General features: G+C 58.5%; 52 protein-coding genes (2 of these 52 running past the window's edge). 31 read left to right on the forward strand and 21 right to left on the reverse strand.

Annotated elements, in window-relative coordinates; all coding sequences use genetic code 11:
- Positions 1-727 carry the 5' portion of a class I SAM-dependent methyltransferase gene (locus ACM6IN_RS00445; RefSeq protein WP_414915160.1) on the reverse strand. The gene continues 47 nt to the left of window position 1, outside the view, so only the first 727 of its 774 coding nucleotides appear in the window; it begins with the start codon at positions 725-727; its stop codon lies beyond the left edge, outside the window.
- A 159-nt stretch (positions 728-886) separates the two neighbouring features.
- On the opposite strand from ACM6IN_RS00445, the gene ACM6IN_RS00450 reads away from it, so the two are divergent.
- The 3 genes from ACM6IN_RS00450 to ACM6IN_RS00460 all read left to right on the forward strand — a co-directional run bounded on the left by ACM6IN_RS00450 (position 887) and on the right by ACM6IN_RS00460 (position 2,724).
- Positions 887-1,420 (forward strand): tetratricopeptide repeat protein, encoded by a 534-nt coding sequence (locus ACM6IN_RS00450; RefSeq protein ID WP_414915161.1) that lies wholly within the window; start codon positions 887-889, stop codon positions 1,418-1,420.
- A gap of 63 nt (positions 1,421-1,483) precedes the next feature.
- The gene (locus tag ACM6IN_RS00455; protein ID WP_414915229.1) at positions 1,484-1,969 is read left to right on the forward strand and encodes a sigma-70 family RNA polymerase sigma factor; all 486 of its coding nucleotides are present in this window, start codon (positions 1,484-1,486) and stop codon (positions 1,967-1,969) included.
- Positions 1,966-2,724, forward strand: coding sequence for an anti-sigma factor family protein (locus tag ACM6IN_RS00460; RefSeq protein ID WP_414915162.1), 759 nt, complete (start codon positions 1,966-1,968; stop codon positions 2,722-2,724). Before ACM6IN_RS00455 ends, ACM6IN_RS00460 begins: the two co-directional genes overlap by 4 nt.
- 44 nt (positions 2,725-2,768) lie before the next feature.
- Here ACM6IN_RS00460 and ACM6IN_RS00465 read toward each other — a convergent pair whose 3' ends face one another.
- Positions 2,769-5,036: a hypothetical protein gene (locus ACM6IN_RS00465; RefSeq protein WP_414915163.1), complete on the reverse strand. Its 2,268-nt coding sequence runs from the start codon at positions 5,034-5,036 to the stop codon at positions 2,769-2,771.
- Positions 5,037-5,334: 298 nt separating this feature from the next.
- On the opposite strand from ACM6IN_RS00465, the gene pncA reads away from it, so the two are divergent.
- Entirely contained in the window at positions 5,335-5,961 is a 627-nt protein-coding gene (gene pncA / locus ACM6IN_RS00470; protein ID WP_414915164.1) for a bifunctional nicotinamidase/pyrazinamidase, read from the forward strand.
- A gap of 127 nt (positions 5,962-6,088) precedes the next feature.
- Here pncA and ACM6IN_RS00475 read toward each other — a convergent pair whose 3' ends face one another.
- Both ACM6IN_RS00475 and ACM6IN_RS00480 read right to left on the reverse strand, forming a co-directional pair.
- Positions 6,089-7,390 carry an ATP-binding protein gene (locus tag ACM6IN_RS00475; protein ID WP_414915165.1) on the reverse strand — a complete coding sequence of 434 codons (1,302 nt, stop codon included), beginning with the start codon at positions 7,388-7,390 and terminating at the stop codon, positions 6,089-6,091.
- 4 nt (positions 7,391-7,394) lie between these two features.
- Positions 7,395-8,096 carry a response regulator transcription factor gene (locus tag ACM6IN_RS00480; protein ID WP_007912171.1) on the reverse strand — a complete coding sequence of 234 codons (702 nt, stop codon included), beginning with the start codon at positions 8,094-8,096 and terminating at the stop codon, positions 7,395-7,397.
- Between the two features lie 265 nt (positions 8,097-8,361).
- Between ACM6IN_RS00480 and ACM6IN_RS00485 the strand changes: the two genes are divergently transcribed.
- From ACM6IN_RS00485 to ACM6IN_RS00520, 8 genes are all read left to right on the forward strand, one after another.
- Positions 8,362-9,519, forward strand: a complete 1,158-nt coding sequence (locus ACM6IN_RS00485) for an efflux RND transporter periplasmic adaptor subunit (protein ID WP_007912173.1) — start codon at positions 8,362-8,364, stop codon at positions 9,517-9,519.
- A 15-nt stretch (positions 9,520-9,534) separates the two neighbouring features.
- On the forward strand, positions 9,535-12,633 hold the full coding sequence (locus tag ACM6IN_RS00490) for a multidrug efflux RND transporter permease subunit (protein WP_414915166.1): 3,099 nt from the start codon (positions 9,535-9,537) through the stop codon (positions 12,631-12,633).
- Between the two features lie 141 nt (positions 12,634-12,774).
- Positions 12,775-13,416: a DUF1345 domain-containing protein gene (locus ACM6IN_RS00495; protein ID WP_414915167.1), complete on the forward strand. Its 642-nt coding sequence runs from the start codon at positions 12,775-12,777 to the stop codon at positions 13,414-13,416.
- Positions 13,417-13,557: 141 nt separating this feature from the next.
- On the forward strand, positions 13,558-14,586 hold the full coding sequence (locus ACM6IN_RS00500; RefSeq protein ID WP_414915168.1) for a LacI family DNA-binding transcriptional regulator: 1,029 nt from the start codon (positions 13,558-13,560) through the stop codon (positions 14,584-14,586).
- Positions 14,587-14,760: 174 nt separating this feature from the next.
- A complete protein-coding gene (locus tag ACM6IN_RS00505; RefSeq protein WP_007912182.1) occupies positions 14,761-15,543 on the forward strand; it encodes a sugar phosphate isomerase/epimerase family protein in 783 nt (260 codons plus the stop codon).
- On the forward strand, positions 15,536-16,579 hold the full coding sequence (locus ACM6IN_RS00510) for a sugar kinase (RefSeq protein WP_007912184.1): 1,044 nt from the start codon (positions 15,536-15,538) through the stop codon (positions 16,577-16,579). The genes ACM6IN_RS00505 and ACM6IN_RS00510 overlap by 8 nt, the downstream gene beginning before the upstream one ends.
- Positions 16,580-16,638: 59 nt before the next feature.
- Positions 16,639-17,937 (forward strand): MFS transporter, encoded by a 1,299-nt coding sequence (locus ACM6IN_RS00515; protein ID WP_007912186.1) that lies wholly within the window; start codon positions 16,639-16,641, stop codon positions 17,935-17,937.
- 13 nt (positions 17,938-17,950) lie between these two features.
- Positions 17,951-18,928 carry a 2-hydroxyacid dehydrogenase gene (locus tag ACM6IN_RS00520; protein WP_414915169.1) on the forward strand — a complete coding sequence of 326 codons (978 nt, stop codon included), beginning with the start codon at positions 17,951-17,953 and terminating at the stop codon, positions 18,926-18,928.
- Between the two features lie 143 nt (positions 18,929-19,071).
- Here the strand turns inward: ACM6IN_RS00520 and ACM6IN_RS00525 are convergent, their stop codons facing one another.
- Entirely contained in the window at positions 19,072-20,259 is a 1,188-nt protein-coding gene (locus ACM6IN_RS00525; protein ID WP_414915170.1) for a pyridoxal phosphate-dependent aminotransferase, read from the reverse strand.
- Positions 20,260-20,491: 232 nt separating this feature from the next.
- Here ACM6IN_RS00525 and ACM6IN_RS00530 point away from each other — a divergent pair, with 232 nt between their 5' ends.
- Positions 20,492-21,223, forward strand: a complete 732-nt coding sequence (locus ACM6IN_RS00530) for a hypothetical protein (RefSeq protein WP_414915171.1) — start codon at positions 20,492-20,494, stop codon at positions 21,221-21,223.
- 69 nt (positions 21,224-21,292) lie between these two features.
- Here the strand turns inward: ACM6IN_RS00530 and ACM6IN_RS00535 are convergent, their stop codons facing one another.
- The 3 genes from ACM6IN_RS00535 to ACM6IN_RS00545 form a co-directional block, all read right to left on the reverse strand.
- Entirely contained in the window at positions 21,293-22,918 is a 1,626-nt protein-coding gene (locus tag ACM6IN_RS00535; RefSeq protein WP_414915172.1) for a methyl-accepting chemotaxis protein, read from the reverse strand.
- Between the two features lie 290 nt (positions 22,919-23,208).
- Positions 23,209-24,348, reverse strand: coding sequence for a glycerate kinase (locus ACM6IN_RS00540; protein ID WP_414915173.1), 1,140 nt, complete (start codon positions 24,346-24,348; stop codon positions 23,209-23,211).
- A 246-nt stretch (positions 24,349-24,594) separates the two neighbouring features.
- The gene (locus ACM6IN_RS00545; RefSeq protein WP_007912197.1) at positions 24,595-25,716 is read right to left on the reverse strand and encodes a sugar diacid recognition domain-containing protein; all 1,122 of its coding nucleotides are present in this window, start codon (positions 25,714-25,716) and stop codon (positions 24,595-24,597) included.
- Between the two features lie 171 nt (positions 25,717-25,887).
- On the opposite strand from ACM6IN_RS00545, the gene ACM6IN_RS00550 reads away from it, so the two are divergent.
- Positions 25,888-27,198, forward strand: a complete 1,311-nt coding sequence (locus tag ACM6IN_RS00550) for an MFS transporter (protein WP_007912199.1) — start codon at positions 25,888-25,890, stop codon at positions 27,196-27,198.
- Positions 27,199-27,459: 261 nt separating this feature from the next.
- On the opposite strand, the gene ACM6IN_RS00555 is transcribed toward ACM6IN_RS00550, so the two are convergent.
- Positions 27,460-27,882, reverse strand: a complete 423-nt coding sequence (locus ACM6IN_RS00555) for a hypothetical protein (protein ID WP_414915174.1) — start codon at positions 27,880-27,882, stop codon at positions 27,460-27,462.
- 98 nt (positions 27,883-27,980) lie between these two features.
- On the opposite strand from ACM6IN_RS00555, the gene ACM6IN_RS00560 reads away from it, so the two are divergent.
- Complete coding sequence (locus tag ACM6IN_RS00560) at positions 27,981-28,880, forward strand: LysR family transcriptional regulator (RefSeq protein ID WP_414915175.1); 900 nt, start codon at positions 27,981-27,983, stop codon at positions 28,878-28,880.
- Between the two features lie 182 nt (positions 28,881-29,062).
- Here ACM6IN_RS00560 and ACM6IN_RS00565 read toward each other — a convergent pair whose 3' ends face one another.
- On the reverse strand, positions 29,063-30,997 hold the full coding sequence (locus tag ACM6IN_RS00565; protein WP_414915176.1) for a hypothetical protein: 1,935 nt from the start codon (positions 30,995-30,997) through the stop codon (positions 29,063-29,065).
- 224 nt (positions 30,998-31,221) lie between these two features.
- On the opposite strand from ACM6IN_RS00565, the gene ACM6IN_RS00570 reads away from it, so the two are divergent.
- The 3 genes from ACM6IN_RS00570 to rarD all read left to right on the forward strand — a co-directional run bounded on the left by ACM6IN_RS00570 (position 31,222) and on the right by rarD (position 35,540).
- On the forward strand, positions 31,222-32,235 hold the full coding sequence (locus tag ACM6IN_RS00570; protein WP_007912205.1) for an aldo/keto reductase: 1,014 nt from the start codon (positions 31,222-31,224) through the stop codon (positions 32,233-32,235).
- A 112-nt stretch (positions 32,236-32,347) separates the two neighbouring features.
- On the forward strand, positions 32,348-34,453 hold the full coding sequence (locus tag ACM6IN_RS00575) for an acyltransferase family protein (RefSeq protein WP_414915177.1): 2,106 nt from the start codon (positions 32,348-32,350) through the stop codon (positions 34,451-34,453).
- A gap of 205 nt (positions 34,454-34,658) precedes the next feature.
- Positions 34,659-35,540: an EamA family transporter RarD gene (rarD, locus tag ACM6IN_RS00580; protein ID WP_414915178.1), complete on the forward strand. Its 882-nt coding sequence runs from the start codon at positions 34,659-34,661 to the stop codon at positions 35,538-35,540.
- Positions 35,541-35,691: 151 nt separating this feature from the next.
- On the opposite strand, the gene hppD is transcribed toward rarD, so the two are convergent.
- Together hppD and ACM6IN_RS00590 are read right to left on the reverse strand one after the other, a co-directional pair.
- The gene (gene hppD, locus ACM6IN_RS00585) at positions 35,692-36,768 is read right to left on the reverse strand and encodes a 4-hydroxyphenylpyruvate dioxygenase (protein WP_007912211.1); all 1,077 of its coding nucleotides are present in this window, start codon (positions 36,766-36,768) and stop codon (positions 35,692-35,694) included.
- A 245-nt stretch (positions 36,769-37,013) separates the two neighbouring features.
- Entirely contained in the window at positions 37,014-37,961 is a 948-nt protein-coding gene (locus ACM6IN_RS00590; protein ID WP_414915179.1) for a DMT family transporter, read from the reverse strand.
- Between the two features lie 78 nt (positions 37,962-38,039).
- On the opposite strand from ACM6IN_RS00590, the gene ACM6IN_RS00595 reads away from it, so the two are divergent.
- The 3 genes from ACM6IN_RS00595 to ACM6IN_RS00605 all read left to right on the forward strand — a co-directional run bounded on the left by ACM6IN_RS00595 (position 38,040) and on the right by ACM6IN_RS00605 (position 41,164).
- Entirely contained in the window at positions 38,040-38,909 is an 870-nt protein-coding gene (locus tag ACM6IN_RS00595) for a LysR family transcriptional regulator (protein ID WP_414915180.1), read from the forward strand.
- A 118-nt stretch (positions 38,910-39,027) separates the two neighbouring features.
- Positions 39,028-40,563, forward strand: coding sequence for an EAL domain-containing protein (locus tag ACM6IN_RS00600; RefSeq protein ID WP_414915181.1), 1,536 nt, complete (start codon positions 39,028-39,030; stop codon positions 40,561-40,563).
- Between the two features lie 235 nt (positions 40,564-40,798).
- Positions 40,799-41,164, forward strand: a complete 366-nt coding sequence (locus ACM6IN_RS00605; protein WP_007912217.1) for a histone-like nucleoid-structuring protein, MvaT/MvaU family — start codon at positions 40,799-40,801, stop codon at positions 41,162-41,164.
- 218 nt (positions 41,165-41,382) lie between these two features.
- Here ACM6IN_RS00605 and ACM6IN_RS00610 read toward each other — a convergent pair whose 3' ends face one another.
- Positions 41,383-41,901 carry a DUF4946 domain-containing protein gene (locus ACM6IN_RS00610; protein WP_007912218.1) on the reverse strand — a complete coding sequence of 173 codons (519 nt, stop codon included), beginning with the start codon at positions 41,899-41,901 and terminating at the stop codon, positions 41,383-41,385.
- A gap of 139 nt (positions 41,902-42,040) precedes the next feature.
- Here ACM6IN_RS00610 and gloA point away from each other — a divergent pair, with 139 nt between their 5' ends.
- Positions 42,041-42,562 carry a lactoylglutathione lyase gene (gene gloA / locus ACM6IN_RS00615; protein ID WP_007912219.1) on the forward strand — a complete coding sequence of 174 codons (522 nt, stop codon included), beginning with the start codon at positions 42,041-42,043 and terminating at the stop codon, positions 42,560-42,562.
- A gap of 374 nt (positions 42,563-42,936) precedes the next feature.
- Here the strand turns inward: gloA and ahpF are convergent, their stop codons facing one another.
- From ahpF to ACM6IN_RS00630, 3 genes are all read right to left on the reverse strand, one after another.
- A complete protein-coding gene (gene ahpF, locus ACM6IN_RS00620) occupies positions 42,937-44,499 on the reverse strand; it encodes an alkyl hydroperoxide reductase subunit F (protein WP_150776283.1) in 1,563 nt (520 codons plus the stop codon).
- A 124-nt stretch (positions 44,500-44,623) separates the two neighbouring features.
- On the reverse strand, positions 44,624-45,187 hold the full coding sequence (gene ahpC / locus ACM6IN_RS00625; RefSeq protein ID WP_007912224.1) for an alkyl hydroperoxide reductase subunit C: 564 nt from the start codon (positions 45,185-45,187) through the stop codon (positions 44,624-44,626).
- 137 nt (positions 45,188-45,324) lie between these two features.
- Entirely contained in the window at positions 45,325-46,263 is a 939-nt protein-coding gene (locus ACM6IN_RS00630; protein ID WP_414915182.1) for a site-specific integrase, read from the reverse strand.
- Positions 46,264-46,440: 177 nt separating this feature from the next.
- Here ACM6IN_RS00630 and ACM6IN_RS00635 point away from each other — a divergent pair, with 177 nt between their 5' ends.
- Positions 46,441-47,457, forward strand: coding sequence for a DNA-binding protein (locus ACM6IN_RS00635; RefSeq protein ID WP_414915183.1), 1,017 nt, complete (start codon positions 46,441-46,443; stop codon positions 47,455-47,457).
- Here the strand turns inward: ACM6IN_RS00635 and gorA are convergent.
- Together gorA and galU are read right to left on the reverse strand one after the other, a co-directional pair.
- Positions 47,454-48,812 carry a glutathione-disulfide reductase gene (gorA, locus tag ACM6IN_RS00640; RefSeq protein WP_414915184.1) on the reverse strand — a complete coding sequence of 453 codons (1,359 nt, stop codon included), beginning with the start codon at positions 48,810-48,812 and terminating at the stop codon, positions 47,454-47,456. The genes ACM6IN_RS00635 and gorA overlap by 4 nt on opposite strands.
- Positions 48,813-48,940: 128 nt before the next feature.
- Positions 48,941-49,780 (reverse strand): UTP--glucose-1-phosphate uridylyltransferase GalU, encoded by an 840-nt coding sequence (galU, locus tag ACM6IN_RS00645; RefSeq protein ID WP_007912230.1) that lies wholly within the window; start codon positions 49,778-49,780, stop codon positions 48,941-48,943.
- Between the two features lie 258 nt (positions 49,781-50,038).
- Between galU and ACM6IN_RS00650 the strand changes: the two genes are divergently transcribed.
- Positions 50,039-50,224 carry a hypothetical protein gene (locus ACM6IN_RS00650; RefSeq protein ID WP_007912238.1) on the forward strand — a complete coding sequence of 62 codons (186 nt, stop codon included), beginning with the start codon at positions 50,039-50,041 and terminating at the stop codon, positions 50,222-50,224.
- Positions 50,225-50,360: 136 nt separating this feature from the next.
- Entirely contained in the window at positions 50,361-50,648 is a 288-nt protein-coding gene (locus ACM6IN_RS00655) for a hypothetical protein (protein WP_123375111.1), read from the forward strand.
- 3 nt (positions 50,649-50,651) lie between these two features.
- Here the strand turns inward: ACM6IN_RS00655 and ACM6IN_RS00660 are convergent, their stop codons facing one another.
- On the reverse strand, positions 50,652-50,882 hold the full coding sequence (locus tag ACM6IN_RS00660; RefSeq protein WP_007912247.1) for a hypothetical protein: 231 nt from the start codon (positions 50,880-50,882) through the stop codon (positions 50,652-50,654).
- A 71-nt stretch (positions 50,883-50,953) separates the two neighbouring features.
- Positions 50,954-51,310: a hypothetical protein gene (locus ACM6IN_RS00665; RefSeq protein ID WP_007912249.1), complete on the reverse strand. Its 357-nt coding sequence runs from the start codon at positions 51,308-51,310 to the stop codon at positions 50,954-50,956.
- Between the two features lie 210 nt (positions 51,311-51,520).
- On the opposite strand from ACM6IN_RS00665, the gene ACM6IN_RS00670 reads away from it, so the two are divergent.
- The 5 genes from ACM6IN_RS00670 (at position 51,521) to ada (ending at position 54,659) form a co-directional block, all read left to right on the forward strand.
- Positions 51,521-51,823, forward strand: coding sequence for a DUF1883 domain-containing protein (locus ACM6IN_RS00670; RefSeq protein ID WP_007912251.1), 303 nt, complete (start codon positions 51,521-51,523; stop codon positions 51,821-51,823).
- 28 nt (positions 51,824-51,851) lie between these two features.
- Positions 51,852-52,028 (forward strand): hypothetical protein, encoded by a 177-nt coding sequence (locus ACM6IN_RS00675; protein WP_007912252.1) that lies wholly within the window; start codon positions 51,852-51,854, stop codon positions 52,026-52,028.
- 93 nt (positions 52,029-52,121) lie between these two features.
- Positions 52,122-52,832, forward strand: a complete 711-nt coding sequence (locus tag ACM6IN_RS00680) for a 2OG-Fe(II) oxygenase (RefSeq protein ID WP_414915185.1) — start codon at positions 52,122-52,124, stop codon at positions 52,830-52,832.
- A gap of 5 nt (positions 52,833-52,837) precedes the next feature.
- Entirely contained in the window at positions 52,838-53,503 is a 666-nt protein-coding gene (alkB, locus tag ACM6IN_RS00685) for a DNA oxidative demethylase AlkB (protein ID WP_414915186.1), read from the forward strand.
- 88 nt (positions 53,504-53,591) lie between these two features.
- On the forward strand, positions 53,592-54,659 hold the full coding sequence (ada, locus tag ACM6IN_RS00690) for a bifunctional DNA-binding transcriptional regulator/O6-methylguanine-DNA methyltransferase Ada (RefSeq protein ID WP_414915187.1): 1,068 nt from the start codon (positions 53,592-53,594) through the stop codon (positions 54,657-54,659).
- A gap of 31 nt (positions 54,660-54,690) precedes the next feature.
- Here the strand turns inward: ada and ACM6IN_RS00695 are convergent, their stop codons facing one another.
- The gene (locus ACM6IN_RS00695; RefSeq protein ID WP_414915188.1) at positions 54,691-55,674 is read right to left on the reverse strand and encodes an MDR family oxidoreductase; all 984 of its coding nucleotides are present in this window, start codon (positions 55,672-55,674) and stop codon (positions 54,691-54,693) included.
- A gap of 187 nt (positions 55,675-55,861) precedes the next feature.
- On the opposite strand from ACM6IN_RS00695, the gene ACM6IN_RS00700 reads away from it, so the two are divergent.
- Positions 55,862-57,228: the 5' portion of an autotransporter gene (locus ACM6IN_RS00700; RefSeq protein ID WP_414915189.1), read on the forward strand. 1,069 nt of this gene lie beyond the right edge of the window; the window shows 1,367 of its 2,436 coding nt (coding positions 1-1,367); its start codon is at positions 55,862-55,864; its stop codon lies off the right edge, out of view.

Here is a 57,228-nt window from a genome sequence, read left to right on the forward strand (position 1 = left end):
TCAGCACATCTCTGCCACGCAGTTCCGGCTCGGCGGCAATCAACGCGCGAATCTGCTCATCAATCTGCGCCCGCTGCGCCTCCGGCAGCGCGGCGATGAAACTGGTCGAGCGCACTCGATTGAAGATCACGTCTTCCGGCGAGCCGGTATGGCCATGGTGAAACCGTTCGACCTGCAGAGGCTCGAACGCCGGGTGCGGAAAGGCCTCGCGCCAGGCGCCGGTGTAGTAACGCGGCGTGTCGCCCTCCAGCGCGTTGACGATGGCATCCAGTTTCGGCACCCAACTGATCTGGGTGTCGCGCAGGTTCCAGATCAGCCCCAACTTGCCACCGGGCTTGAGCACCCGGGCGATTTCCGTCAGTGCTTCGGTGCTGGCGAACCAGTGAAACGCTTGCGCGCAAATCACCACATCCACGGAAGCGTCGGGCAACGGCAAGTCAGTCGCCGTGCCGCTCACGGCTAGCACTTCAGGCCAGGCGTCCGAGAGCTTTTCCAGCATTTGCGCCACTGGCTCAACCGCGATCACTTGCGCGCCAGTCGCTACCAGACGCCCGGTGAATTTTCCGGTGCCGGCACCCAGATCGATCACGGTTTTATGTCCATCCAGGCCCAGCGTCGCGGTCAACCACTCACTGACCTGCGGCGGATAGTCCGGCCGCCCTTTGACGTAGGTGTCGGCGGCGGTTTTGTAGCCGGCAGCGGCTGAGTGATGGATTTGGTCGGTCATGGCAACGCTCCTTACGGCAAAACATCGGATCGACGGCAGACGCTCCCGAGCATAGCGCTTGAATTTACGCTGAACTTGAACAGTCACTGATAAAGCAATGAATAAAAATTCACGCTGTGGTGTTCAAAGTGAAACATAACCCCCTGTGGAGCCTTGCCCATGACTATCCGTTCCGTTATGTTCGCCGCCCCGTTGCTGCTGGTCGCCGCGATGTCCAGCCAACTGGCCTTGGCCAATGGTGATGAAGAAGCGCCGGTGCAGAAACCCGAATGCCCGAAAGGCCAGGTCTGGGACAGCAAAACGCAGAAGTGCGTGCTGCAAACCAGCAGCCTGTTACCGGACGCTGACCGTACCGATTACGCCTATCGCCTAGCCAAGGCCGGACGCTACGAAGAAGCCCTGGCACTGCTCGATACACTGAAACAACCGAACACTGCCAAGGCCCTCAACTATCGCGGTTATGCCACACGCAAACTGGGGCGCACTGACGAAGGCATCAGTTATTACCTGCAATCGGTGAAGCTCGATCCGCAGTACGCGCAAGTGCGCGAATACCTCGGCGAGGCCTATGTGATCAAAGGTCGCGTCGATCTGGCGCAGGAACAGTTGCAGCAGATCAAATCGATTTGCGGTATGTCCTGCGAGGAATACCAGGACCTGGCCGAAGCCATCAACGATTCATCGAAAACCTGAGCACATATAAGGGCCGCCATCATCGTCAACGATCAGGCATTCAGAGCAGAACTCGGACAGCATCTGGCGCGACTGTGGCGCTACGGTTTGTTGCTGTCGCGCAATCGGCATTTGGCCGAGGATCTGGTGCAGGCCACGTGTGTGCGGGCGCTGGAGCGCGCTAGTCAATACAACGCCGGCACGCGCATGGATCGCTGGTTATTGAGCATTCTGCATTCGATCTGGCTCAACGAAGTGCGCGCCAGGCGCGTGCGTCAGGGGACAGGACAGGTCGATGCCGATGGCCAACTGGCGTTCGATGGTGAGTACGCCGCGCAGACTCACGTGATGGCCGCGCAAGTGATCCGCCGCGTCGATGCGCTGCCCGAAACCCAGCGCGAAACCGTGTATCTGGCCTATGTCGAGGGTTTGTCCTACCGCGAAGTCGCTGAAATCCTGCAAGTGCCGATCGGCACTGTGATGAGCCGTCTGGCCACCGCCCGCCTCAAACTCGCCGAATACCCGCCGTTGCAGGCAGTGCCGAAATCCACCGAAGGAGACCGTTCATGAACACACCTTCGGATGAGCAACTGGTCGCCTACCTCGATGGCGAACTCGACCGTGAGTACCGCGATCAGCTCGACAATGCCATTGCCGAAGACTCGCTGCTGAGTCTGCGCGTGCAATGGCTGAGCCGCAGTAATCTGCCGTACAAGAACGCCTATGACGAGCTGGCGCAACAGGCGCCGCTGGATCGACTGCAAGCGCGGCTGGATGCCATTCCTTCGCCAGAAAAGCCTGGGCTGAGTCGCCGCTGGTTTATCGGTGGCGCGGCCGCAGCGCTGTTGGCCGGAGGCGGGTTGGCCGACCGGTTATTCCTCGGCTGGCACGCCGCGCAATCGAACAACTGGCGCGCATTGGTGGCCGATTACATGGCGCTGTATGTGCCGCAAACGCTTGATCACCTGCCCACCGACGAAGCCTCCCAACGCGCGCAACTGCGCACGGTTGATGCGCGTCTGGGCCTGAATCTCTCACCCGCCACGTTGAAACTGCCGGGTGCCGAATTCAAACGCGCACAAGTGCTCGAATACGACGGTGTGCCGATCGCACAGATCATGTACCTCGATGCCAGGCATGGGCCTCTGGCGTTATGCGTCACGCGCTCGAACCAGGGTAGCCGAGCGCTTGAGCATGAACGTCGACACGAGATGAACGTAGTGTTCTGGACAGAGCATGAACATGCCTGGATGTTGATCGGACACGTTCCGGCGGCTGCACTTGAGCAGAGCGCAACGCTGTTGAAATCGCGATCCATCGGCTAGTGCCTTGACCGCAAGTTCAAGTTGGCGGAACTGGTCTGACGGCACTAGGCATCCACTTTAAAGGAGTCAAGGGAAAACCAGTCAGGTTTCGGACTATGGAACTCAAGTCGTGCGATCCCCGGTGCATCAAAGGCAACATTGACCGGTGTGCCGTAGGACGAACCTAACGCCTGACGCCCCAAGAGCTCCCCGTTGCTGGTGTAGTAAGCCACGGTGCTGTCCTCATAGTTAACGCTTAAATGAAAAAAACTGATTCGCGAGCAGGCATTCTTCAGTTTTATTTCCACTACCTGCGCGGCCTCGCCAAAGGCGTCGCGGCCGATGCTCAGTACCTGACCATCGATTCGACCGGGAAAGGATTGACCGATGTCGGAACGAGGCATGATCGCGCATTCGCCGTCACCGGATTTGAACGTGATCTGCATAGTGGGCGTTTCCATGATTGCGCCTTGTCGTGCCGTCTGATTCGGCACGCCGGTGAAATCTTCCATTAACGTCGCGGGAGAATTCAGCACGGTGAATGTCGGCGAATTGAACACCACTGCAGTGGTTTCGTCATTGAGCCCGTCATAGGCAACTTTCAACTCCATGCGCACGGACGTACCCGGTTTGAGTTTCCGGAGTTCGCTGCGAGGCAACGCATTATCCAGCCCGCTGTGTTTTTCCGGCGCTGTCACTGGAGCAGCCTCGGCGAGGACAATCGTGTAACTGTCACCGTTGATATCTGTGCCGTGCAAACGAAACCAACGCAATTGCCCCTCCGCCATCAATGGCCACACCGCACATTGCGCCTGCGCACCACCGGTAAAATCACCCAGATCAAGTATCCCGTTGCTCGCCTGAGGGATATCGGGTGTGGGCAGCCGTCGATCCCGATCCTCGATCCGCTTGATCACCACGTCACGGTGCGCGGAGGGTTGAGGGGCCGCACCTCGCAGCAACTCCCATGACAGCTGGATTGTCTTGCCATGACTGGCCGCCAGCACTGAAGACTCGATCAGAAAGTTGGCCCGGTGGTTCTTGTTGAAGGCGCTTGGAACAAAGACTGGCGAGCCCGGCCCGGTTATGCCTTGGACCAACAGCCGCGCTTTGTCACCGGGTTGATCCTCCAGGTATTCGACTCGGGCTGTCACACCGTTGGGCAAATCCAGAGGATCGATCAGGTAACCGGAGCCCACCAGTGCAGGTGGTAAAAGGGTCGCAGCGGGCTCGCCGGTGATACTGGTTTTCAGGACATAGGAGCGGTCGAGTTCGACCCCCTGGCTGACGCGCTGATACGAAAACACTGCATGTCCCTTCGCGGCGGCAGCAAACGCAGCGTAAGGCACAGGGATCGAGTAGGAAAACGGTGCATTCTTCACTTTTTCGGTCAGCGTCAAATGTTCCAGTAACGCTCCGTCCTTAGCATAGAAGCGCCCCGTCAAACGGATTTCATCGTCTCTGAGCCAACTGCGCGATACATAGATTTGTGCAATTGCCGGTTCGCCAGCCAGTTTTTCCAGTTCGACGCTGCTGGCGTCATCGTCAGGATCATCGGGGTCCTCGCTGAGGATCGGCGGGTCATACCAGGTGCCATTCAGGTTGACGTACAGATACTGGCTGGCCGAGTTCGGACTGTTGACATCCGGACTGTTACCCACACGATCAAATACCGTGTAACGCACTTCAAAGTGCGCACTGTCACCGGCCGTGCGAAAGGTCGCCTCATCGATGGTCATCTGGATGGGCCGCTGCTGATCCGCCGCTTCCTCACTGACCACATGACTGAAGGTTTTACCATTGCAATACAATACGATGGTGTCGAACGCTCTCATTATCGGGTAGGTAACGCTGATGCTTACGCCTGTACGCGCACGCTCGGCGTCTACACCTTCATCCAGCGCATCCGGAGCCACATCAAACACCAGTTCGGAATGGCCTTCCTCCTCAGGAAAACGGTCCACGTTACCCGGACGCTTGTCGTGATAAATAACCGTCAACGGCGCCGAAGCTTCGAGCTCCACGCCATCTCGCTCTATCCCGTAATCAAGAACATTCAGCGGACTCTTCCATTTGTCCGCAGCCACATAGACGATTACCCGTTGAGAGGCCTCGCCGGTGGCGATGGGTTTCTCCGCAACCCGTTCTCCGTTCAAACGCACGGCATAGACGTCATTGTCCTGCGCGGTAGTGGCGGGTTCGATGAACACCTTCACCCCTTCCGGGTACAGATAAGTCAGTGCCAGAGGCAGCCCTGCATCTGCATTTTCTGGCCCCGGGACCGGCTGACTCATGCCGGCAATTCGCGGTTTTTCAAGGGTCTTGACGTCCATAGTGATCATCCTTCGGGAACAGGGTCCGATACGATCGGAAGCAGGGGTTCTTGTCCTGCGCATGAAACACCCATCGCCCGCGGTTGCCTACTGTCAGATCTGACAGGTGAACCCTGTAAAACCGGTAAAAACGCTACCATTGGTCGGAGTGATCGCAAAAGGCGAACGAAAGCCGGCGCCATTCGCAGCAATCGTAGAGCGGCTTATCCCACGCCTGAATTCGTTGAGCAGTCGTTTTGTGCCAAGAGAAACGTTACTTCCACGCCGAAGAAAGTCATATTCCAGGAGTACTCCCCCGATGGCGATTTCGTCTCGCACTGCCTTACTGGTGATCGACGTTCAAAACGACTTCACACCCGGCGGCCAATTAGCGGTACCGGAAGGTGATCTGATCGTGCCGTTGATCAACCGGCTCGCCCGTCAGTTCACCCAGGTCGTCGTTGCACAGGATTGGCACCCCACCGGCCATGCCTCATTCGCCTCCAGTCATCCCGGTCACCAGCCCTACGATGTCATCCAGTTGCCTTATGGCGAGCAGACACTCTGGCCCGACCACTGTGTGCAATCGACAGCAGGGGCCGAGTTTCACCGGGGACTCGACTTGCCTCATGCCCAGTTGATCATTCGCAAGGGCTGCAATCCTGATATCGACAGCTATTCGGCCTTTCTGGAAGCCGATCGTCGAACCACCACAGGGCTGGCCGGCTACCTCAAAGAGCGCGGGATCGATACGGTCTACATGGTGGGGCTGGCACTGGATTTCTGCGTGATGTTTTCGGCGCTGGATGCACGGGCGGCGGGGTTCAATGCCTACGTGGTGCTGGATGCGTGCCGGGCGATCGATCTGAATGGATCACTGGCGGCAGCGATTGAGCGGATGCAAAGTGCCGGGGTCGGGTTGATTCAATCCACAGAACTGGTCTGAACAACACAATCCCCTGTGGGAGCGAGCCTGCTCGCGAAGGCGGTATGTCAGCCAAGTATGCGTTGACTGACTCGACGCTTTCGCGAGCAGGCTCGCTCCCACAGGGATATTTTCAGCGTCATGTGGCTCAGGCGTTATTGGGCAACCACAACCGGAACCGTGCCCCGCCCAGCGGGGAGGACTCTACGGTCAACGTGCCGCCCTGCGCCTCCAATGCGCGGCGGCTGATCGCCAGGCCCAGGCCAAACCCGCCGGTGGCGCGATCACGACTGCGATCAAGTCGATAGAACGGCTCGAAAATTCGCTCCCGCTCGTCATCGGGAATGCCGATGCCGTCATCATCGACCCAGATCTCGCAGCCCGCGGCATTGACCTGCACGCCAATCTGAATGCGCTTTTCGCAATAGCGCATGGCGTTGCGCAGCAGGTTCTGGATTGCCCGCGCGGTCAGGCGTGGGTCGAGGGAGAAGCGTTCGAGCTGACCGTGCAGCAACACGTCGATAACGATCTCCGGTGATTCCAGCTCTTCATCGACACTGCCCAGAATGCTGTCGATGAACTCGTCCAGCGACACCTCGACCTGCTCCGGCAGTTGCGCCGGGTTCTGCAAACGGCTGTAGGAAAGCAACTCCAGCACCAACTCATCCAGCTCGCGAATGTGCGCGACCAGTCCCAGCAAGCGCTCGCGGCTGGCGGTCGGCAAGTCATCGGACAGGGCCAGGGCCAGGCCAAAGTCCAGACGCGTCAACGGCGTGCGCAGTTCATGGGACACGGCGTTGAGCAAATCGCGTTGTTGGTTGAGCAGGTTTTCGATGTCGCCGGCCATGGTGTCGAAAACATTGGCGAGGCTGCCGATGTTGGAGCTCTCGGCGATTTTCGTGCGTTCGCTCAAATGGCCTTTACCGAAGCGTTCGGCGGTGCCTTTGAGGCGTTCCAGATCACGCCAGTGCGGGCGCAACCACATCAGCAGGCAGGCGAGCAGGCTCGCGCCGATCAGCACGTTGATACTCCAGTACAACAGATTGACGTCCATCGGATCCGGCGGCACGACCATTTGCACAGCGGTGGTGTCATCCAGCGGCGTCACCGCCAGCGTGCGCCAGCCCCAGTCGCCGATACGCACAACGTTTTCGCCACGGCGCAGGCGCTGCTGCTCGATGGCAGTGAACTCGGCATCGTCGATGCGCGCCAGGACGATGTGCAGCGGCTGGAAATCCTTGTCCATCGACGCCGCCAGCGCCGGCCACTGCTCATGCGGCACTGCATGAAACTGGCGGGTAATCAGCGATTGCAGGCCGCGCGAATAGTCGAGGTTGTAGGTGACGAAGCGATCGCGGAACGCCATGACCACCAGATCCGGCACCAGATAGATCGCCGCGCTGTACGAGACGATCGTCACCAGATACAGGCGAAACAGGATGCGAAACATCAGCTCAGCATTCCCACTCGGAACGGCTGAACAAATAGCCCTTGCCCCACACGGTCTTGATCTTGCGCGCTTCGCCGGCGTGGTCGTCGAACTTGCGGCGCAGCTTGGAAATCGCCACGTCCACCGAACGGTCAGTGCCGTTGAATTCGATACCGCGCAGGCGTTGCAGGATCTGATCGCGGCTTAACACTTCGCCGGCGTGACGGGCCAGGACCACGAGCAGGTTGTACTCACCGCTGGACAACTCGACCGGTTGATCACGCCAGGTCACGGTGCGCTCGGACAGGTCGATGCACAGATTGCCCATGAGGATGCGGTCATTGGCGGTCAGCGGTTCGCCGAGGCTGCTGCGGCGCAACAGGGTGCGCACCCGTGCCAGCAACACGCGCGGTTCGCAAGGTTTGGTGACGTAATCGTCGGCGCCCATTTCCAGGCCCAGAACCTGATCGTGGCTGTCGTCGCGGGCGGTGAGCATCAGGATCGGCAATGTCGCTGAATCGGCACGCAGTAAACGGCAGACTTGCAGGCCGTCGAGGCCGGGCAGCATCAGGTCGAGAATCACCAGATCCGGCGGATTGACCCGCGCCCGTTCGCGCACGTGGTCACCACGGCCGATCACGCTGACGGAATAACCGTTGCGCTCCAGGTAGCTGGAAATCAGTTCGGCGAGGGCGGTGTCGTCTTCGACCAGGAGGATGTTGGGCATGGGTGATCCAGAAAGTGCTGTGGCGACTGATAAGGCCCATTCGCGAGCAGGCTCGCTCCCACACTTGGAATGCGATTCCTTGTGGGAGCGAGCCTGCTCGCGAAAGCTGTCTATCTGTCGCAATAAATTTCAAGACCTGAAGGATATACGCCCTCGCCCATCCCTGAGCAAAACCCTTACACAATTTCACACAGCGCCTACAAAGCTTCACCGCTAATCTCGGCGTCTGCCCGTAGGATGCGGACATCAATATTGGGGGTTGTACATGTCGAACAAACTGCTGGCCGGGCTCGGCCTGATCGCGATGGCGCTGACACTGAGCGCCTGTGATTCGTCCTCGAAGGCAGAGGATCAGACGCCACCGGCCACGGTGCGCATCGAGACGATCGAAGCGCATCCCCTGACGCTCAGCAGCGAACTCAGCGGCCGCATCGCCGCGCCGCGAATTGCCGAAGTGCGCGCACGGGTGGCCGGAGTGGTCTTGCAGCGCACCTTCCGCGAAGGCAGCGACGTGAAAAAGGGCGACGTGCTGTTCCGCATCGACCCGGCACCGTTCAAGGCTGACCTCGACAGCGCCGAAGCCGCCCTGCGTAAGGCCGAGGCCAATGCGTTCCAGGCCAAACTGCAAGAGCAGCGCTATGCCCAGTTGATCGATGACCAAGCCATTAGCGGCCAGGACTACGACAACGCCCGCGCCAATGCCCGGCAAACCGCCGCTGACGTTGCGGCCAACAAGGCTGCCGTCGAACGCGCAAAACTGAACCTCGGTTACGCCACCGTCACCGCGCCGATTTCCGGGCGTGTCGGTCGTGCACTGGTCACCGAAGGCGCACTGGTCGGGCAGAACGAAACCACACCACTGGCGCTGATCCAGCAGCTCAACCCGATTCACGCCGACCTCACCCAGTCGACCCGTGAACTCAACGAACTGCGCCGCGCGTTCCGCTCCGGGCAGTTGCAGGAAGTCGGCCAGGATCAGGTCAAAGCCACGCTGATTCAGGATGACGGCAGCCTTTATCCGCTGCCGGGCAAATTACTGTTCAGCGACATCACGGTCGACCCGGGCACTGGCCAGATCATCCTGCGCAGCGAATTCCCCAACCCGGACCTGGATTTGCTGCCGGGCAGTTTCATTCGCGTGCGTCTCGAGCAGGCAACCATTCAGAACGGCATCACCGTGCCGCAACGCGCCGTGCAGCGCGACAGCGCCGGCATTGCCCAGGTGCTGACCGTCGATGAGCAAATGCGCGTCGCCGAGCAACCGGTGCAACTGGGCGCGGTGCAGAACAATCGCTGGATCGTCACCGGCGGCCTCAAGCCCGGCGACCGCATTGTCATCGAAGGCCTGCAACATGCCCGTCCCGGCGAAACCGTGCAGATCGACGACACCCCTCTTCCACTTGCCCAGACCTCTGGTCAGTAAGCAGGACGCTTTTCTATGCCGCAGTTCTTTATCGACCGCCCGGTGTTTGCCTGGGTCGTCGCGTTGTTCATCCTGTTGGCCGGTGCGCTGGCCATCCCGCAGTTGCCGGTGGCGCAATACCCCGACGTCGCCCCGCCGCAGATCGAAATCTACGCCGTGTATCCCGGCGCCTCGGCGCAGACCGTCGATGAAAGTGTGGTCAGCCTGATCGAGGAAGAGCTCAACGGCGCCGATCACCTGCTGTACTTCGAATCGCAGAGCAGCCTCGGCAGCGCGACGATCAAAGCCACGTTCCAGCCGGGCACCAACCCGGAGCTGGCGCAGGTCGATGTGCAGAACCGCCTCAAGGTCGTCGAGTCGCGTCTGCCGCAGGCAGTCAATCAACAGGGCTTGCAGGTCGAAAAAGTCTCTTCCGGTTTTCTCCTGCTGATCACCCTGACCTCCAGCGACGGCAAGCTCGATGACGTGGCGCTCAGTGATTATCTGGCGCGCAACGTGATGAACGAGATCAAGCGTCTGGAGGGCGTCGGCAAGGCGCAGTTGTATGGCGCCGAGCGGGCCATGCGCATCTGGATCGATCCGCAGAAGCTGATCGCTTTCAACCTGACGCCGGCTGACGTCAATGAAGCCATCGTCGCGCAAAACGCTCAGGTCTCCGCCGGCAGCATCGGCGACCTGCCCAATCCGTCGAACCAGGAAATCACCGCGACCATTCTGGTAAAGGGTCAGTTGTCGACGCCGCAAGAGTTCGCCGACATCGTGCTGAAAGCCAATCGCGACGGCTCGACCGTGCGCATCGGTGACGTCGCGCGGGTCGAAATTGGCAGCCAGGAATATCAGTTCGGCACGCGCCTCAATGGCAAGCCGTCCACCGCTGTCGGCGTTCAACTGTCGCCGGGCGCCAATGCGCTGAACACTGCAACGCTGGTGCGGGCGAAGATGGATGAGCTGGCGCGCTACTTCCCGGCGGGCGTGGAATACAAGATTCCGTACGACACCTCGCCGTTCGTCAAAGTCTCGATCACCAAAGTGGTTTACACCTTGGGCGAAGCGATGTTGCTGGTGTTCGCGGTGATGTTCCTGTTCCTGCAGAACGTGCGTTACACGCTGATCCCGACACTGGTGGTGCCAGTGGCGTTGATGGGTACATTCGCGACCATGCTCGCGCTGGGCTTCTCGATCAACGTGCTGACCATGTTCGGCATGGTGCTGGCCATCGGCATTCTGGTCGACGACGCGATTGTCGTGGTGGAGAACGTCGAACGGATCATGGCCACCGAGGGCCTGTCGCCCAAGGAAGCCACGCGCAAGGCGATGACGCAGATCACCGGCGCGATCATCGGCATCACCCTGGTGCTGGTCGCGGTGTTTATTCCGATGGCGTTCATGCAAGGTTCGGTCGGGGTGATTTACCAGCAGTTCTCGCTATCGATGGCGACGTCGATTCTGTTCTCGGCGTTCCTCGCCCTGACCCTCACGCCGGCACTGTGCGCGACACTGCTCAAGCCGATTGCCAAGGGTGAGCATCATGAAAAGTCCGGGTTCTTCGGCTGGTTCAACCGCCGCTTCGAGCGCCTGACCGATCGTTATCAGGGCTGGGTCGGCTATGCGCTGAAACGCAGCGGTCGTTATCTGCTGATCTACGTGGTGCTGCTGATCGGGTTGGGTCTGTGCTTCGCGCGCCTGCCCTCTTCGTTCCTGCCGGTGGAAGATCAGGGTTACACCATCACCGACATTCAACTGCCGCCCGGCGCCACCAAGAATCGTACGGTGGCGGTGGCTGAACAGCTTGAGGCGCATAACGCCGGCGAGCCAGGGATCAGTGACAGTGTGGTGATTCTCGGTTTCAGCTTCTCCGGTAGTGGCCAGAACGCGGCTTTGGCATTCTCGACGCTGAAGGACTGGTCACAGCGTGGCAGTGATGATTCCGCCAGCTCGATTGCCGATCGCGCCAACATCGCGCTGAGTGAAATCAAGGACGCCATGGCGTTCTCGGTACTGCCACCGCCCGTGGATGGCCTCGGCACGTCCAGCGGGTTCGAGTTCCGCTTGCAGGATCGCGGTGGTCTTGGCCATGCGACCTTGATGCAAGCGCGAACTGAACTGCTCGCGGCCGCCGAGAAGAGCAAAGTGCTGATGAACGTGCGTGAAAGCGCACTGGCCGAAGCGCCGCAGGTGCAATTGGTCGTGGATCGTAAACAGGCCAATGCCCTGGGCGTCTCGTTTGCCGACATCGGCAACGTGCTGTCCACTGCGGTCGGCTCCAGCTACATCAACGACTTCCCCAATCAGGGGCGCATGCAGCGCGTTGTCGTGCAAGCCGAAGGTGATCAACGTAGCCAGGTGGCCGATCTGCTGAAAATGCACGTGCGCAACAACGCCGGGCACATGGTGCCGCTGTCTGCATTCGTACAGGCCAACTGGATTCAGGGCCCGGCGCAGTTGACCCGTTACAACGGCTATCCGGCGATTGCGATTTCCGGTGAACCGTCAGCGGGGCACAGTACCGGCGAAGCCATGGCGGAAATCGAACGTCTCGTTGCACAGGGGCCGAAAGGTCTGGGTCAGGAATGGACCGGCCTGTCGTTGCAGGAACGCTTGTCTGGCAATCAGGCGCCGATCCTGCTCGGTCTTTCGCTGCTGGTGGTGTTCCTGTGTCTGGCGGCGCTGTACGAGAGCTGGTCGATTCCGACTTCGGTGTTGCTGGTGGTGCCGCTGGGTGTGCTCGGCGCGGTGCTGGCGGTGACGTTGCGCGGGATGCCCAATGATGTGTTCTTCAAGGTTGGCCTGATCACCATCATCGGTCTGTCGGCGAAGAACGCGATCCTGATCATCGAGTTCGCCAAGAGCCTGTATGACGAAGGTCACGACCTGATCGATGCAACGTTGCAGGCGGCGCGTTTGCGTCTGCGGCCGATCGTGATGACGTCGCTGGCGTTCATTCTTGGCGTGGTGCCATTGGCCATTGCCACCGGCGCCAGCTCGGCGAGCCAACAGGCGATCGGTACTGGCGTGATCGGCGGGATGATTACCGCAACGCTGGCGGTGATCTTCGTGCCGGTCTTCTTCGTCGTGGTCATGAAACTCGTACAACGATTCACCAAACCCCACTGATCCAAACTGTGGGAGCTGCCGCAGGCTGCGATCTTTTGACTTTGCTTTTAGAAGATCAAAAGATCGCAGCCTTCGGCAGCTCCTACAAAAGCAGGGTTGCGTACGCTATGGTGCAGAGACAGTTCACCAACGTGAGTCCCCATGCGCTTCCTCGCCCGCACCCACCCTCGCCTGTCTGCCGCCGCCCTCCTCGGCCTTGCCACCGGTCTCCTGGTCCCCGCCGATTCCATCGTCAGCAAAATCCTCATCGGCTGGAACGCTGGCGTCTGGACTTACCTGATCCTGATGTTCTGGCTGACCGTGCGCGCCAAGGCCCCGGACGTCAAACGCATCGCTGAAGTCGAAGACGAAAATGCCGGGCTGGTGCTGTTCGTGGTGTGCATCGCCGCGCTGGCGAGTTTGGCGACCATCACCTTCGAGCTGGCTGGCAGCAAGGACCTCGAAACCACGCGCAAACTGCTGCACTACGGTTTCACCGGGCTGACGGTGATCGGCTCGTGGCTGCTGATCGGGGTGATTTTCTGCGTGCACTACGCCAGGTTGTATTACACCTGGAATGGCAAAGAGCCGGCGTTGCGCTTCGCCGAGGGGCTGACTACCCCCAACTATTGGGACTTCTTGTACTTCTCCTTCACCATCGGCGTCGCCGTGCAAACTGCAGATGTCGGCGTGGCCACCCGCGATATCCGCAAAATCGTACTGGCGCAATCGTTGATCGGCTTCGTGTTCAACACCGCGATTCTGGGATTTTCGATCAATATCGCCGCGGGTTTGTTCGGCTGACGCGATCCCGCCCGTCGGCGACACAAAGACCGCTGGTGATCATTCACTTGACGGAAGATTTGTTTTTGGTGTTTCCTGAAACCGGTTTCAGCGCTGCATGCAGACGTTGAGCCTATAAATCCAATAACAAGGTTTCAGACCGTGAACGACTTCTCCGCCGCCCAGCGCAGCCGCGTGACCATGCTTGATGTCGCCGAACGCGCTGGCGTATCCAAAGCCAGCGTCTCGCGCTTCATCGGCGAGGACCGCGCCCTGCTCTCCGATGCCATTGCCCTGCGCATCGAGCAGGCCATCGCGGAACTCGGCTATCGCCCCAACCAAATGGCTCGCGGCCTGAAACGTGGGCGTACACGCCTGATCGGCATGCTGGTGGCCGATATCCGCAACCCTTATTCGATCGCCGTAATGCACGGGGTGGAAACCGCCTGCCGTGCGCACGGCTACAGCCTGGTGGTGTGCAACACCGACCGCGATGACGAGCAGGAACGCCAGCACTTGGCGCTGTTGCGCTCTTACAACATCGAGGGGCTGATCGTGAACACGCTGGGGCATCATCGCGACGAGTTGCACGAGTTGCGCCGCGAGATGCCGCTGGTGCTGGTGGATCGCAAGGTCGACGGGCTCGACAGCGACATGGTCGGACTGAACAACCCGCAAGCTGTGGAAATGGCGCTTATGCATCTGCAGCAACGTGGTTATCGGGATCTGATGCTGGTGACTGAACCCTTTGACGGCACCAGTTCGCGAATCGAACGGGTCAGCAGCTTTCAGGCACAGATTGCCCAGCGGTCGGCCCTGACCGGGGCGGTGCTGGAAACCGGCGACGCTCTGAACGCGCAACTTCAAACCTTTTTAAACACACCCGGTAATGGTCCGAAAGCGCTGTTTTGCGCCAATGGCGTAGCGGCGCTGGCTGCGACGACTGCGTTACGCCAAATGGGTTGCCGATTGTTCGAGGATGTCGGGCTGATTGCCCTAGATGATCTGGATTGGTATCCGTTGGTGGGCAGCGGGATTACCGCGCTGGCTCAGCCGACGCAGGAGATTGGTGCGCGGGCGTTTGAGTGTCTGCTCAAGCGCCTGCGTGGGGATGAGGAGGTGGCACGGGTGGTGGATTTTGCGCCGGTGCTGGTGGAGCGTGGGTCAACCCGTGAGGTTGGCGGTGTCTGAGCTGACGCTATCGCTGGCAAGCCAGCTCCCACAGGTTTAGAGGTGTACCAAGCCTTGTGTACGACCCGAACACTGTGGGAGCTGGCTTGCCAGCGATGAGGCCCAAAAGGACAACACAGAAACACCTGATATTTTTTTGAACAAAAATGAAACCGGTTTCAGAGGTCAATAACAATGAATAAACCCGCCGTTTCCATCAGTCTGTCCAGCTACGGCGCCGAGCTTGTGCGCCAGCGTGGGCAGGATGCTTTCATCGCTGTTCTGGCTGCGGCCGGGGCCAATCGCATCGAGTGGCGCGAAGAGCTGCTGACGCGTGAAGACCCTGCGCAACTGGCTCAGGCCTCCGAGGCGCAGGGCCTGCAAAGCATCTATTCCTCCCCCACCGAACTGTGGCTGGCCGGGCAGGCGCAGCCTAATCCCGAGTTGATCACCGCGCTGCAACAGGCCGAAGCATTCGGCTCAAAGTGGCTCAAGGTTTCTCTCGGCTACTTCACCGACACCAACGATCTGCAAACTTTGGCCGAGCGTTTGAAACGCAGCCCAGTGCAGTTGCTGGTGGAAAACGACCAGACTTTACACGGCGGGCGCATCGAGCCATTTCAGCGTTTCTTCGCTGCCGTCGAGCAGCACAACCTGCCAATCAAAATGACTTTCGACATCGGCAACTGGCAGTGGCAAGACCAGTCCGCCGCCAGCGCCGCCCGCCTGCTCGGCCGATATGTCGGTTATGTGCATTGCAAAGCCGTGGCCCGTCGCGCTGACGGCAAACTGGTCGCGGTGCCTCCCGCCATCAGCGACTTACACCTGTGGGAACAACTGTTGCGGCACATGGCCCAAGGCGTTATGCGCGCCGCCGAATACCCATTGCAGGGCGAAGATCTGGTGCAACTGACCAGCGAGCACGTCGCCGCGCTCGCCCGCCTCGGCCAATCCCGCCTGGAGCCTGCTCATGTCTGAGATCGATATTCTCTCGTTCGGTGAAACCATGGCGATGCTGGTCGCTGAGCAGACCGGTGATCTGGCCGCCGTCGAGCACTTCCACAAGCGCATCGCCGGGGCTGACAGCAATGTCGCCATCGGGCTTTCGCGTCTGGGTTTCAACGTCGCATGGCTGAGCCGCGTCGGTAACGATTCGCTCGGGCGCTTTGTGGTGCAGACCTTGATCAAGGAAGGCCTGGATTGCAGCCATGTCGATGTCGATAAACAACACCCGACCGGTTTCCAGTTCAAGTCCCGCAATGACGATGGCAGCGATCCGCAGGTCGAGTATTTCCGGCGCGGTTCGGCGGCCAGTCATTTGTCGCCGCAGTCGATTACGACCAATCTGCTGAGCGCTCGTCATCTGCATGCCACGGGCATCCCACCGGCGCTCTCAGCCTCGACGCGGGAGATGTCCTTTGAACTGATGACCCGCATGCGCAATGCCGGGCGCAGCGTGTCCTTCGACCCCAATCTGCGCCCAAGCCTGTGGGCCAGCGAGCGCGAAATGATCACCGAGATCAACCGCCTCGCCGCCCTCGCCCATTGGGTGCTGCCGGGTTTGAGTGAAGGCCGTTTGCTGACCGGTTTCGAAGACCCGGCGGACATTGCTGCGTTTTATCTCGATCAAGGTGCCGAAGCGGTGGCGATCAAACTTGGCCCGCAGGGTGCGTATTACCGAACGCATCTGGATCAGGGTTTTGTCGCGGGTGTGCCGGTAACCAATGTCGTCGACACGGTCGGTGCCGGTGACGGCTTTGCGGTGGGGATGATCAGCGCCCTGCTGGAGCATCAGGGTTTTGCCGAGGCGGTGCAGCGCGCGAACTGGATTGGCAGTCGGGCGGTGCAGAGTCGCGGGGATATGGAGGGCCTTCCGACCCGGGCCGAACTCTTCAGCGAATTTGAGGCCGCCATCGCTGGCAAGCCAGCTCCCACAAGGGTTGGTGGTGGAAATGCAATCTTTGACATACCCGAGATCCCTGTGGGAGCTGGCTTGCCAGCGATGAGGCCCTGACAGGCAACCGATTTATTGAACCTGCTGCGACAAAAACAACAAGCTCAGGAGCAAGACCCATGAAAACCGCAACCCTCGCCACCCGCCGCTGGTGGTACATCATGCCGATCGTGTTCATCACCTACAGCCTGGCGTATCTCGATCGCGCCAACTACGGTTTTGCCGCCGCCTCGGGCATGGCCGAAGACCTGATGATTACCCCGGGCCTGTCATCGCTGCTCGGTGCACTGTTCTTCCTCGGTTACTTTTTTTTCCAGGTGCCCGGTGCGATCTACGCGCAAAAGCACAGCGTGAAGAAACTGATTTTCGTCAGCCTGATTCTCTGGGGCGGTCTCGCCACGTTGACCGGCGTGGTCTCCAATGCCTATTGGCTGATCGTCATCCGCTTCATGCTCGGTGTCGTCGAAGCCGCTGTCATGCCGGCAATGCTGGTCTACCTGTGCCACTGGTTCACCCGTGCCGAACGCTCGCGGGCCAACACTTTTCTGATCCTCGGCAACCCGGTGACCATGCTGTGGATGTCAGTGGTTTCGGGTTATCTGGTGCAGCATTTCAGTTGGCGCTGGATGTTCATCATCGAAGGCCTGCCGGCGGTGCTGTGGGCGTTTATCTGGTGGCGTCTGGCCGATGATCGTCCGGCTCAGGCGAAGTGGCTCAATGATCAGGAAAAGCAGGATCTGGAAAGCGCACTCGCTGCCGAACAGGTCGGCATCAAAGCGGTGAAGAACTACGCCGAGGCGTTCCGTTCGCCGAAGGTGATCATTCTCGCGCTGCAGTTTTTCTGCTGGAGCATCGGCGTTTACGGCTTTGTGCTGTGGCTGCCGTCGATCCTCAAGGCCGGCGCGCAAATGGACATGATCGAGGCCGGCTGGTTGTCGGCGCTGCCGTACCTGGCGGCGGTGATCGGCATGCTTTTGGTGTCGTGGGGTTCGGACAAGTTGCAGAAGCGCAAACGTTTTGTCTGGCCGCCGCTGCTGATCGCGTCCATTGCGTTTTACGGTTCTTACGCACTGGGCGCTGAACATTTCTGGTGGTCGTACACGCTGCTGGTGATTGCCGGCGCCTGCATGTACGCACCTTACGGGCCGTTCTTTGCCATCGTCCCGGAGATTCTCCCGGCCAACGTTGCCGGTGGCGCGATGGCGCTGATCAACAGCATGGGCGCGCTCGGTTCGTTCGGCGGCTCGTATCTGGTCGGTTACTTGAACAGCTCCACCGGTTCGCCCGGCGCTTCGTACCTGCTGATGAGCGGCGCGCTGCTGCTGTCGGTGGTGCTGACTATTTTTCTCAAGCCCGGCGCCAGTGATCGCGTCGTTGCCAAAGCCGTTGCCACGCGTGCCGTGCCAGCGCATTCCTGAAGAGACTTTTGCCATGAAAAAACAGGTCGTGTTGTACAAGAAACTTTCGCCCGCGCTGATGGCGCGTCTGCAAGAGCAGTGCGAAGTGACGCTGATCGACAGCCTCGACGCCGACGGTGTCATGCAACTGCGCGACGCCCTGCCCCGTGCCCACGGTTTGCTCGGCGCCAGCCTGAAACTTGATGCGGCGTTATTGGATCTGGCGCCGCAACTGCAAGCCATCGCCAGCGTCTCGGTGGGCGTCGACAACTACGACATCGATTACCTGAACCAACGCCAGATCCTCCTGAGCAACACCCCGGACGTGCTTACCGAAACCACCGCCGACACCGGTTTCGCGCTGATCCTCGCGGCTGCCCGGCGTGTGGTGGAACTGGCGAACATGGTGCGCAGCGGCCAATGGAGCCGCAACATCGGTCCGGCGCATTTCGGCACCGATGTACATGGCAAGACGCTGGGGATTATCGGCATGGGCCGCATCGGCGAGGCGCTGGCCCAGCGTGGGCATTTCGGGTTCGGCATGCCGGTGATCTATCACAGCCAGTCGCGCAAACCGGCGGTCGAGGCGCGATTTGATGCGCAATACCGCAGCCTCGAAGATCTGCTCCAGCAAGCTGATTTCATTTGCCTGACTTTGCCGTTGACGGCGCAGACCGAAGGCTTGATCGGCGCCGAGCAGTTCGCACTGATGCGCCCGGACAGCATCTTCATCAATATCTCGCGGGGCAAGGTGGTCGATGAGGCGGCGATGATTGAGGCGCTGCGTCATCAACGGATTCGTGCGGCGGGGCTGGATGTGTTTGAGCGTGAGCCGCTGAACCATGATTCGCCGCTGTTGCAGCTGAATAATGTGGTGGCGACACCGCACATGGGCTCGGCGACGCATGAGACGCGCGAGGCGATGGCGCGCTGTGCGGTGGAGAATCTGTTGGCGGCGTTGAAGGGAGAGAAGCCGGCGAATCTGGTGAATCCATCGGCCTGGCAGGGCTGAGATCTTCAGTGCCTGTTCTGGCCCAATCGCTGGCAAGCCAGCTCCCACAGGGTTCTCGAGCGGACACAAATATCATGTCCACCTCAAATCACTGTGGGAGCTGGCTTGCCAGCGATGGGGCCAGTGCAGGCAAGACAAAACCATCAAGCACTGCGCGCCTGTAAAAGCTGCGCCGCGCAAAGCGCAATCCGCGCACAGGCATCCGCCAGTTTCACCCGATCCAGCACCAGCCCGATGCGAATATGCCCCGCCGCACTCGGCCCGAACGCCTCACCGGCCAGCACCGACACGCCATAACCCTCCAGCAACCGCTCGGCAAACGCCTGGGCGCCCAGCCCGGTCTGACGCACATCAACCATCACAAACATGCCGCCATCCGGACGGATCGGATACAGCCCCGGGCAACCCTGCAAACGTTCACACACCAGATCCCGGCGCAGGCGATATTCCTCGCGCATTTGCGTCACTTCCGGCAGGTCTGACTGCAACGCAATCTCTGCGGCTTTCTGCACAAAGTCCGGCAGGCCGAACAACATGCTCAGCGACAAATTGACTAAATGCTCGGCCAGCGATGTCGGCCCGATCATCCAGCCGATGCGCCAGCCGGTCATGGCGTGGGATTTCGACAGGCTGTTGATTGTCGCCGTGCGCTCGGCCATGCCCGGCAAACTCGCCGGGCTGACGTGCTGACCTTCATAGAGCAGTTCGCTGTAGACCTCGTCGCTGATCAGCCACAAGTCATGCTGCACGCAGAGCGCCGCCAGTTCCTGCCAGATCAGCAGTGACAGGCTCGCGCCGCTGGGATTGTTCGGGCTGTTGAGCAGCATGGCGCGGGTTTTCGGCGTGATCCGCGCAGCGACATCGAAGGGGTCTACGCGAAAGCCGTTTTCCGGGCGCACCGGCACCGGCACCACTGTCGCGCCGCAAGCGCCAAACACGCCTTCGTAGGTGACGTACATCGGTTCGGCGACAATCACTTCATCGCCTGGATCCAGCAGACATTGCGCCACCGAATACACCGCGCATTGCGCGCCGGGCATAACGATTACGTGGTCGGCTTCGACCGCTTGCCCGCTGCGCTGACGATGCCGTTCGGCAATCAGCTTGCGCAGTGCCAAACGACCGCGTACTTCGGAATAATGGGTATCGCCGGCCAACAAGCTGTCGATCGCGCCGTGAACAATTGGCAGAGGTGTATCGAAATCCGGATCGCCGATGCTCAGCAGCAGGATATCGACACCCTCGGCGCGCAACTCCAGCGCTCGGTCGTGAATCTGCCAGGCAGCGGCTCCCTCCCCGGCGATTCGTTGGGTCAAGGCTGAATAGCGCATGTACGTCTCCTGATGGCGCGGTCTCCAGCCTTCACCGTATCTCAAATCACGAAACGCGCCAGCCGTTTTGTCCGCAAGATGGATTTGAAGAAAAACTTCGTACTGTGCTCGATTTCCGGTCGGATGCCTACCTGTCAGAGTTGACAGTAGACCAACTTCAAGAACGCCCTCTTAATTAACCTGCGGAAACATTTGCAGGTCTTTCTTATCGAAACAACGGAGCGTTAAAACGATGACAAATCTTAATGAAGAAATTCACGAACTGGCCCCACCGGCAATCCCCGCCGCGTTAGTAAACTTCCCTGACAGTCAAATTAACTTGTTGCCATTGAGTGCGTTGGCAGCGCCCCTGCAATTATTGATTCAGAAATGGCCAGGTTCAGATAATCCACTAAACGTACCCGTAATATTGATACTGCTCTTAAACGGGGAGAGAGTGGCAAACTTTAATTTCGTGACGCCTATTGATCCAGCGCTTTTCCCATTTGCAGCCCATATCCCCGAGCACTACCTGCAAAAGGAAGGCGTACACCAGGTTTCATACATAGTGAATACAGCAGGGAATCCAGAGACGTCAGAGAGTACGCCTTTTACGATCGATGTAACAGCTCCAAACTACGGCAGTCCTGGAGAAATTGTACAGTTTCCGCAAGAGGTCATCAGTGACGGGATTACACAGAAGTATCTAGTCGAACACGGTGATGAAGTTTTGGTAACCATTCCCCGCTATCTGCAGCAACGAGCCTGCGACAGTATCGAATTTCACTATGGCTTACTTACGAATAGTCCTATCATCATTACAGCGGTGCATGACTCGAGCTCACCTACTGTTATCAAACTGAGTGGCGAAATTATCCGTGCATATGGCTCAGGCGATAAACTTGCTTTTTACAGGCTTGTAGATCGTGCAGGAAATAAAGGACCGTTCTCAGCTTACGAAAGTATTAAAGTAAACCTTTCTTGAAACAGCGATTTGTCAAAACGGGCTGAAGCAATAACCTGTTTCAGCCCACTTCAGACAATTCCGTATTTCTCAAATCACGAAACGCGCCACCATGGCGTTCAAATCCACCGCCAGACGCGACAATTCGTGGGTCGCGGCGCTGGTCTGGTTGGCCCCGGCAGCCGATTGCGTGGCCAGATCGCGGATGTTGACCAGGTTGCGGTCGACCTCGCGCGACACTTGCGCCTGTTCTTCCGAGGCGCTGGCGATGACCAGATTGCGCTCGTTGATCTGATGGATCGACTGGGTGATCTGCTCCAACGCCACACCGGCGGCGCGGGCCATTTCCAGGGTGGTCTGGGTGCGCTGGTTGCTTTGCTGCATCGACGAAACCGCTTCGCCGGTACCGTTCTGAATGCCGGCGACCATTTTTTCAATCTCTTGGGTCGACTGCGCCGTGCGATGAGCCAGTGCGCGCACTTCGTCCGCCACCACCGCAAACCCCCGCCCGGCCTCACCGGCGCGGGCCGCTTCGATGGCCGCGTTGAGCGCCAGCAGGTTGGTCTGTTCGGCAATGGCACGGATTACGTCGAGAACCTTGCCAATGTCGCGGCCCTGCGCGGCGAGACCTTCGATCATGTGCGCGGTGTTCTGCACGTCGTGGGTCATGGTCTGGATGGCGTCGACGGTTTTCACTACTTGATCGCGGCCTTCGCGGGCGGCGTGGGTCGACTGGTTCGAGGCTTCCGAGGTCGACACGGCGTTGCGCGCGACTTCCTCGACGGCGGCGGTCATCTCGTTGACGGCGGTGGCGGCTTGTTCGATTTCGTTGTTCTGCTGCTGCAGGCCACGGGAGGCTTCTTCGGTCACCGCGCTGAGTTCTTCGGCAGCAGCGCCCAGTTGCGTGGCGGAGCCGGCGATCTGCTCGATGGTTTTGCGCAGGTTGCTCTGCATGGTGGCCAGCGCCTGCAGCAACTGCGTCGCTTCATCCTTGCCATCGACTTCGATGACTTTGCTGAGGTTGCCGTCAGCAATGGTTTGCGCGGCCTGCACGGCACGGTTCAGCGGCGTGACGATGCTGCGGGTCAGCAGCCAGGCCAGTAGCACCGTGGCAACGGCTGCGAAAACAGCGACGATAATGATGCCGGTGATGGCGCTGTCATAATATTGGCCGGCCTGAATCGAAGCGGTCTTTGCATCGGCGGCGTTCATCGCTATCAGCTTGTTGAGCTGTTCGCCCATCTGGTCGGTGCCGTCCTTGATCCGCGTGTTGATCAGGGTGCGCATCTCGTCGAGTTTGTCCTGGCGCGACAGCTCCATCATCTGATTCTGCGCTTGCAGGTAGTTGTCCAGCGTGGTCGCGAAGGTCTGGTACAACGCCCGCTCTTCCGGACTTGCCGGTAGTGCGGCGTAACTGGCCTGGGCGGCGCGAACCTTGTCGACCAGAACGCCGATGCGGGTCTGCGCTTCCTGCAACCCGGCCGCTTCGCGGTTGACCAGCACGCGGAACGACAGAATGCGCAGACGCAGGACGTTTTCTGTCACTACGGCAAGTTGCGTCACGCTGGGAAGTTGCGTCGAATCCATCTCGACGGAGGCCTGCCGGATGATCGACATACGGTTGACGGCGAACACGCCGAGCACGATCACCAGCAAGGCGATAAAGGCAAAACCGAGGAAGGCACGGGGCGCGATATTGAGGTTACGCAGGGACATAGTTGAGCTCTCGAAAGATAGAAACTACGAGCGTCCATGCGTCATCACTGGCCCGAGGGGGGCGGGTCCAGTCCGGCGTCACTGTTTTAGGAAGTTATGTGCGCGCCTGTTAGCTGTATCGGCCAGGCTTGAGGAAGATTGCGGGTCAAGAGCAACTATTTTTCAGGGTGTTACAGCAATGAAACACAGTTGGTTGTTTTGTGTAGGAGCTGTCGAGTGGAACGAGGCTGCGATCTTTTGACGTTTAAAAGCAGTATCAAAAGATCACAGCCTTCGGCAGCTGATCAGGCTCAGCGGTCGATAGCGAGCTGCCAGACACGGGCGATGTCCGTCGCGCGTTCGCGCAACAGGCGCGGTGCTTCGGCGCAGGCCTGCTCCAGCGTCATCGGGCCGCTGGTCACGGCGAATGCTGCATCGATGCCGTGATCGTAGAGTTCTTGGTAATCCTCGCCCAACGTTCCGGCAATGACAATCACTGGCACATCATGCCGTTTGGCAATCCGCGCAACGCCGAACGGCGTCTTGCCACGCAAGGTCTGGGCATCGAAGCGCCCTTCCCCGGTGATCACCAGATCGGCACCTTTGACGGCTTCGGCGAGGCCGACCAGTTCGGCAACCACTTCCACCCCGGCTTGAAATTGCGCACTGAGGAAGGCCTTGGCCGCAAACCCCAAACCACCTGCCGCGCCGCTGCCCGGCTCATCACGAACGTCTTTGCCCAACGCTTGTGCGCACAGTTCGGCGAAGTGCCCCAAGGCCTGATCGAGTTGCTGCACTTGCGCCGGTGAGGCACCTTTCTGCGGGCCGAAAATCACGGAAGCTCCGTGCGGACCGCAGAGTGGGTTATTGACGTCCGCTGCGATATCGAAGCGCACGTGCGCCAGTCGCGGGTCAAGTTCGCTCAAATCGACACGCGCCAGTTGCGCCAAGGCCAAGCCGCCGGGTACCAACGTCTGTCCTTGCGCATCGAGCAACTTCACGCCCAACGCTTGCACCGCACCGGCGCCGCCGTCATTGGTCGCGCTGCCACCAATCGCCAGAATCACCCGTTGCGCGCCGGCATCCAGCGCTGCGCGAATCAGTTCGCCGGTACCGAAAGTACTGCTGATGCAGGCATCGCGCTGCCCCAGCGGTACCAATTGCAAGCCGCTGGCCTCGGCCATTTCAATGATTGCGGTGTGGTTGTGCGGCAACCAGCCCCATGCAGCGTCGACGGCTGTGCCCAAAGGGCCGCGCACGCGGGTGCGGCGCAGCTCGCCTTCGCACGCGGCAAGGATCGATTCGACCGTGCCTTCGCCACCATCAGCCATTGGGCATTTGACCAAGGTCGCGTGCGGCCAGACCTGAGCAAGGCCGAGGGCAATGGCTTCGGCGACGCCTTGGGCACTGAGGCTGTCCTTGAACGAATCGGGGGCGATGACGATCTTCATGCGAATTCTCCGGTTGCAATGCCCCTCATGCTGCCAGTCTGCCTGAGCGTTGACGCCGGTCCGCTGCACAAGTGGCGGGGGCGTTTATTGTTCATTTTCACAAAGACAGGGAAAGTGGCGGTGAATGTTCGGCCGCCATCGCTGGCAAGCCAGCTCCCACAGGGATTGTCGGTGAACACAAATGTAGTGAACACCATCAACCCTTGTGGGAGCTGGCTTGCCAGCGATGGCGGCCTCAAAATCACCTCATGCTGACAGATCTGTCTGGGGTAATAGCTGCACCCCAAGATACAGCGCCAACATTCCGTCCAGCCGCAACGGATCAACTCCACTCAGTTCAGCAATCCGCTCCATCCGATAACGCAAACTGTTGCGATGAATCCCCAACGCATCGGCACACGCCTGACTCTGGCCATCGTGCTCGCACCAACTGCGCAGCGTCGCCAGCAACTGGCCGTTGCCGTCCTTGGCGATCACCTTGCGCAACGGTTTAAGCAATTCGTCCAGCGCATCGTCATTGCGATGCCGCCACAACATCACCGGCAAGCGATAACGGTTCAACGTCAGCAATCGCGAGTGCGGCAACACTTCCCGGCCATAGGCGAGCAAATCACCAACCCGCCGATAACACCGACGTAACCCGGCCAGTCCATCGGCCTGCCCGCCCACGGCGATGCGCAGAATCTTCCAGCCGAGGCCGTCGAGCTTCTCCAGCAAGCGGTCGTGCTCGACGGTCTGATTCGCCGGGCGGCACCACAGCAGCGATGACTTCGCCGAACTCACGCACCAACTATCGGGATAACGCGACATCAGCCAGGCACTCAACGCCTCGACGGTTTGCCCCGGCCCATGTTCAAGGCCCAGCTCGAACAGATACGGCACCCGCGTCAGTTGCGGTTTAAGCCCGAGCTGCTGCGCTTCATCGACCAGTCGCGGCGAATCCCCCGCCTCGCTCAACAGCAGCGCGAGCAAATCATCGCAACGCTGGCGCCGCCATTGCTGCTCGGCCTGCTGATTGCGCTGGCCGACGAGCATTTCGGCGGTCATGCGCACCAGTTCGGCATACGTGCGCAGTTGCTCTGGCTCACCGGTGATGCCGAGCACGCCGATCAAACGCTGATCGAGCAACAGCGGCAGGTTGATGCCCGGTTGCACGCCCTTCAAATGCACGGCGGTCTGCGCGTCGATTTCGACCACGCGACCGTTGGCCAGCACCAGTTGCGCACCCTCGTGGCGGGTATTGATACGCTCCGGTTCGCCGCTGCCGAGGATCAGCCCCTGACTGTCCATGACGTTGACGTTGTAAGGCAAAATGGCCATGGCCCGGTCGACGATGTCCTGGGCGAGGTCGTGATCGAGTTCAAACATGATGGGCAAGATCCTTGAAAAACGCGGCAGTCGGTTGTTCACCCGCACAGTGTCTGGCGGCAAACCCTGTGCTCAGGCACAAAGACAATCCGGCCAAAGGTGACCGAGACTCTCGGGGCGATCAACGTTACCCTTTGCATCGCAAAAAATCATAATAAAGAGAGAGCCGCTATGTCGCACAGCGCCGCAGCTACCCAGACCATCGATGACGATAAAAACGCCGTCTACAAACGCATCACCCTGCGTTTGATCCCCTTCATTTTCATCTGCTACTTGTTCAACTACCTCGACCGGGTCAACGTTGGATTTGCCAAACTGCAGATGCTCGACGCACTGAAATTCAGCGAAACCGTGTACGGCCTCGGGGCCGGTATCTTCTTCATCGGCTACGTGCTGTGCGGCGTACCGAGCAATCTGGCGTTGACCAAATTCGGCCCACGGCGCTGGATTGCCGTGATGATGATCACTTGGGGCACACTGTCGACCTGCCTGTTGTTCGTCACCACACCGACCGAGTTCTACACCCTGCGTCTGTTCACCGGTGCGGCCGAAGCCGGGTTCTTCCCGGGCGTCGTGCTCTACCTCTCGCAGTGGTTCCCGACCTTCCGCCGTGGGCGGATCATGGCGCTGTTCATGTCGGCGATCCCGGTGTCCGGTTTGCTTGGCAGCCCGTTCTCTGGCTGGATTCTCAATCACTTCGCGGCGGGCCAGGGCGGTCTGGCCGGTTGGCAGTGGATGTTTCTGCTGCAAGGCATTCCTACCGTCATTCTCGGCGCCCTCGCCTATTTCCTCCTGAGCGACAGCTTCGCCAACGCCAAGTGGCTGAGCCCGCATGAGCGTGCGGTGCTTGAGGCAGATCAGGCCGAAGATTTGGCGAACAAGCCGAAAACCACGTCCGACTCGCTGCTGGCGGTATTCAAGAACCCGGCGATCTGGGCGTTTGGCCTGATCTACTTCTGCATCCAGAGCGGCGTGTACGCGATCAACTTCTGGCTGCCGTCGATCATCAAGAACCTCGGCTTCAGCGATAACCTGGTGATCGGCTGGCTGAGTGCGATTCCGTATCTGCTGGCGGCGGTGTTCATGCTGGTGGTCGGGCGTTCGGCGGACTTGCGCAAGGAGCGTCGCTGGCATTTGGTGGTGCCGATGCTGATGGGCGCGATCGGGCTGGTGATCGCCGTTAACTTTGCGGCGAACCCGGCGATTGCGATTCTCGGTCTGACCATTGCCACCATGGGTGCGCTGACTGGCCTGCCGATGTTCTGGCCGGTGCCGACGGCGATGTTGAGCGCGGGTGCTGCGGCCGGTGGGCTGGCGTTGATCAACTCGATGGGGCAGATGGCCGGTTTCCTCAGCCCTTATCTGGTGGGTTGGGTCAAGGACAGCACGGGGTCGACCGATGCCGCGCTGTATCTGCTGGCGGGGGTGATTGTTGGCGGGAGTTTGCTGGCGTTGCGTATGACGCGCACTTTGCGCGCTTGAGTTTTTGATGCACGGAAGAACGGCTCTTTTTCAGGGCCGTTTTTTATTGGGGGTTCGGCTTGGGTTTTGTGGTGTTCTGGAGATCTTTTCCCCCTCACCCCAACCCTCCCGAAACGTCGGACCGCCCCCAACGGGGCGAGGGGGAAAGGGAGCCGATTGCCGTGCTTTTCAAGATTTGAGTTCGACTCGGGAGAAGGGAGCCGATTTTGGTGCTTTTCAAGACTTGAGTTCGACTCGCTATTGCACGTCGGTGCACCTCGTTCAAGCACCTCGGTCAGTCCCCTCTCCCTTCGGGCGGTCCGACGTTTCGGGAGGGTTAGGGTGAGGGGCTTCTAATGCGTCCAGCTCAATCACCAGACCACCCGGCATCTGCACGAAAATCTGCGCAATCCCCTCACCCGGCACCCGCGCCAGTTGATACGGCAATCCACTCTCACGCACCCGCTGCAAAATCGTTTCCGCCGGCTCATCAGTACGAAACGCGATGTGGCTCAATTCCGTGTCATCCGGCAGCGGCCGCTCGATCACATGCACCACGGCGTGTTCATCCTGATACAGCCAACGCCCGGGAAACGGAAACGGCGGTCGCCGGCCCGGCTTGAGCCCGAGCAACTTGGCGAAACCATCTTGCAAGGTCTGACCGTCAGCGGTATTGAACGCCAGATGATCGAATGTCCAGGTCATGCGCCTCTCCTGCGATTGTTGACTGATTGCAGTATCTGTCCTTGCCAATCACTGAAAAATCCAGCAAAAACGCAAAGATCTTTAAAGGATTTTTAGCAATGAGCTCGATTCTTGATCTGGAGATCTTCGTCCGCGTCGCCGATGCCGGCAGCATCTCCGCCGCCGCTCGTGCCTTGGAGCTGACGCCAGCCGCCGCCAGTATTGCGTTGAAGCGCCTGGAAACCCGCCTCGGCATCCGCTTGTTCGCACGCTCCACGCGCAGTATTCGTCTGACTGAAGAAGGTCGCTGTTATCTGCAAAGCGTGCGCTTGGCACTGGCGGCGCTGGCCGAGGGTGAACAGGCACTTAAACAACAAAGCGAAGGCCTGAGCGGCGTGTTGCAACTGGCGGCGCCGTCGGACTTCGGGCGTAATGTGTTACTGCCGTGGCTCGACGATTTCAAGCGCGAACACCCGCATATCCAGCTGCAACTGCTGCTCAACGACCGCCATGCCGACCTGTTCCGCGAAACGGTCGATGTGGCACTGCGCTTCGGCGTGCCAAGCGATTCAACGCTAGTGGCGTTGCCGATTCTGCCGCAACACCGGCGGCTTGCCTGCGCCAGCCCTGACTATCTGGCGCGCCATGGCACCCCGCAACATCCCGGCGAATTGAGCGAGCACAGCGCCCTGCTCTATTTGCGTAACGGCAGTCCCTACAACACTTGGCGCTTCACTCGCGGCGATGAAATGCTGGAAGTCGAAGTCCACGGCGACTACCTCAGCGACGACGGCGAAGTCGCCCGCCGCTGGGCGCTGGCCGGACATGGTATTGCCTACAAGGCCTGGCTCGACATCGCCGAAGATGTCCGCGCCGGGCGGTTGATGACGTTGTTTGATGACTGGCACGGCGAAAGTGCGCCGTTCAATTTGCTCTGTCCGCATCGGGTGCAGGTGTCGGAGCGGGTGAAGGTGCTACAGGTATTTTTACGCGAACGCTGCGCAGCGCTCAGTCGATAACGGAATGGCTTTTTTGAACAAAACGCGGCGCGTCCGTCGAGACACTACCTCACAGCGCGTGGGAACACTCCTTCAAAACTTGATTATTGCTTACGAAGCAGGTAACGCAAGGGGGAGCAAGCTCCCCCTTAGTTTTTGCCGGACACTATTGATGCGGAGCGTGGGAACGATCCCTGCCTAAACTAAATACGAGTAACACAATACGCGCGTAGTTTTGTATTTGGATGGAAATTCCAAAATACAAAACTTGGACTAAGTACTGATGAGGAATTACACGTCCAAACATTATCTGAGCGCAATGGAGGTGCATATACTCGAAGCACATCATTTCTAAATGTAGCGTAAGCTGCATATCCCTGCAGGGAATACATCCAGCTTTGGGCTTCATAAGACGTCAATAACTCTTCGTTAACATGCAATTGAAAAGTGTTCTCTACTGAGACGAGGTAAGTCACTGATACACCTTCCTGGTCCGTGACATAAACCGTCGACACACCATGCTTCAGTCCTGTGACTTTTCCTTGTGGTGTTACAGAGGCAGTTAGGGAATCAGATGAAAAATAAATGTATGGCGGAACTCCTCCAACCGGCGTGCGGACGGCCGTATTGCCAATCGAGTCCTCCCCGGTTTTAGGCCATTGCGGTATCTTCACAGAATAACCGTGAAGGAGCATGGGCAGCTTGTCGATAGTCAACATCAACCGTTCAAACCGCCATGGATCCGATTCAAATTGATTCCCGGTTTTTTCCTTCACGGTAAAGCTGTGCAGCCCCACCGCAATCGGCAGCAACTTGCTCTGCCACTTATAATTCGATCCGGTTTGGATCTCCTCAATAAACGCCTCGCCATTAAAAACCCGCAACACCATCCCCGCCAGCGCAGAACCCGACAACACCACTTTATTGTCCGAAACCGTGCCGCCGTTCTGCACGTCCGCTCCGGACGAGTTCTTAACTTCTAAAATAACTGGTTTCACAATCACCCGTGCCCGCGCAACTTTTGATGTCGCAATAACGATTCCCCCACGTATTTGCTCATACAACACAGCGACCACACTGTCGCCGATGACCTTGGCATTGGGAATCATCAACCGGTGCACAAAAGGAAGCCTGCCGACCAACTGGTCAACCGTATGAGCGACAACGGGTCCGCTGCCTGGCGTCGCGGTGTATTTCACGCGGACAGTGTCGTTGGTGGCCCAGAGAGGTTCCAGGACATGCACCTGGATGGTCAGATCCTTGTTGCCCAGTTTGTTCAGGTCAATGGTATCTGGCGCGTCGTGCGGGTCATCCGGGTCTTCGGCAATATCGGGAGCGGCCATCCGTGTGCCCTTGAGATCGACAACAACGCGGATCGCCGCCGACCACGGCGAATTCAGATCGGCTCCGTTGCCAATCTGGTCGAACACCGTATAGGTGAAAGAGAACTGGGGATGATCACCTGCCGCCTCCAGATCGGCTTTTTCCAATAGACGCCCAATGCGAGTGGGTGTACTGGTCGGTGTCGCCGGGGCCTCGTCCGGATGCACCTCCCACTCAACATCATGACCGTTACAGTTGAGCACAATCCGGTCGTACGGCCGGCAATAGGGATAGGAGAACCAGACCTGCACGCCCTGTGCTGCACGATCGGCATCGATACCGTCTTCCAGCACATCCCGAGGCAGTACTAACTCGAGTTCGGAGTGTCCTTCATCGCCGTTCTTGTCCTCCATCCCGGGGCGAATGGCGTTGTACAGAATCGTCAATGGCGGCTCGTAGGTTTCTTCAGCACCGGTGGTGCGTGTGACGGTATAGCTCAGTTCATTGACGAAACCCGGATCGGATCTCAGCAAATTTTTGGGAATATGCAGGGTCACTGCGTCGTCCGTGGATTGGGCCTGCTGGCTGTCGACGCGCATTACTCCGTTCACGTGAATTGAAAATGTATCCAGCGGCCGCTGCGCCAGCACCGGATTGATAATGACGGTTGCGCCATTCGGCCGCAGCTCGTAGAACGCCTTGGCGATACCGCAATCGGCACCGGCCACGGAGGTATTGCTGTCCGGAAGTTGCGGCGCGTAAAGGTTGATCTCGGCGTCGGCGGGTAACGCCACATCCAAAGTCTTGGTATCCATCAACGAGCTCCTGATTTCAAGAATAGGCCAGGACTTTTCAACGAGGCCACCCTTCAGAATCAGGCCAGAACATCTACCGCCGTGCCTACTGTCAGATCTGACAGTCACGACGAACGGCTCCCATCGGGTGGGGGTTGAAAAGTAATTCCTGGACAAATTTGTTTGCCGGCTCCAGCGGTTCTGGTATTTGATTAACCCTTTCCCACCGACAAAAGGATTTCGGCATGAGCTTTCGCACACTCGGGCACTCGGGCTTGCAGGTGTCCACCCTCACCCTTGGCACGATGATGTTTGGCGAGCAAACCAGCGCCGAGGATTCGCTGCGCATCATCGACAAGGCCTGGGATCAGGGCATCAATTTCATCGACACCGCCGACGTCTACACCAACGGCCGTTCCGAAGAGATCGTCGGTGAAGCGATTGCCCGTCATCGGCATGAGTGGGTGCTGGCAACCAAGGTCGGTTTCGGCCCGGTGGACGGTGTGCCGAATCGCAGCGGTTTGAGCCGCAAACACATTTTCAATGGCATCGATGCCAGCCTGACCCGGCTCGGCACGGACTATCTCGACATTTATTACCTGCACCGCGAAGACCACAACACGCCGCTGGAAGTGAGCGTGTCGGCGATTGGCGATCTGATTCGTCAGGGCAAGATTCGTTATTGGGGTTTGTCGAACTATCGCGGCTGGCGGATTGCCGAGGTGATTCGCATCGCCGATAAACTCGGCGTGGACCGACCGGTGATCAGCCAGCCGTTGTACAACATCGTCAACCGTCAGGCCGAGACCGAGCAGATCACCGCGGCGCAAACCTACGGCTTGGGTGTGGTGCCCTACAGTCCGCTGGCCCGTGGCGTGCTCAGCGGCAAATACGCGCCGGATGTGCAGCCGGACGCCAACAGCCGCGCCGGGCGTCAGGACAAACGCATTCTGGAAACCGAGTGGCGCGTGGAATCACTGCGCATTGCCCAGCAGATTCAGCAGTACACCGAGCAGCGCGGCGTCGGGATGGTGGAGTTTGCGATTGCCTGGGTGTTGAACAACAGTGCCGTGACGTCGGCGATTGTCGGGCCGCGCACCGAAGCGCAATGGGATGCGTATACCAAGGCACAGACCGTGAAGATCACCGCAGCAGATGAGGCTTTCATCGATTCGCTGGTGACGCCGGGCCATGCATCGACGCCGGGATTCAACGATGTCAGTCATTTTGTGTCGGGGCGTAAACCGCATCTGGTTTAAGCGTTTTCCCTTGTCCAGCAACAGCCGATACAATCGGCTGTTTTTCGTTGAAGCAAGCGCGATCAAACGGATGATTTGATTGAGCGTTCAGAAATAACCAGGGACTTAATACATGCTCAATCGCCCCGTTGAGGTAACCAGGAAGCCTTTGCGCGGGCTGCTGTTCAAACTGTTTGCCGATAAGCTTCCTGCGCCGGCAGCGACCGCAACTGCGGTGGATCGCAAACCTTCGATTGATTACCGTGCGGATATCGATGGGCTGCGCGCAATCGCGGTGTTGTTGGTGCTGATTTTTCACGGCGGCCTGGCGTTCTTCCCGTCAGGGTTTATTGGCGTCGACATCTTCTTCGTGATCTCGGGTTATCTGACCACCGCAATCATCATGAAGTCGCTGAACAACGGCACGTTCACTTTCTCGGGGTTCTACACGCGGCGCATCTGGCGCTTGCAACCGGCCGTGATTGCGTTGCTGGTCGTAACGCTGATTGTCACAACGTTGCTGTACTTGCCCGATGACTATGTGGACTTTCTCAAAAGCGAGAAATACACGTCGCTGATCATCTCCAACCAGTACTTTTCCAAAGTCACCACGGGTTACGCCACGCCCGATGCGGCCAGTCTGCCACTCTTGCACACCTGGTCGCTGGCCATCGAATGGCAGTGGTACCTGGCGCTGCCACTGGGCCTCTGGTTGCTCTACCGTTATCTGGCGAAAAGCCTTTTCAAAGCGGCGGTGCTCGGCTTGACCCTGGCGGCAATCGCGCTCGCGCTGTACCTGTCTTACTCGGCTCCTGAAAAAAACTATTACTTCTTCACCGCGCGAATTTTCGAATTGATGATTGGCTCTTGTGCGGTCATCTTCAGCACGGACACGTTCAGGCTCAATCGCCTGAGCGCCACGCTGGTCTGCGCGCTTTCGCTGGCGACGATCATCTACTGCGCCACCCTGGAAAATATCCTGCCGGGCTTTCCGCGATATCACGCCATTGCCGTGTGCCTCGCAACGGCAGCCCTACTGTTCCAGGGTGTTGGCGATGCGAGCATCACTTCAAAACTGCTTGCGTTCAAACCCCTGGTGTTTATCGGCACGCTCTCGTACTCCTTGTACTTGTGGCACTGGCCGATCCTGGCGGTGATGAGTTACATGGGCATCGCGCTCACCCCGCCGATGACGATCGTTTACTTCGTCTCCACGTTCGTCACGGCCTGGCTCTGCTATGTGTTGATCGAAAACCGCTTTCGAAAGGCCAGGCTCGGCTTTGCCAAAACCCTGGTCGTGCTAATGATCGTGCCGGCAATCGGCCTGTCGCTGCTCCACGCGGCCAGCGTCAGACAAGAAGGCTGGCCGAACCGCTTCAACCAAGGCTACAACGACGTGTTCAACGGTTTGAAAGCGTCTGTTCCGGCCACTCGCGAGGGATGCCTGGGTGTCAGCGATGGCGCCGATCCTGGCTGCATATCGGGCGCCGCACAGGCTGCACCGCAAATACTGCTGATGGGCGATTCGTTTTCGAATCATTACTGGGGCTTTGTTGAAACATTGGCCAAGGATGCCAATCTTGCCGTGCTCACACAGGGCTATCCGGCGTGCCTGGCCTTGCCCGGGATCTACCTCTATGACGAGAGTAAATACACCAACGGGCTGTATCAAAAATGCCACAACGCCGCTCAACGCTATTACGACATGATCGCGAAGCGGCATTTCAAGTATGTGATCGTGGGTCAGTTCTGGGAGGCCTATCTCGACGATGACATCGTCACCAAACTCGATGACCCGCGCAGCCCGGAACTGTCAAGACAACGTCTCGGCACAGCGATCCGCAAGGCTCTGGATATCATTGTCGAATCCGGTGCTACTCCAGTCCTTCTCGAGAACACGCTGCCTATGCCTGAGGGGATCAACACCTGCCTGCTGCAACAGGTCAAGTTGCGCGGTTTGATGGGCAGTGTCGAGCAAAGCAGCCTCTGCGCCACGGCGCCATGGTCAGGTGCCAAAGAGCCGGTACTGGAACAACTCTTCAATGATCTGAAGGCTGAATATCCCGACTTGATCGTCATTGACCCGAAAATCGTGCAGTGCAAAGACGCCGCCTGCATGACCACCGTCGACGGTTTGCCGGTCTATCGTGATATTGGTCACGTCACCGATTATGCCTCTTACAAGTTCGGCGAGATGTACCTCAAGCGCTTCGGTAATCCGTTGAAGGTTGCTCAGTGATGTTTTCCTGCCACTGACTACGCTTGTGGAGGAACGCCCGCAGGTTGCGATCTTTCGACTTTCAAAGGCGAGATCAAAGATCGCAGCCTGCGGCAGCTCTTACAGGGGAATGTGTGTGAAGAATATTGAGCATTTGCCCAATATTCAGCACAAAAACCACGTATCCTTCGCGCCCCGTTTGACCATCAACCCCCGCGAGGACAGTTTGTCTAAAGGTATCGCTCTATCGGTTTCAGCCTCGGTGCTGTTTGCCGTCATGTATTACTACACCTCGTTGCTCACACCGTTGAGTGGCGTAGAGATTTTCGGCTGGCGGATGCTGCTGACCGTGCCGTGCATGACCGTGTTCATGCTGGTGTCCGGGGAATGGCGGCGGGTGCTGGAGCTGGTTCGTGTGGTCGCGGCAAAGCCAAAACTGATCGCCGGGTTGAGCGTCTCGGCTGCCCTGCTCGGTGTGCAACTGTGGCTGTTCATGTGGGCGCCGCTCAACGGCTACAGCCTCGACGTGTCGCTGGGCTACTTTCTGCTGCCGCTGGCGATGGTGCTGACCGGACGGATTGCCTACGGAGAAAGTCTGTCTTATTTGCAGAAAATTGCAGTGTTCTTCGCCAGTTTGGGCGTGCTCAATGAGCTATATCAGGTCGGCGGTTTTTCCTGGGCGACACTGGTGGTCGTGGTCGGCTATCCACTGTATTTCGTCCTGCGCAAATACCTGAAAACCGACCACCTCGGCGGATTGTGGGTGGATATGACGCTGATGCTGCCGGTCGCCTGGTGGTTTGTGCAAGGCGGCGAGCAAGGCTTGGGCGTGTTTGATCAATACCCGGGGCTGATGTGGCTGATCCCGCTACTCGGCCTGATCAGTGCATCGGCGCTGGTGGTGTACATCATTGCCAGCCGTTTGCTGCCGTTCAGTCTGTTTGGCCTGTTGAGTTATGTTGAGCCGGTGCTGTTGCTTGGCGTGGCGTTGTTGCTCGGTGAGAGCATCAAGTCCGGGGAATGGCTGACGTATATTCCGATCTGGCTGGCGGTTGTGGTGCTGATCTTCGAAGGCTTCAAACACCTGACGCGGCAACGCCGTCCTTAAAAGCAAAAGATCGCAGCCTGCGGCAGCTTCTACATTTGGAATGCATTTTCCCTGTAGGAGCTGCCGCAGGCTCGGGCCGCGATCTTTTGATCTTCAAAAAAATCCCGGCTCTGCATCGCTGCAGGCCGGGATTTTTCATTTCAGTGGCCGATTACTCGGTGGCAAGCACACCACGACGCACCTGATCGCGTTCGATCGACTCGAACAGAGCCTTGAAGTTGCCTTCGCCGAAACCATCATCGCCTTTGCGCTGGATGAATTCGAAGAACACCGGGCCCATCAGGGTTTCCGAGAAAATCTGCAGCAGCAGACGCTTGTCGCCCTGCTCCGAGGCGCCGTCGAGCAGGATGCCACGCGATTGCAGTTGATCAACCGGCTCGCCATGGTTCGGCAGACGGCCTTCGAGCATTTCGTAGTAGGTGTCCGGCGGCGCGGTCATGAAGCGCATGCCGATCTTCTTCAACTGATCCCAGGTCTTGATCAGGTCGTCGGTGAGGAACGCGACGTGCTGGATGCCCTCGCCGTTGAACTGCATCAGGAACTCTTCGATCTGGCCCGCGCCTTTGGACGACTCTTCGTTCAGCGGGATGCGGATCATGCCGTCCGGTGCGGTCATCGCTTTCGAAGTCAGGCCGGTGTATTCGCCTTTGATGTCGAAGTAACGGATCTCGCGGAAGTTGAACAGCTTCTCGTAGAAGTTCGCCCAGTAGGCCATGCGACCGCGATACACGTTGTGGGTCAGGTGGTCGATGATTTTCAGGCCGGCACCGACCGGGTTGCGATCAACGCCTTCGATAAACACGAAGTCGATGTCGTAGATCGAGCTGCCTTCGCCGAAACGGTCGATCAGGTACAGCGGCGCGCCGCCAATGCCTTTGATCGCCGGCAGGTTCAGCTCCATCGGACCGGTTTCGATGTGGATCGGCTGAGCGCCAAGTTCCAGTGCGCGGTTGTAGGCTTTTTGCGAATCCTTGACGCGGAACGCCATGCCGCAAACGGACGGACCGTGCTCGGCGGCGAAGTACGACGCAACGCTGTTGGGTTCGTTGTTGAGGATCAGATTGATCGCGCCCTGACGGTACAGGTGCACGTTCTTGGAGCGGTGGGTGGCGACTTTGGTGAAGCCCATGATCTCGAAGATCGGCTCCAGAGTGCCCGGCACCGGCGATGCCAGCTCGATGAATTCAAAGCCCATCAGGCCCATTGGGTTTTCGTATAAATCTGCCATGGTGGCACCTCATCATTTCTTATCAATTAACCAGGGTTATTTGTCAGTCATGTGAGGTCGGTGGGTGGCGCGCAGGAGATGCCACGCACACTGCGGGCGAGAAAGTCACCGTAGATCAGTTGAAACCCGAATATCTTCATTGTCGACCCAAGGCTCTTGCGGGCGAGGCTTCTGCTGCCAGAAGACGATTATTATTGTATGCGTAACCCGATTCTACACAGCGTAAATAGGCTTGTCTGCTCTCTCTATAAAATCCGCTTTCTGGCGCCCGGTGCAAGGGGTTTGTTGCACAGGTAAATGCCCGTCAGGATCAGTGCGCCACCTCCATACATGGCCAATGTCAGGTGTTCGTCCAGCAACACTGCGCCGAAGACCACGGCCGTCAGCGGGTTCAGCGCGATAAACACCCCGCTGCGCGTCGCGCCGATTTTGCGGATACCGTGGTAATAGCCGATGTAGGCCAGCGCCGAGCCGAGGACGCCGAGGTAGGTCAGGCTCAACCATTGCGGCAGCCCCAGATCATCCAGCGCCTCCCAGCTCAGTTCGCCGCGCACAGCCGCCACAAACCACAACATGAGCGTGCCGATCAGGATCGAATACGTCACGGTCTGCACCGGCCCCAGCGTCTGATTCAATTCACGGGAAAACAACGAGTAAACACCCCATCCCAGCACACAGCCGAGGATCAACAGATCACCGATCCATGCGTCAGGCGTTGCAGCCAGTAATTGCGGATTACGGCTGACGATCACTAGACCAGCGCCAACAATACAGGTGGCGATTCCGGCGACTTTCACCCGCCTCAAGCGTTCTTTGAACAACCACCATGAGGCCAGACCGATCACCGCCGGGTTCAACGCGACGATCAACGAAGCCCGCGACGCGTTGATGTATTGCAGACCGTAAAAGAAGCACAGGTTGTAGAAGAAAATCCCGAAGAAGCCCAAGAGCGTCAGTTGCATCCATTGCCGGGGTGTCGGTCGCGCCAAGGGGATCCGCGCCAGCCACAAAAAGCCGAGCAGCGCCGCACTGGCCAGCAAAAAGCGCAGGCTGGCGGCGAACATCGGGCTCAGGCTGCCAGCCAGGAACCGCCCGGCGACAAAGGTCCCGCCCCAGATCATGGTGACCACCGCCAGTGTCAGGTAAACGGGAATATCCGACGATGTTGTGTGCAGCTGTTCGACATTGCGCATAACGCTCCAGGCCCGGGAACTTGAGGAATGCCGTATCATTCACCTCATTCCCCATCATCGTAAAATGAGCAAATACTCATGACCCTTACCCAACTGGAGATCTTCTCGCTGGTCGCCGAACTGCGCGGTTTCACCCTCGCGGCGCATCGGCTGGGGATTTCACAGTCGGCGGTATCCCATGCGATGAAAGCGCTGGAGCAAGAACTCGGCGTCGAGCTGCTGCGTCGGCACCAGTCGACAGTGGAACTCAGCGATATCGGCGAGCAACTGTTGCTGCGCGCCCGCGCGATGCTCGGTCTGGCCAACACCTTGCGTCAGGAAGCCGCCGATGCGCGCGGTATGAAAAGCGGCACCTTGCGCATCGGCTCGTTCGGACCAACATCGTCGATCAAACTGTTGCCCAATATTTTGCGGCGTTATCGAGAGGCGCATCCGGGCATCGAGGTGCACATCGATGAAGGACCCGATCGACAAGTGACCCAGTGGCTCGAAGAGCGGCGGATCGACATCGGTTTTGTGGTGCTGCCCCAAGATCGCTTCGACACGTTTGCGCTGATCGAAGACCAGATGGTTGCCCTGCTCCCTGTAGGTCATCCGCTGGCAGCGCGATCGGCATTGACTCTCAAGGACTTGTGCGACGACCCGTTCGTGCTCACCGAGGCGGGTTCTTCAGAACTGGTATCGCAGCTGTTCATGGCCGCGCGCTTGCAACCGAATATTCGCTATCGCTGCTCGCAACTGCTCAGCACCCTCGACACCGTCAGCCGTGGCGATGGCATCACGATTGTTGCCGAAGGCTCATTGCCGGAGGAAGCAACGTCTCACTACGTGAAAAAGCCGTTGTTGCCCGCCGTGCAGCGCCAGGTCGGACTTGCCGTCCTCGATCAGCGCCAGGCCTCTCCCGCCACCCTGGCCTTTATCGAAGTGGCGTCGCGGATGAATCTTTGATGAGCAGCGCAAGCGCCTTCTGCCATCTATCCTCCCTTCTGGCTGATGTGATTTTCAGCGGCGCGCCGTTATCCGGCCTGCATTCGAGAGCCCCACTCCACCGCGACAGGATGCGCCCATGCCGTTGACCGCCAGACCCCGCCGCAAACGCAGCGCCCGCATCGTCGTCACACTGCTCAGTGGCTTGCTTCCGGTGCTGCTGGGCAGCGTAATTCTCTACGTGCAGGCCGAACGCACGCTGGAACAAGGTTCACAACAGACTGCGGAAGAGGCGTTGCGCCAATTCGAATTGATGCTCGACAACACGGCCCAGGCCGCCCGTGAATTGCTGCCTCTGGCCGGCCAGACTTGTGAGAACGTCAAGCTCGCCCTGCGCGAGCAAGTGACCCGTCGCCCGTTCGTGCGCTCGACCAATCTGGTGTGGGACGACAACCTCTATTGCAGTTCGTTGTTTGGCGACTTCAAGGAAGCCGTCAACGCGGGCGACTACAACCAGGGCAAGTTGTGGCTGATGAATGGCAACCCGGTAACACCCAACACCGCTCTGTTGGTCTATCGGCTCAGCGAGGGTCGCGGCGGCGCACTGACGACACTCGACGGCTACCATCTAAGCAACATGTTGCGTCTGATCGGCCGGCACATGTTGCTGGTGCTGCAAGTGGGCGACAACTGGCTGTCGGCCGACGGCAAAGTACACACTGGCGCCCTGCCCGCGTTGCCGATAGCACAACACACACTCGATTCTTCGCGTTATGCGTTCAGCGTTTCTGCGGGATTTCCCGAGGGCGAAACCTGGCGCTACATGGCCGATGAATACCCACCGCTGTTCAGTCTGCTGATCTTTTTTGGCGTGGTCTCGGGTGCCATCGGCCATGTCTTGCAGAAGCGCTCGACGTCTCCGAGCCACGAGATGCTTCGGGCGCTCGAGGCAGGCGAATTCATTCCTTACTTTCAGCCCGTGGTGCATGGCGACAGCAAGATGTGGTCGGGGGCCGAAGTGCTGATGCGCTGGACTCACCCCAAAGAAGGACTGGTGCGCCCGGACCTGTTTATTCCATTCGCCGAGCATTCGGGGTTGATCGTGCCGATGACCCGCGCCTTGATGCAACAAACCGCTGCGCTGCTGGGACCGCTGTCATCAACGTTCACCCCGCCCTTTCATATCGGCATCAATATCACCGCGAGCCATTGCAAGGATCTGGAACTGGTGGAGGACTGCCGGGCGTTTCTCGCCGCGTTCGTGCCCGACAGCATCAGCCTGGTGCTGGAGTTGACCGAGCGCGAATTGATCGAGCCGACCGACATCACCCGGCAACTGTTCGAGCAACTGCATGCACTGGGCGTGAAGATCGCGATTGACGACTTCGGTACCGGTCATTCAAGCCTCGGCTACTTGCGCAAATTCAATGTGGATTTCCTCAAGATCGATCAGAGTTTCGTCGCCATGATCGGCGTCGATGCGCTGTCCCGACACATTCTCGATACCATTATCGAACTGTCGGCCAAGCTTGATCTGGGTATTGTTGCCGAAGGTGTCGAAACTCAGGCGCAAGCCGATTATCTGACTGCACATCACGTCAACTTTCTGCAAGGCTACCTGTTCGGCAAACCGATGCCGGCCGCGGAGTTCATCAGCGCATTAACTCACCATTAACTAAGCCGGATTAAGACGAGCGTCCCGATCAGGCGCACCAAATTGATACAAAAGACCGCTGTTGTTACATGAAGACAACATCAGGATTTACTCTTGGCGCATTAACTACTACAATTTTTTCAACCTGAGCAAGATTGGCAGGTGAGCCATTTATCACCGAGTCGCTTCAAGGCTCTTGGCTTATTAGCTTTGTTTGCGGTTGGTATCAGCCAAACACACTATTGGAGTAAAGATATTGTCCAGACTCGCTGAATTTCGTGCAGCTGAAAAGGCCCTTCAGGAACAGCTCAAGCAGCTGGAATCGCTGAAGAACGATGCCGGGCTCAAGAAAGAAATCGAATTCGAAGAAAAGCTCCAGGGGCTGATGAAAACCTACGGCAAAGGCCTGAAAGACATCATCGCCATCCTCGATCCGAACCCGGCAAAATCCGGTCTGCAGACCTCTGCAGCGCCTAAAACCCGCCGCGCTCGCGTGGTCAAGGTTTATCACAACCCGCACACCGGTGAACTGATTGAAACCAAGGGCGGCAACCACCGCGGCCTGAAAGCCTGGAAGGAACAATACGGTGCTGCCACCGTTGACTCCTGGTTGCGCGGTTAATCCCCTGCCAACAAAAAAGCCCTGCATCATGCAGGGCTTTTTTATTGACAATATCTAACAAATGAAATGAATTTCATCGAAGAAGTTTCGAGTTTTCTGTAACGTTGCTGAGCCAGACGCCAAACATTTTGCTGCGCGATGTTACGATCGTGACCCACGTTAAACTTTGTACTTAATCCCTTCGGGTATCTAACCTTCGCCGTGAAGAGTACAGCGGCTTAAAGTTTCAAGCTGTTTCTCGCCGCCACTATCTCGTCTGCGCTCGCCTTATAAACCTCAGCTTGCCCGGCGTAGGAAAGAACATAAGCCTTGTCCGCCTCTACCGCCGCTACCAGGGTTTGCGACAACACATGCCGACCGTTTTCGGTGATCGTGCAAGTGGTTTCCAGCGCCGACAAAGAACCCAGCGTCGCCGCATGCACTTTGTTGCAGACGCTTTGGTAGCCGCCCTGGAAGAAGTCCTTCTGTATCGACTTGCGCATTTCCAGCAGCACGCCCTGCAAATTGACCTGGTGGCCCTTCTCAACCTGAGTCATGGTCAATTCCATCACCATCACCTGATTGCCATTGGCATCATTCTTCACCGCTCGCTGACGGGAAACCTGTGCCGTCACCGGAGGCAGCGCCTCGACTTCCCAGCCGGCCGGCCAGGTGATGCTCGGTTCGTCCGCCGACGCGCACACCGCCACCAGCGACAAAAAAGAAAAAACAAACAGGGATTTGAACAGTCGGATCATTGCCGGGCGCACTCACAGATTGAGCGGTAAAGTCTGAGGCTCGCCCGCACGCAGGGCAAGCCTGCCCTTTCATTTGGCGATGCCGACAGGCATGCGTATCATTGCGCCCATTCACTCGCCCATAGTTATTGGAGGGCCCATGAGCCTGCACGAACTCAACACTTTCCCCGGCGTCACTGCCACCCCAGACAGCGCAACCCGCAACTTCGTCTTCAACCACACCATGTTGCGCGTCAAAGACATCACCCAATCCCTGGACTTCTACACCCGCGTTCTGGGTTTCTCGCTGGTTGAGAAGCGCGACTTCCCGGAAGCCGAGTTCAGCCTGTACTTCCTCGCACTGGTCGACAAGGCACAGATCCCGGCTGACGCAGCGGCTCGCACCGAGTGGATGAAGTCGATTCCAGGCATTCTGGAACTGACTCACAACCACGGCACTGAGAACGACGCCGATTTCGCTTATCACAACGGCAATACCGACCCACGTGGTTTTGGCCATATCTGCATTTCGGTGCCGGATATTGTCTCGGCCTGTGCGCGTTTTGAAGAACTGGGCTGCGACTTCCAGAAGCGTCTGAGCGATGGCCGCATGAAAAGCCTGGCGTTCATCAAGGATCCGGATGGTTACTGGGTCGAGATTATTCAGCCTGCGCCGCTGTAAAAGCAAAAGCCCCTCACCCTAGCCCTCTCCCTGGGGGAGAGGGAACTGATTGGGGGATATTGCAGAGTTACACCGACTTGAACGATTGGCGTTGAATCCATAATCGATTAGGTCTTACAAATCGACGCACCACTTCTCGGCCGGCTCCCTCTCCCACAGGGAGAGGGGCTGATTGGGGGATATTGCGCAGGTTCACCGACTTTAACGGCTGGCGCTGTATCCATAATCGACTGGCGCTTTCAGGTCGATGGAAAACGCCAGACACCTCGGTCGGCCCCCTCTCCTTCGGGAGAGGGCTGGGGTGAGGGGCAGCTTTTCACGCGCAATAAAAAACCCATGATCGCTCATGGGTTTTTTCATTTCTGGCCCGGCAGTTACGCAGGAGCCGACGTGCGGATCAAATGATCAAAAGCGCTCAGCGAAGCCTTGGCGCCCTCGCCCACCGCAATCACGATCTGCTTGTACGGCACAGTGGTCACGTCACCCGCTGCAAAGATGCCTGGAATCGACGTTTCACCGCGGTTATCGACAATGATCTCGCCACGCGGCGACAGCTCGATGGTGCCCTTCAGCCAGTCGGTGTTCGGCAACAAACCAATCTGCACGAAGATCCCTTCCAGCTCGACAGTGCGCAGCTCGTCAGTGTTGCGATCCTTGTAGCGCAGACCGTTGACCTTCTCGCCATTGCCGGTGACTTCAGTGGTTTGCGCACTGGTGATCACGGTGACGTTCGGCAGGCTGTGCAGCTTGCGTTGCAATACGGCGTCAGCACGCAGTTGTACGTCGAACTCCAGCAGCGTTACGTGCGACACGATCCCGGCCAGGTCGATGGCCGCTTCGACGCCGGAGTTACCGCCACCGATCACTGCCACGCGCTTGCCCTTGAACAATGGGCCGTCGCAGTGCGGGCAGTACGCCACGCCTTTGTTGCGGTATTCCTGCTCGCCCGGCACGTTCATTTCACGCCAGCGCGCACCGGTCGCCAGAATCACACTCTTGGCTTTGAGGGTTGCGCCGCTGGCGAAGCGGACTTCATGCAGCTCGCCGTTTTTGCCCGGGATCAGCTTGTCGGCGCGTTGCAGGTTCATGATGTCGACGTCGTACTGCTTGACGTGTTCTTCGAGTGCTGTGGCCAGTTTCGGCCCTTCGGTTTCCTGTACGGAAATGAAGTTCTCGATGGCCATGGTGTCGAGCACCTGACCGCCAAAACGCTCAGCGGCAACGCCAGTGCGGATGCCTTTACGGGCGGCGTAAATCGCTGCCGAAGCACCGGCCGGGCCACCGCCGACAACCAGCACGTCGAATGCTTCTTTAGCGCTGATCTTCTCGGCCTGACGCTCGATGGCGCCGGTGTCGAGTTTGGCGAGAATCTCTTCCAGGCCCATGCGGCCCTGGCCGAAGTTTTCACCATTAAGGTAGATGCTTGGCACGGCCATGATCTTGCGATCGTTGACTTCGTCCTGGAACAGCGCGCCGTCGATGGCGACGTGGCGGATGTTCGGGTTGAGTACGGCCATCAGGTTCAGCGCCTGGACCACGTCCGGGCAGTTCTGGCAGGACAGCGAGAAGTAAGTCTCGAAGCTGAACTCGCCTTTGAGCGAACGGATCTGCTCGATCACTTCAACACTGGCTTTCGAAGGGTGGCCGCCGACTTGCAGCAAGGCCAGCACCAGCGAAGTGAATTCGTGGCCCATCGGGATGCCGGCGAAACGCAGACTGATGTCAGCGCCCGGGCGGTTGATCGAGAACGATGGCTTGCGCGCGTCGTCACCGCTGTCGATCAAAGTAATCTGGCTCGAAAGACTGGCAACGTCTTTCAGCAGGTCCAGCATTTCACGGGATTTCGCACCGTCGTCGAGGGAGGCAACGATCTCGATCGGCTGGGTGACCCGTTCCAGGTACGATTTCAACTGGGCTTTAAGATTGGCGTCCAACATACGGGCGATTTCCTTTATTTGAGGCGAAAAAAAGCCCGAGCGAAACTCGCCCGGGCATTTTTATGGGGCGGTGCAGCTAACTTAAGTAGGTGCGGAGATCCGCCCCGAGTTGCGTGTCACAGACTTAGATCTTGCCGACCAGGTCCAGGGACGGTGCCAGAGTGGCCTCGCCTTCTTTCCACTTGGCTGGGCAAACTTCGCCCGGGTGAGCAGCAACGTACTGAGCAGCCTTGATCTTGCGCAGCAGCTCGGAAGCATCACGACCAACGCCGCCATCGTTCAGTTCAACGATTTTGATCTGGCCTTCAGGGTTGATCACGAAGGTGCCACGGTCAGCCAGACCAACTTCTTCGATCAGCACGTCGAAGTTGCGGGAGATGGCGTGGGTCGGGTCGCCGATCATGGTGTATTCGATTTTGCCGATGGCTGGCGAAGTGTTGTGCCAGGCAGCGTGAGCAAAGTGGGTGTCGGTGGAAACGCTGTAGATCTCTACGCCGAGTTTCTGGAAGGCAGCGTAGTTGTCAGCCAGGTCTTCCAGCTCGGTTGGGCAAACGAAGGTGAAGTCGGCTGGGTAGAAGAACACGACCGACCACTTGCCTTTCAGGTCAGCGTCCGAGACTTGAACGAAGTCGCCGTTTTTGAACGCGGTAGCTTTGAACGGTTTTACTTGGCTGTTGATGATAGGCATTGATGACTCTCCGTCAGGGGTTATGAAGTTGATGGGTGAATCCTACCCACTCACTCGACGGATGGCTCATTGGCAAACCTGATGCTGCTGATTTGTTTTCGCTATTAGCTGACTGTATTAATAGAAGAAAACGATCTCTACGACGAAGCCGGTTTATCCGTAATCCGAGCCATTCCCTGGAATGGGCTGGCTTCAACATAGCGCATCGCGGACTTCATATCCTTCCAGCCGACGTAGCTCATCAACGACTTCAGATCCCAGCCACTTTGGTGTGCCCATGTGGCAAAGCCTCGGCGCAGCGAGTGGCTGGTGTAGTTTTCGGCGGCAATGCCCGCACGCTGCAACGCCTGGCGCAGCAGAGGGATGATGCTGTTGGCGTGCAAGCCCTCCTCGTTCAGATTGCCCCAGCGGTCGATGCTACGAAAAACCGGGCCACGCACCAGCGCCGCCTCAGTGATCCAATCGATGTAGGCCTGCACCGGACACAGCTTGAGCAGCGCCGGCGCTTGATAGGTCTGGCCGAGGTTTTCCCGATCACCCTTGCTGCGTGGCAAATACAAGGTAATGCCTTTGCCGGCGTGCGCCTGTACATGCTCGATTTGCAAGCGACACAACTCATCGCTGCGGAAGCCGCGCCAGAATCCCAGCAGGATCAAGGCGCGATCACGGTAAGCCTTGAGCAGTAACGGGCGATCCTGTTGCTCTTTCGCGGTTTGCACCTCCTGCTCAAGCCAATCGATGACGCGCTGCAGATCCTGCAACTGCAACGGCTCGGCCTGTTTCTCTTGCGCCGGGTGCAGAGCGCGAATGCCTTTGAAGACCTTGCGCACCACTGGCGCCTTGGTCGGATCGGCAAACCCTTGGCTGTTGTGCCACTGCGCCAGCGCCGACAGACGCAGTTTCAGCGTATTGATCGACAGCTCTTCGGCGTGCGCTAACAGATACCGCGCGACGCTGTCGGCTGTGGCCGGCAAGAACCCGCCCCACTTCACTTCGAAATGCTCGATGGCCGCGCGATAGCTACGGCGGGTGTTGTCGCGGGTGGCCGCTTGCAGATAGCGATCCAGATCGCTCATGGGCTGTTTTCTCGCTGGCGTACTGATATGGGGATGCAGATGCGCATTTTGCCGCCTGACACTGGGTAATACCAGTATATCCCGCGTCTTTATTATCAAAGGTTTATCTTTATTTTTGAGATGGTACACTGCGTACTTTAGTGGCATGTACCACAGTACGTAACCGTAGGAGTTCACATGGCCCGTGGCGGCATTACCAAAGCCCTTGTGCAGATCGCGCGCACCGCGATCCTCGCCCGTGGCGAACACCCGAGCATCGATGCAGTACGCATTGAAATGGGCAACACCGGTTCGAAAACCACGATCCATCGTTATCTGAAAGAGCTGGATGACGGCGCTCAGCCCGTTGAAGCTTCCGCAGAGCCTATCGATGACGAGTTGACCGCCCTCGTCTCTCGCCTCGCCCAACGCCTCAAAGAACAGGCGCAAGAGCCTATCGAGCAAGCCCGCGAGCAGTTCGAGGAACAGCGCGAGGCGCTCGAGTCGGAACTGAAACAGACTCGTCAGGCACTGGAAAAGCTCGAACACGATCACGATATTCAAGGGGCTGCACTGGAGCGTGAGTCCGAAGCGCTTGGCAACACCCGGTCAATGCTGCAAACCGAGCAAACCCGCAATGCCGGGCTGAATCAGGCACTGGCGGATTTTGAATTGCGCTTGCAGGACAAGGACGAGCAGATCCGCTCGCTGGAAGAAAAACACCTGCATGCCCGTGACGCGCTGGAGCACTACCGCAACGCCAGCAAAGAGCAGCGCGAGCAGGAACAGAGCCGCCACGAAGCGCAAGTGCAGCAGATTCAGGCCGAGCTGCGTCAGGCGCAGCAAAGTGCATTGGTCCGCCAGGACGAGATCACGCAACTGCACCGCGACAACGAACGCCTGCTCACGGAAAACCGTGGCACCCAGCGCGAACTGAGTTTGTTGCAGGATCAGCTCAAGCAGAGCAATCAGCGTCAGGATCAACTGCTCGAACAAGCGACCCGCGTCGACAGTGAGCGCACCCTCCTCCAGGAACGCTTGCGCGTAGCCACCCTGGAAAGCCAGACACTCAAACAGAGCGTCGAGGAGCAGACGCTGCTCAGCCAGTCACTGGAAAAGGAATTGAACAAGGCCCAGGCAAGCCTGGAAGAAAGCCAGCGTCTGGCGCCCACCGTTGCGGCAGCGCCAGACTCAGCCAAACCGAAAGACGCTTAAGCGCCGACCGGCGTACGCATGGTGACGAATTCTTCGGCGGCCGTCGGGTGTACCCCGATCGTGTCGTCGAAGTCACGCTTGGTTGCGCCAGCCTTCAACGCTATCGCCAAACCCTGAACGATCTCGCCAGCGTCCGGGCCGACCATGTGGCAGCCGAGGACTTTGTCGGTCTTGCCGTCGACCACCAGCTTCATCAGCGTCTTCTCCTGGCACTCGGTCAGGGTCAGCTTCATCGGTCGGAAACGGCTCTCGAAGATCACCACATCATGACCCGCGTCGCGCGCTTCTTCCTCGGTCAAACCGACCGTGCCGATGTTCGGCAGGCTGAACACCGCCGTCGGGATCATCTTGTAATCCACCGGACGGTATTGCTCAGGTTTGAACAGACGACGCGCCACGGCCATACCTTCAGCCAATGCCACTGGCGTCAGTTGCACACGACCAATGACATCGCCCAGCGCCAGAATCGATGGCTCGCTGGTCTGGTACTGCTCGTCGACTTTGATGAAGCCTTTGTCGGTGAGCTGCACATCGGTGTTTTCCAGCCCCAGATTGTCCAGCATCGGACGCCGCCCCGTGGCGTAGAAAATGCAATCCGCCTCCAGCTCACGACCATCCTTGAGGGTGGCTTTCAAGCTGCCGTCAACCTGCTTGTCGATGCGCGCGATGTCAGCATTGAACTGCAGATCCAGACCACGTTTGGTCAACTCTTCCTGCAAATGCTTGCGCACCGAACCATCGAAGCCGCGCAGGAACAGATCACCGCGATACAGCAGCGTGGTATTTGCACCGAGGCCGTGGAAAATCCCGGCGAATTCGACCGCGATATAACCGCCGCCCACCACCAGCACACGCTTTGGCAGCTCTTTGAGGAAGAACGCTTCATTGGAACCAATTGCGTGTTCGCGCCCCGGAATTTCCGGAATCTGCGGCCAGCCACCGGTGGCAATCAGGATGTTTTTCGCGGTGTAGCGCTCACCATTCACTTCAACCTCATGCGGGCCAACGATCTTCGCGTGCGCTTCATGCAGGGTCACGCCGCTGTTGACCAGCAGGTTGCGATAGATGCCGTTGAGGCGATTGATCTCGCGATCCTTGTTGGCGATCAGCGTCGCCCAATCGAAATTCGCCTCACCCAGGCTCCAGCCGAAACCGGGCGCCTGCTCAAAGTCTTCGGCGAAATGCGCGCCGTACACCAGCAGCTTTTTCGGCACACAGCCGACATTGACGCAGGTCCCGCCCAGATAACGGCTCTCCGCCACCGCCACTTTCGCACCGAAACCGGCCGCAAAACGCGCAGCGCGCACACCGCCGGAACCGGCACCAATCACATAAAGGTCAAAATCGTAGGCCATTTCTATCTCCTCGGCAGGGGATCAGCATACCTGCAGACGCCCATTGGGCAAGCACTGCCAGTCATATGGGGGCGCAAAATGAAAAAACCCGCCGAAGCGGGTTTTTCTTACAGACCAATCAAGCGCTCTTAGTAAGCCTTGCCAGTCTTGTAGAAGTTCTCGAAGCAGAAGTTGGTCGCTTCGATGTAGCCTTCAGCGCCACCGCAGTCGAATCGCTTGCCTTTGAACTTGTAGGCCATGACGCAGCCGTTCTGGGCTTGTTTCATCAGGGCGTCGGTGATCTGGATTTCGCCGCCCTTGCCTGGCTCGGTCTGTTCGATCAGGTCGAAGATGTCCGGGGTCAGGATGTAACGACCGATGATTGCCAGGTTCGACGGCGCGTCTTCCGGCTTTGGCTTCTCGACCATGCTGTGCACGCGGTAGATGTCGTCGCGAATCATCTCGCCAGCGATAACGCCGTATTTGCTGGTTTCCTGCGGATCGACTTCCTGGATGGCGATGATCGAGCAGCGGAACTGCTTGTACAGCTTGACCATTTGGGTCAGTACGCCGTCGCCTTCGAGGTTGACGCACAGGTCATCCGCCAGAACCACGGCGAACGGTTCGTCGCCGATCAGCGGGCGGCCGGTCAGGATCGCGTGACCCAGGCCTTTCATTTCAGTCTGACGGGTGTAGGAGAACGAGCACTCGTCGAGCAGTTTGCGGATACCGACCAGGTATTTCTCTTTGTCGGTGCCTTTGATCTGGTTTTCCAGCTCGTAGCTGATGTCGAAGTGGTCTTCCAGAGCACGCTTGCCACGACCGGTGACGATGGAGATTTCCGTCAGGCCGGCATCCAGAGCTTCTTCAACGCCGTACTGGATCAGTGGCTTGTTTACCACCGGCAGCATTTCTTTAGGCATGGCTTTAGTCGCTGGCAGGAAGCGAGTACCGTAACCGGCTGCTGGGAACAAGCATTTCTTGATCATATAAGTCCTTGAAAGGGCTGTGTGTACGAGTTTCGGCGCAGTCTAATCAGGCGGCGTGCACCTTACAATGCCCCGCACTGGCTAACCGATGCCAACATAGAGAAATATTCTCGCCGATAGTTCCATCGGCATCCTGACGCAGCCAGATCAGCGTAGCTCATAGCTGTCGACAATCCGGATTACCATACGCTCATCGCCCCCCAATGCCAGCATTTGGCGGTATCATGGCGCCTTTGAACCAGCGAACGAGACAGATAGATGGCCGCGGTAAAAATCATCAACGGGTATGTGATCGACAAGAAAGACGGCAAGTGGACGCTGACCACCACCAATGGCGAACACATCGCCGGGCCTTTCGACAGCGAACAAATGGCCACCGATGTGGCTTCCGTATTCACGGACACTCCGGCATCGGCCAAGCGCCGCGGCAAAGATCAGGACTGATCAGTCCCGACACGCCCCAGCCCTGCCCTTGTGCAGGGCTTTTTTGTGCCCGCTGACAAACAAGTGGCCAAACGCTATAACCTTTTCACACCGGCGCTGTCAGAGCGTCTAGTCCCCCTTGCTGAAGACCCCGAACATGACTTTGAAAAAATGGCTGCCCCTGATAGCGGTATTGGCACTGGCCGGCTGCGCGACCTCCCAACCCACGTACCTGAACAACGGTGAACAGGGCCTGTCGATCGATTGCTCCGGCGAAGCCAACTCCTGGGCGACCTGCTATGAAAAAGCCGATGCGTCCTGTGCAGGCACCGGTTATCGCATCGTGGGCACTGACGGTACGCCTCAGCCCAAGGAAAGCGACAAAACGCTGGGAGTCGATGTCGGCAACTACAAGAACCGCAGCGTTGTCGTGGTCTGCAAATAGACCTTACATATGAATTTCGGCGAATTTGATCCCGAGTCCGCGTACGACTTCGATCAGATCGTCGAGACGGTTGAACGACTCGACTTCGTCGTTTTCGTCGACCAGAAAATAACTGCGTCCGGCGCTCTTCTTGAAAAACACGATCCACTCCCCCGGATTCGCCGGGTTCTGGATGACATGGGTGGCAGAGATCAGGCCCTCTACGTGGCGCTCCCGTACTTGCTCTCGCTTCATCGCGACTCCAGAAATGAAAATGCCGTCACAGCATGACTGCGACGGCATCGTTGCTGATGACAATCAGTCTATCAGCCGGAAATACACGCATTGGCGGCGTTTCGCACATCACGCGGACGTACTGGCACATTCGACATGCGCTCATGCAACTTGATGCTGCTGCCGCCGGAGCGATCTTCGATATCAAATACCGCTGCCGCGCCGGTGGAAAATTTACCCGGGACGATCACCCGAACCCCGTCCTTGTGCGGCTGCATTTGCAGCGCACCGCGGCTGTCCGCCAGCTTCTCGGCCAGGCATTGGGCATATTCATGGGGTTTCTTGCCGGAGATTACGCTCACGGTCGGCAGCGTTTCATTGATTTCGGAAACACTCGCACAACCACCCACAGCCAGAATCAACGGTAGACACACCACACCCCACTTCATACAAAACCTCCGTTAAAGACCGTCCGACAGCACAAATGCCGTTTTTCTCCGGGGCCTTCTGCATTTAACCCGCATCCGATTGCGAATATCTGTTCAAAATTGTCAAACCAACGCCCGACGGCCAGATAATAACCCGTGCGGGCTGATAAACTGCGCGCAATTACAAGCTATCGTTTTGATTTTGTAGAAAAAGCCCTTCTGGAGGCGCCCATGAAATTCATTCACCAGCGCGAACACCTCAACGAAGACGACATCGTCGTCATCCAATGCTCGCAAATGTGCAACATCCGTCTGATGAACGACGCCAACTTCCGCAGCTTCAAAAACGGCGGCCGTCACACCTATCACGGCGGCGCCTTCGACACCTTTCCGGCCCGTATCACCGCGCCGAGCACCGGTTTCTGGAACATCACCATCGACACCGTCAACCGCCGTGCGATCAGCGTGACCCGCAAGCCGACGCTGACTCACTCGATCAAGATCATCCGCCGCTCCAGCACCAAACTCAGCTGAGACAAGCCGTCCAACCAGAAAGGAATGCATGACCGTGGCCCAAACGACCAAATACGTCATCAAATACAAACTCAACGGTGAACGCCGCTTTGAGTTCGCGCAGCTGGAAAACGGCACTGCCGAAGAAGCCAAGGCTGCTTTGGATGCCCTTCACGGCCAGAGCGACGACGTGATCAGCGAGATCGCCGTCAGCAAAGCGCTGTAAGCATCGACAGGAATTCGACCGCAAGCGGCGGAGTGTTCTGCCGCGAGGCCCTGCCTAGACTGATTTTCTTCGACCAAGCGTCAAGGAGTCAGCATGTCGATGTCACCCTCTCGTCTGGATTCACTCGACTGGGCAAGCCTTGAGCGGCAACTGGATCAGGACGGCTACGCGATCGTCCGTTCGCTGCTGCTGGCTAAAACCTGCGATCAATTGAGTGCGCTGTATCAGCAGACCGAACCGTTTCGTTCGCAGGTCATCATGGCCCGCCACGGTTTCGGTCGTGGCGAGTACAAATATTTTCGTTATCCCCTGCCGACACCCGTAGAACGCCTTCGCGGCGCGCTGTACCCGCGCCTGGTTGCCTTGGCCAATCGCTGGTACGAACGCATGAACCTGCCCGAGCGTTTTCCGCCGAGCCATGCCGAATTTCTTCAGCGCTGCCATGCCACCAGTCAACTACGCCCTACCCCGCTTCTTTTGCAGTACGGCGCGCAGGACTACAACTGCCTGCATCAGGACCTGTACGGCGAATCGGTGTTTCCGCTGCAAGTGGCGATACTTCTGTCAGAACCCGGGCAAGACTTCAGTGGGGGCGAATTCGTTCTCACCGAGCAGCGCCCGCGCATGCAGTCTCGCCCGCACGTACTTGATCTGACGAAAGGTGATGCGGTGATCTTTGCCGTGAACCAGCGCCCGGTCAAAGGCGTGCGCGGTGATTATCGGGTAACGATGCGCCACGGCGTCAGTCGCCTGCACAGTGGAAAAAGGCATACCCTAGGCATCATCTTTCACGACGCCACCTGACCTACATGCAACCGAACACTTTCGATCTGTTCGCCGATCATGAACCCGAGCAACGCCCCCGCGCCGAGCAGATTGGCGAGCAATCGTGGCTGCTGCATGGTTTTGCCCTGCCGCTGATCGAGCAGATCCTGCCGGCGCTGGATACGATTCTTGCCGCAGCGCCGTTGCGCCACATGGTCACGCCGGGTGGATTCAGCATGTCGGTGGGCACCAGCAGTTGCGGCGCTTTGGGCTGGATCACTGATTGCTATGGCTATCGTTATTCAGGCGTCGATCCGCTCAGTCATTTGCCATGGCCGCCAATGCCGGAAGTATTCGCGGCACTGGCGCACTCGGCAGCCGCGCAAGCCGGATTCGCTGATTTCAACGCCGATTCCTGCCTGATCAACCGCTATGTCCCCGGCGCCAAGATGTCATTGCACCAGGATAAAGACGAAAAGGCCTACAGTGCACCGATCGTTTCGCTGTCACTGGGGTTGCCGGCAATGTTCCTCTTCGGCGGTTTCAATCGCAGCGACAAGAGCCAGCGCATTGCCTTGCTGCATGGCGACATGGTGGTCTGGGGTGGCGTTGATCGCTTGCGTTTTCACGGTGTACTGCCGATCAAGCAAGGACGGCATCCGCGCCTGGGGGAACAGCGGATCAATCTGACCTTTCGCGTGGCCGGATAGTCTGCAAAAAATTTGACCGCAAGGCCCGGAGTGTTGCGCCTTGCGACGCTGGTTAACCTGAATCAAACAGGTCAACGGACAAACCCTCATGAAAACGTTTTCGACTCCTTTCACGATTGAAACAGACCCACGCTGGGCCGCTGTGGTTGCGCGAGATTCACGAGCGGACGGGCAATTTGTCTACGCGGTGAAAACCACCGGCATCTACTGCCGCCCGAGCAGCCTTGCGCGCTTGCCGAAACCGCAGAACGTCGAGTTTTTCGATACCGCTGAACAGGCCGAGGCTGCCGGCTATCGGCCGAGCAAAAGAACCAGCAAGGATCAAAGTGATGTCGCCGCGCAGCATGCCGCGACCGTCGCCATTGCCTGCCGCCAAATCGAATCCGCCGAGACGTTGCCGGCGCTCAACGAACTGGCGCAAACCGCTGGCCTGAGTCCGTTTCACTTCCATCGTGTCTTCAAGGCCGCGACGGGGTTGACGCCCAAGGGCTACGCAACGGCGCATCGCTCGCGCAAAGTCCGTGAGCGCCTGGCAGACGGCGGCTCGGTAACCGATGCGCTGTATGACGCCGGTTTCAATTCCAATAGCCGTTTCTATGAATCAGCAGATCATTTGTTGGGGATGAAACCCGGCGACTATCGCGCGGCCGGGAGGAACAACGACATTCGCTTCGCCGTCGGCCAATGCTCGCTAGGAGCGATTCTGGTGGCGCAAAGCGAGCGCGGTGTGTGTGCGATTCTGCTGGGTGACGATCCGCATCAATTGGTGTGCGATCTGCAGGACCAGTTTCGTAAGGCTAACCTGATTGGCGCCGATAGCGGTTTCGAGCAATTGATCGCCAGAGTCGTGGGATTTATCGAAGCGCCGGCGATTGGCCTGGACCTGCCACTGGACGTGCGAGGCACGGCGTTTCAGGAACGCGTGTGGCAGGCGCTGCGGGAAATTCCGTTGGGCCAGACGGCCAGCTACGCCGAGATTGCCCAGCGCATTGGCGCACCGACATCCATGCGCGCGGTAGCCCAGGCCTGTGGGGCCAACCGTTTGGCGGTGGCGATCCCTTGCCACCGCGTGGTGCGCAGCGATGGCAATCTTTCGGGCTATCGCTGGGGCGTCGAGCGCAAACGTCAATTGCTTGAGCGCGAGACACAGGCTTGACGGATGCCGAGGTCGATCGCGACTGACATTGTCAGCGATTAACGTCCACTACAACCCGCCCGCGAAGCTGTCCGGCAAGTAACTTCGGCGCCGCATCAATCGCCTCGTTCAGGCCGATTTCATGGCTGATCAATGCCAGCAAGGAGAAATCCAGATCCCTGGCCAGACGCTCCCACGCTTCGAGGCGGCGCGCCTTGGGCTGGGTCACGCTATTGATGCCGGCCAGTGTCACACCACGCAAAATGAACGGTGCAACCGACGCCGGGAAATCCATGCCCTGCGCCAGACCACAGGCGGCGACGGTGCCTTCGGAGCGAGTGCTGGCGCAGGCATTGGCCAGCGTATGACTGCCTACCGAATCGATCACCGCTGCCCAGCGCTCTTTGGCCAGTGGCTTGCCGGGCGCTGACAAGGTCGCGCGGTCGATGATTTCAGCGGCGCCCAACTGCTTCAGATACTCATGCTCGGAAACACGGCCGGTGGATGCGACGACGCGGTAGCCGAGCTTGCTCAGCAAAGCGATGGCGAAACTGCCAACGCCACCGTTGGCCCCCGTGACCAACACCTCACCCTGATCGGGCGTCACGCCATTACGTTCGAGTGCCAGAATGCACAGCATCGCCGTATACCCGGCCGTACCGACGGCCATGGCTTGCGCTGCGGTGAAGGCTTTGGGCAATGGAATCAGCCAGTCGCCATTGAGCCGCGCCTTCTGCGCCAGACCACCCCAGTGATTTTCGCCGACACCCCAGCCATTGAGGACCACCTGATCACCCACCTTATAGTCGGGGTGCGAACTGGCTTCTACGCTGCCCGCCAGGTCGATCCCCGGCACCATCGGAAACTTGCGTACCACCGGACTGCTGCCGGTAATCGCCAGCCCATCCTTGAAGTTCAGCGTGCTGTACGCAACAGCGACGGTGACATCGCCTTCGGGCAACTGATCTTCGTTCACTTTCTGCAGGCTGGCGCGATAACCGCTGTCGTCTTTGTCGATCACAATGGCGTTGAACATGACTGCCTCGTATGACTGTTTTCAGAATGTCGTGCCTTGAAATACCACATTGCAACACGCTGCCACATACGACTTTGTGCCAATCGGCGAATCCGCCGGGTGTTTCCAACACGGGCGACTATGCTTTTTCGACGGTCGTGGTTTCGCCGTTATTCCTTCAGAAATCGGCCTGTCGATGGAGCTGACAATGCCTTACCCGCGCTCGTTTCTCATGATGTTGATGCTGTGCCTGCTGACGTTCGGCAGTGCCTGGGCGGCACCGGCCGCTGAGACCCCGAGCGAGCCGACCTGGCCGCAAGTGATCAGCAGCGGCAAAGCGAAGCTGACGGTCTATCAGCCGCAACTCGACAGTTGGGACGGCTACACCCTCAATGCTCGTGCGGCGGTTGAAGCCACCAACGCCGATGGCAAATCAACCTACGGCATTGTGCAGTTCAGCGCGCATACGCTGGTCGACAAGGCCACGCGCTGGGTCGCGCTGGATCAGTACAAAATCATCAAAGCCGATTTCCCGGCCGATGCCAGTCAAGCCGACACTTGGATCGCAGCCCTGCAGAAGGACGCCGACAACCGCAAGAAAACCATTTCGCTGGATCAACTGGAAGCGGCTGTCGGCGTTCTGTCAGCCGAGCAGAAAACTGACAACGCGCCGCTGGAAAACACGCCGCCGACCATCATCAGTTCTGACGTTCCCGCCCTGCTCGTCTATATCGATGGCGATGCGGCCTACCGATCGGTGGACGGCACGGCGCTGCAGCGGGTGATCAATACTCGCCCGCTGTTGTTGAAAGACGCGCAGGGCAAACATTATCTGCACGTCTTTGATGGCTGGATGGTCGCGGACCAGATCAATGGCGCGTATACCCGCCTGGCCACACCGTTTGCCGAACTGGAAAAAGCCAAACAGGCCGCCATTCAGAGCCGGCAAGTCGATCTGCTGACCGGGCAAAGCGACCCGAAAGACAAAATCCCCAGCCTGGCCAGGTCACCACAACCAAAGATTTTTGTCGCGACCACGCCCACTGAATTACTGGTCACTGACGGCGCAGCGCAATGGACGCCCATTCAGGGCACCGGTTTGCTGTATGTCAGCAATACCACCGGGCACATCTTCAAGGAGATCGGTGACCAGAACAGCTATGTGCTGATCTCCGGGCGCTGGTTTCGCGCCACCGATATGAATGGCCCGTGGACGTTTACCCCGGCAGACAAGCTGCCGGCAGATTTCGCCAACATTCCCGATGACAGCCCGAAGGAAAACGTCAAAGCTTCGGTCGCCGGCACGCCGCAAGCCAAAGAGGCCGCCATTGCTGCGACTATTCCACAGACGTCGGCGATCAAAAAAAGCGCGGTGAAAATGACCGCGCCACAGTTCGATGGCGAGCCGCAACTCAAAGCCATCAACACCACGACGCTGCAATATGTGGTCAACAGCGCTACGCCCATTATCCGAGTCGACAACGACAGCTGGTACGCCGTGGAAAACGGTATCTGGTTCACCGCTACCGGTGTGAACGGCCCGTGGGTTGTCGCCAGTTCCGTGCCAGCGGTGAT

This window comes from Pseudomonas sp. IT-P395 (assembly GCF_949767675.1).
Lineage (GTDB): Bacteria > Pseudomonadota > Gammaproteobacteria > Pseudomonadales > Pseudomonadaceae > Aquipseudomonas.

Bases quoted from the DNA above. Each gene is read 5' to 3' on its own strand.
- ACM6IN_RS00480 (WP_007912171.1), bottom strand. From the start codon at position 8,096: ATGCCCAACATCCTCCTGGTCGAAGACGACACCGCCCTCGCCGAACTG.
- ACM6IN_RS00505 (WP_007912182.1), top strand. From the start codon at position 14,761: ATGAATAAACCCGCCGTTTCCATCAGTCTGTCCAGCTACGGCGCCGAG.
- ACM6IN_RS00595 (WP_414915180.1), top strand. From the start codon at position 38,040: ATGACCCTTACCCAACTGGAGATCTTCTCGCTGGTCGCCGAACTGCGC.
- ACM6IN_RS00510 (WP_007912184.1), top strand. From the start codon at position 15,536: ATGTCTGAGATCGATATTCTCTCGTTCGGTGAAACCATGGCGATGCTG.
- ACM6IN_RS00515 (WP_007912186.1), top strand. From the start codon at position 16,639: ATGAAAACCGCAACCCTCGCCACCCGCCGCTGGTGGTACATCATGCCG.
- ACM6IN_RS00675 (WP_007912252.1), top strand. From the start codon at position 51,852: ATGACCGTGGCCCAAACGACCAAATACGTCATCAAATACAAACTCAAC.
- ACM6IN_RS00490 (WP_414915166.1), top strand. From the start codon at position 9,535: ATGCCGCAGTTCTTTATCGACCGCCCGGTGTTTGCCTGGGTCGTCGCG.
- ACM6IN_RS00660 (WP_007912247.1), bottom strand. From the start codon at position 50,882: ATGAAGCGAGAGCAAGTACGGGAGCGCCACGTAGAGGGCCTGATCTCT.
- alkB (WP_414915186.1), top strand. From the start codon at position 52,838: ATGCAACCGAACACTTTCGATCTGTTCGCCGATCATGAACCCGAGCAA.
- ACM6IN_RS00495 (WP_414915167.1), top strand. From the start codon at position 12,775: ATGCGCTTCCTCGCCCGCACCCACCCTCGCCTGTCTGCCGCCGCCCTC.
- ada (WP_414915187.1), top strand. From the start codon at position 53,592: ATGAAAACGTTTTCGACTCCTTTCACGATTGAAACAGACCCACGCTGG.
- ahpC (WP_007912224.1), bottom strand. From the start codon at position 45,187: ATGCCTATCATCAACAGCCAAGTAAAACCGTTCAAAGCTACCGCGTTC.
- pncA (WP_414915164.1), top strand. From the start codon at position 5,335: ATGGCGATTTCGTCTCGCACTGCCTTACTGGTGATCGACGTTCAAAAC.
- ACM6IN_RS00650 (WP_007912238.1), top strand. From the start codon at position 50,039: ATGGCCGCGGTAAAAATCATCAACGGGTATGTGATCGACAAGAAAGAC.
- hppD (WP_007912211.1), bottom strand. From the start codon at position 36,768: ATGGCAGATTTATACGAAAACCCAATGGGCCTGATGGGCTTTGAATTC.
- ACM6IN_RS00600 (WP_414915181.1), top strand. From the start codon at position 39,028: ATGCCGTTGACCGCCAGACCCCGCCGCAAACGCAGCGCCCGCATCGTC.
- ACM6IN_RS00565 (WP_414915176.1), bottom strand. From the start codon at position 30,997: ATGGATACCAAGACTTTGGATGTGGCGTTACCCGCCGACGCCGAGATC.
- ACM6IN_RS00550 (WP_007912199.1), top strand. From the start codon at position 25,888: ATGTCGCACAGCGCCGCAGCTACCCAGACCATCGATGACGATAAAAAC.
- ACM6IN_RS00460 (WP_414915162.1), top strand. From the start codon at position 1,966: ATGAACACACCTTCGGATGAGCAACTGGTCGCCTACCTCGATGGCGAA.
- ACM6IN_RS00535 (WP_414915172.1), bottom strand. From the start codon at position 22,918: ATGTCCCTGCGTAACCTCAATATCGCGCCCCGTGCCTTCCTCGGTTTT.
- ACM6IN_RS00520 (WP_414915169.1), top strand. From the start codon at position 17,951: ATGAAAAAACAGGTCGTGTTGTACAAGAAACTTTCGCCCGCGCTGATG.
- ahpF (WP_150776283.1), bottom strand. From the start codon at position 44,499: ATGTTGGACGCCAATCTTAAAGCCCAGTTGAAATCGTACCTGGAACGG.
- ACM6IN_RS00680 (WP_414915185.1), top strand. From the start codon at position 52,122: ATGTCGATGTCACCCTCTCGTCTGGATTCACTCGACTGGGCAAGCCTT.
- ACM6IN_RS00655 (WP_123375111.1), top strand. From the start codon at position 50,361: ATGACTTTGAAAAAATGGCTGCCCCTGATAGCGGTATTGGCACTGGCC.
- ACM6IN_RS00540 (WP_414915173.1), bottom strand. From the start codon at position 24,348: ATGAAGATCGTCATCGCCCCCGATTCGTTCAAGGACAGCCTCAGTGCC.
- galU (WP_007912230.1), bottom strand. From the start codon at position 49,780: ATGATCAAGAAATGCTTGTTCCCAGCAGCCGGTTACGGTACTCGCTTC.
- ACM6IN_RS00530 (WP_414915171.1), top strand. From the start codon at position 20,492: ATGACAAATCTTAATGAAGAAATTCACGAACTGGCCCCACCGGCAATC.
- ACM6IN_RS00695 (WP_414915188.1), bottom strand. From the start codon at position 55,674: ATGTTCAACGCCATTGTGATCGACAAAGACGACAGCGGTTATCGCGCC.
- ACM6IN_RS00610 (WP_007912218.1), bottom strand. From the start codon at position 41,901: ATGATCCGACTGTTCAAATCCCTGTTTGTTTTTTCTTTTTTGTCGCTG.
- ACM6IN_RS00450 (WP_414915161.1), top strand. From the start codon at position 887: ATGACTATCCGTTCCGTTATGTTCGCCGCCCCGTTGCTGCTGGTCGCC.
- ACM6IN_RS00665 (WP_007912249.1), bottom strand. From the start codon at position 51,310: ATGAAGTGGGGTGTGGTGTGTCTACCGTTGATTCTGGCTGTGGGTGGT.
- gorA (WP_414915184.1), bottom strand. From the start codon at position 48,812: ATGGCCTACGATTTTGACCTTTATGTGATTGGTGCCGGTTCCGGCGGT.
- ACM6IN_RS00465 (WP_414915163.1), bottom strand. From the start codon at position 5,036: ATGGACGTCAAGACCCTTGAAAAACCGCGAATTGCCGGCATGAGTCAG.
- ACM6IN_RS00570 (WP_007912205.1), top strand. From the start codon at position 31,222: ATGAGCTTTCGCACACTCGGGCACTCGGGCTTGCAGGTGTCCACCCTC.
- ACM6IN_RS00555 (WP_414915174.1), bottom strand. From the start codon at position 27,882: ATGACCTGGACATTCGATCATCTGGCGTTCAATACCGCTGACGGTCAG.
- gloA (WP_007912219.1), top strand. From the start codon at position 42,041: ATGAGCCTGCACGAACTCAACACTTTCCCCGGCGTCACTGCCACCCCA.
- ACM6IN_RS00635 (WP_414915183.1), top strand. From the start codon at position 46,441: ATGGCCCGTGGCGGCATTACCAAAGCCCTTGTGCAGATCGCGCGCACC.
- ACM6IN_RS00485 (WP_007912173.1), top strand. From the start codon at position 8,362: ATGTCGAACAAACTGCTGGCCGGGCTCGGCCTGATCGCGATGGCGCTG.
- ACM6IN_RS00575 (WP_414915177.1), top strand. From the start codon at position 32,348: ATGCTCAATCGCCCCGTTGAGGTAACCAGGAAGCCTTTGCGCGGGCTG.
- ACM6IN_RS00545 (WP_007912197.1), bottom strand. From the start codon at position 25,716: ATGTTTGAACTCGATCACGACCTCGCCCAGGACATCGTCGACCGGGCC.
- ACM6IN_RS00525 (WP_414915170.1), bottom strand. From the start codon at position 20,259: ATGCGCTATTCAGCCTTGACCCAACGAATCGCCGGGGAGGGAGCCGCT.
- ACM6IN_RS00560 (WP_414915175.1), top strand. From the start codon at position 27,981: ATGAGCTCGATTCTTGATCTGGAGATCTTCGTCCGCGTCGCCGATGCC.
- ACM6IN_RS00630 (WP_414915182.1), bottom strand. From the start codon at position 46,263: ATGAGCGATCTGGATCGCTATCTGCAAGCGGCCACCCGCGACAACACC.
- ACM6IN_RS00670 (WP_007912251.1), top strand. From the start codon at position 51,521: ATGAAATTCATTCACCAGCGCGAACACCTCAACGAAGACGACATCGTC.
- ACM6IN_RS00590 (WP_414915179.1), bottom strand. From the start codon at position 37,961: ATGCGCAATGTCGAACAGCTGCACACAACATCGTCGGATATTCCCGTT.
- ACM6IN_RS00475 (WP_414915165.1), bottom strand. From the start codon at position 7,390: ATGTTTCGCATCCTGTTTCGCCTGTATCTGGTGACGATCGTCTCGTAC.